At 67.0% G+C, this 55936-nt stretch carries 53 protein-coding genes (2 of these 53 only partly in view); 21 read left to right on the top strand and 32 right to left on the bottom strand.

The annotated features are described in order from the left end of the window. The 10 genes from mdcB to E5790_RS04020 form a co-directional block, all read right to left on the bottom strand. Positions 1 to 804: the 5' portion of a triphosphoribosyl-dephospho-CoA synthase MdcB gene (gene mdcB / locus E5790_RS04065; RefSeq protein WP_111205849.1), read on the bottom strand. It extends 12 nt beyond the left edge of the window; the window shows 804 of its 816 coding nt (coding positions 1-804); it begins with the start codon at positions 802 to 804; its stop codon lies beyond the left edge, outside the window. 35 nt (positions 805 to 839) lie between these two features. Then, positions 840 to 1481 (bottom strand): malonate decarboxylase holo-[acyl-carrier-protein] synthase, encoded by a 642-nt coding sequence (gene mdcG / locus E5790_RS04060; RefSeq protein WP_111205850.1) that lies wholly within the window; start codon positions 1479 to 1481, stop codon positions 840 to 842. Further along, the gene (gene mdcE / locus E5790_RS04055; protein ID WP_111205862.1) at positions 1474 to 2178 is read right to left on the bottom strand and encodes a biotin-independent malonate decarboxylase subunit gamma; all 705 of its coding nucleotides are present in this window, start codon (positions 2176 to 2178) and stop codon (positions 1474 to 1476) included. The genes mdcG and mdcE overlap by 8 nt, the downstream gene beginning before the upstream one ends. A 2-nt stretch (positions 2179 to 2180) precedes the next feature. Further along, a complete protein-coding gene (locus E5790_RS04050) occupies positions 2181 to 3089 on the bottom strand; it encodes a biotin-independent malonate decarboxylase subunit beta (RefSeq protein ID WP_014646338.1) in 909 nt (302 codons plus the stop codon). After that, the gene (mdcC, locus tag E5790_RS04045; RefSeq protein WP_111205851.1) at positions 3086 to 3406 is read right to left on the bottom strand and encodes a malonate decarboxylase acyl carrier protein; all 321 of its coding nucleotides are present in this window, start codon (positions 3404 to 3406) and stop codon (positions 3086 to 3088) included. Before mdcC ends, E5790_RS04050 begins: the two co-directional genes overlap by 4 nt. Before the next feature lie 10 nt (positions 3407 to 3416). Next, positions 3417 to 5060 carry a malonate decarboxylase subunit alpha gene (gene mdcA / locus E5790_RS04040; protein ID WP_111205852.1) on the bottom strand — a complete coding sequence of 548 codons (1644 nt, stop codon included), beginning with the start codon at positions 5058 to 5060 and terminating at the stop codon, positions 3417 to 3419. A gap of 181 nt (positions 5061 to 5241) precedes the next feature. Continuing rightward, entirely contained in the window at positions 5242 to 7434 is a 2193-nt protein-coding gene (locus E5790_RS04035) for a TonB-dependent siderophore receptor (RefSeq protein ID WP_075076127.1), read from the bottom strand. 326 nt (positions 7435 to 7760) lie between these two features. Next, the gene (gene mqo, locus E5790_RS04030; protein WP_046429482.1) at positions 7761 to 9449 is read right to left on the bottom strand and encodes a malate dehydrogenase (quinone); all 1689 of its coding nucleotides are present in this window, start codon (positions 9447 to 9449) and stop codon (positions 7761 to 7763) included. Positions 9450 to 9640: 191 nt separating this feature from the next. Next, on the bottom strand, positions 9641 to 10087 hold the full coding sequence (locus tag E5790_RS04025; protein WP_014646343.1) for a GNAT family N-acetyltransferase: 447 nt from the start codon (positions 10085 to 10087) through the stop codon (positions 9641 to 9643). Positions 10088 to 10272: 185 nt separating this feature from the next. After that, complete coding sequence (locus tag E5790_RS04020) at positions 10273 to 11178, bottom strand: LysR family transcriptional regulator ArgP (RefSeq protein ID WP_049441179.1); 906 nt, start codon at positions 11176 to 11178, stop codon at positions 10273 to 10275. A 137-nt stretch (positions 11179 to 11315) separates the two neighbouring features. Between E5790_RS04020 and E5790_RS04015 the strand changes: the two genes are divergently transcribed. Next, complete coding sequence (locus E5790_RS04015; RefSeq protein ID WP_005415673.1) at positions 11316 to 11951, top strand: LysE family transporter; 636 nt, start codon at positions 11316 to 11318, stop codon at positions 11949 to 11951. Positions 11952 to 12114: 163 nt separating this feature from the next. Further along, positions 12115 to 14103: a prolyl oligopeptidase family serine peptidase gene (locus E5790_RS04010; protein WP_111205853.1), complete on the top strand. Its 1989-nt coding sequence runs from the start codon at positions 12115 to 12117 to the stop codon at positions 14101 to 14103. A gap of 54 nt (positions 14104 to 14157) precedes the next feature. Here the strand turns inward: E5790_RS04010 and E5790_RS04005 are convergent, their stop codons facing one another. Together E5790_RS04005 and E5790_RS04000 are read right to left on the bottom strand one after the other, a co-directional pair. Then, complete coding sequence (locus E5790_RS04005) at positions 14158 to 15912, bottom strand: oligopeptide:H+ symporter (RefSeq protein ID WP_049441185.1); 1755 nt, start codon at positions 15910 to 15912, stop codon at positions 14158 to 14160. A gap of 109 nt (positions 15913 to 16021) precedes the next feature. After that, positions 16022 to 17170 carry a heparan-alpha-glucosaminide N-acetyltransferase domain-containing protein gene (locus E5790_RS04000; protein ID WP_111205854.1) on the bottom strand — a complete coding sequence of 383 codons (1149 nt, stop codon included), beginning with the start codon at positions 17168 to 17170 and terminating at the stop codon, positions 16022 to 16024. Positions 17171 to 17370: 200 nt separating this feature from the next. Here E5790_RS04000 and E5790_RS03995 point away from each other — a divergent pair, with 200 nt between their 5' ends. The 3 genes from E5790_RS03995 (at position 17371) to E5790_RS03985 (ending at position 23040) form a co-directional block, all read left to right on the top strand. Next, on the top strand, positions 17371 to 19335 hold the full coding sequence (locus E5790_RS03995) for an oligopeptide transporter, OPT family (protein WP_049441189.1): 1965 nt from the start codon (positions 17371 to 17373) through the stop codon (positions 19333 to 19335). Positions 19336 to 19576: 241 nt separating this feature from the next. Next, a complete protein-coding gene (locus E5790_RS03990) occupies positions 19577 to 21655 on the top strand; it encodes a S9 family peptidase (protein ID WP_111205855.1) in 2079 nt (692 codons plus the stop codon). Between the two features lie 140 nt (positions 21656 to 21795). Further along, positions 21796 to 23040 (top strand): DUF819 family protein, encoded by a 1245-nt coding sequence (locus E5790_RS03985; RefSeq protein WP_032961385.1) that lies wholly within the window; start codon positions 21796 to 21798, stop codon positions 23038 to 23040. A 71-nt stretch (positions 23041 to 23111) separates the two neighbouring features. On the opposite strand, the gene E5790_RS03980 is transcribed toward E5790_RS03985, so the two are convergent. From E5790_RS03980 to E5790_RS03960, 5 genes are read right to left on the bottom strand one after another with little or no spacing between them, the layout of a single operon-like run. Further along, the gene (locus E5790_RS03980; RefSeq protein ID WP_014646351.1) at positions 23112 to 23591 is read right to left on the bottom strand and encodes a hypothetical protein; all 480 of its coding nucleotides are present in this window, start codon (positions 23589 to 23591) and stop codon (positions 23112 to 23114) included. Between the two features lie 46 nt (positions 23592 to 23637). Further along, a complete protein-coding gene (minE, locus tag E5790_RS03975) occupies positions 23638 to 23898 on the bottom strand; it encodes a cell division topological specificity factor MinE (protein WP_005408532.1) in 261 nt (86 codons plus the stop codon). Between the two features lie 2 nt (positions 23899 to 23900). Beyond that, positions 23901 to 24710, bottom strand: a complete 810-nt coding sequence (minD, locus tag E5790_RS03970; protein ID WP_005415682.1) for a septum site-determining protein MinD — start codon at positions 24708 to 24710, stop codon at positions 23901 to 23903. Between the two features lie 37 nt (positions 24711 to 24747). Next, on the bottom strand, positions 24748 to 25593 hold the full coding sequence (minC, locus tag E5790_RS03965; RefSeq protein WP_046429497.1) for a septum site-determining protein MinC: 846 nt from the start codon (positions 25591 to 25593) through the stop codon (positions 24748 to 24750). After that, complete coding sequence (locus E5790_RS03960) at positions 25539 to 26135, bottom strand: GNAT family N-acetyltransferase (RefSeq protein ID WP_014036357.1); 597 nt, start codon at positions 26133 to 26135, stop codon at positions 25539 to 25541. Before E5790_RS03960 ends, minC begins: the two co-directional genes overlap by 55 nt. A gap of 150 nt (positions 26136 to 26285) precedes the next feature. On the opposite strand from E5790_RS03960, the gene E5790_RS03955 reads away from it, so the two are divergent. The 4 genes from E5790_RS03955 to E5790_RS03940 all read left to right on the top strand — a co-directional run bounded on the left by E5790_RS03955 (position 26286) and on the right by E5790_RS03940 (position 29908). Then, positions 26286 to 27482: a sensor histidine kinase gene (locus E5790_RS03955; protein ID WP_032961359.1), complete on the top strand. Its 1197-nt coding sequence runs from the start codon at positions 26286 to 26288 to the stop codon at positions 27480 to 27482. Then, entirely contained in the window at positions 27482 to 28123 is a 642-nt protein-coding gene (locus tag E5790_RS03950; RefSeq protein ID WP_006424175.1) for a response regulator transcription factor, read from the top strand. The genes E5790_RS03955 and E5790_RS03950 overlap by 1 nt, the downstream gene beginning before the upstream one ends. 234 nt (positions 28124 to 28357) lie before the next feature. Continuing rightward, a complete protein-coding gene (locus E5790_RS03945; protein ID WP_014646355.1) occupies positions 28358 to 29431 on the top strand; it encodes an SRPBCC family protein in 1074 nt (357 codons plus the stop codon). Positions 29432 to 29536: 105 nt separating this feature from the next. Beyond that, a complete protein-coding gene (locus E5790_RS03940; protein ID WP_014646356.1) occupies positions 29537 to 29908 on the top strand; it encodes a DUF423 domain-containing protein in 372 nt (123 codons plus the stop codon). A gap of 154 nt (positions 29909 to 30062) precedes the next feature. Here the strand turns inward: E5790_RS03940 and E5790_RS03935 are convergent, their stop codons facing one another. From E5790_RS03935 to E5790_RS03915, 5 genes are read right to left on the bottom strand one after another with little or no spacing between them, the layout of a single operon-like run. Then, complete coding sequence (locus tag E5790_RS03935; protein WP_046429507.1) at positions 30063 to 30872, bottom strand: M15 family metallopeptidase; 810 nt, start codon at positions 30870 to 30872, stop codon at positions 30063 to 30065. Positions 30873 to 30881: 9 nt separating this feature from the next. After that, complete coding sequence (locus tag E5790_RS03930; protein ID WP_014646358.1) at positions 30882 to 31475, bottom strand: PH domain-containing protein; 594 nt, start codon at positions 31473 to 31475, stop codon at positions 30882 to 30884. Between the two features lie 3 nt (positions 31476 to 31478). Beyond that, positions 31479 to 31658, bottom strand: coding sequence for a DUF4177 domain-containing protein (locus E5790_RS03925; RefSeq protein WP_111205856.1), 180 nt, complete (start codon positions 31656 to 31658; stop codon positions 31479 to 31481). Continuing rightward, positions 31655 to 31834 carry a hypothetical protein gene (locus E5790_RS03920; protein ID WP_014646360.1) on the bottom strand — a complete coding sequence of 60 codons (180 nt, stop codon included), beginning with the start codon at positions 31832 to 31834 and terminating at the stop codon, positions 31655 to 31657. Before E5790_RS03920 ends, E5790_RS03925 begins: the two co-directional genes overlap by 4 nt. Positions 31835 to 31879: 45 nt before the next feature. Next, the gene (locus E5790_RS03915) at positions 31880 to 32761 is read right to left on the bottom strand and encodes an SPFH domain-containing protein (RefSeq protein ID WP_014646361.1); all 882 of its coding nucleotides are present in this window, start codon (positions 32759 to 32761) and stop codon (positions 31880 to 31882) included. A gap of 137 nt (positions 32762 to 32898) precedes the next feature. On the opposite strand from E5790_RS03915, the gene purT reads away from it, so the two are divergent. Next, positions 32899 to 34086: a formate-dependent phosphoribosylglycinamide formyltransferase gene (gene purT, locus E5790_RS03910; protein WP_014646362.1), complete on the top strand. Its 1188-nt coding sequence runs from the start codon at positions 32899 to 32901 to the stop codon at positions 34084 to 34086. 83 nt (positions 34087 to 34169) lie between these two features. Here the strand turns inward: purT and E5790_RS03905 are convergent, their stop codons facing one another. Then, positions 34170 to 35384 carry an endonuclease/exonuclease/phosphatase family protein gene (locus E5790_RS03905; RefSeq protein WP_032961376.1) on the bottom strand — a complete coding sequence of 405 codons (1215 nt, stop codon included), beginning with the start codon at positions 35382 to 35384 and terminating at the stop codon, positions 34170 to 34172. 38 nt (positions 35385 to 35422) lie between these two features. Continuing rightward, the gene (locus tag E5790_RS03900) at positions 35423 to 36178 is read right to left on the bottom strand and encodes an arginyltransferase (protein WP_100449614.1); all 756 of its coding nucleotides are present in this window, start codon (positions 36176 to 36178) and stop codon (positions 35423 to 35425) included. Positions 36179 to 36334: 156 nt separating this feature from the next. Here E5790_RS03900 and E5790_RS03895 point away from each other — a divergent pair, with 156 nt between their 5' ends. Continuing rightward, the gene (locus E5790_RS03895; RefSeq protein ID WP_014646365.1) at positions 36335 to 36895 is read left to right on the top strand and encodes an EF-hand domain-containing protein; all 561 of its coding nucleotides are present in this window, start codon (positions 36335 to 36337) and stop codon (positions 36893 to 36895) included. Between the two features lie 51 nt (positions 36896 to 36946). Here the strand turns inward: E5790_RS03895 and E5790_RS03890 are convergent, their stop codons facing one another. The 4 genes from E5790_RS03890 to E5790_RS03875 all read right to left on the bottom strand — a co-directional run bounded on the left by E5790_RS03890 (position 36947) and on the right by E5790_RS03875 (position 40640). After that, on the bottom strand, positions 36947 to 38164 hold the full coding sequence (locus E5790_RS03890) for a sigma-70 family RNA polymerase sigma factor (RefSeq protein ID WP_111205857.1): 1218 nt from the start codon (positions 38162 to 38164) through the stop codon (positions 36947 to 36949). A 177-nt stretch (positions 38165 to 38341) separates the two neighbouring features. Beyond that, positions 38342 to 38851 (bottom strand): pathogenicity-like protein, encoded by a 510-nt coding sequence (locus tag E5790_RS03885; protein WP_136191692.1) that lies wholly within the window; start codon positions 38849 to 38851, stop codon positions 38342 to 38344. Between the two features lie 4 nt (positions 38852 to 38855). Then, positions 38856 to 39764 carry an acyl-CoA thioesterase II gene (gene tesB, locus E5790_RS03880; RefSeq protein WP_005412623.1) on the bottom strand — a complete coding sequence of 303 codons (909 nt, stop codon included), beginning with the start codon at positions 39762 to 39764 and terminating at the stop codon, positions 38856 to 38858. Positions 39765 to 39863: 99 nt separating this feature from the next. After that, a complete protein-coding gene (locus E5790_RS03875) occupies positions 39864 to 40640 on the bottom strand; it encodes an enoyl-CoA hydratase/isomerase family protein (protein WP_014646368.1) in 777 nt (258 codons plus the stop codon). A gap of 34 nt (positions 40641 to 40674) precedes the next feature. Here E5790_RS03875 and E5790_RS03870 point away from each other — a divergent pair, with 34 nt between their 5' ends. Then, positions 40675 to 41121, top strand: coding sequence for a copper chaperone PCu(A)C (locus E5790_RS03870; protein ID WP_041863160.1), 447 nt, complete (start codon positions 40675 to 40677; stop codon positions 41119 to 41121). Positions 41122 to 41193: 72 nt separating this feature from the next. On the opposite strand, the gene E5790_RS03865 is transcribed toward E5790_RS03870, so the two are convergent. From E5790_RS03865 to uvrA, 3 genes are all read right to left on the bottom strand, one after another. Continuing rightward, a complete protein-coding gene (locus tag E5790_RS03865; RefSeq protein WP_014646370.1) occupies positions 41194 to 41919 on the bottom strand; it encodes a hypothetical protein in 726 nt (241 codons plus the stop codon). 97 nt (positions 41920 to 42016) lie between these two features. Next, entirely contained in the window at positions 42017 to 42424 is a 408-nt protein-coding gene (locus E5790_RS03860; RefSeq protein ID WP_032956469.1) for a thioesterase family protein, read from the bottom strand. Beyond that, positions 42424 to 45417: an excinuclease ABC subunit UvrA gene (gene uvrA, locus E5790_RS03855; protein WP_049441204.1), complete on the bottom strand. Its 2994-nt coding sequence runs from the start codon at positions 45415 to 45417 to the stop codon at positions 42424 to 42426. Before uvrA ends, E5790_RS03860 begins: the two co-directional genes overlap by 1 nt. A gap of 318 nt (positions 45418 to 45735) precedes the next feature. Here uvrA and rplU point away from each other — a divergent pair, with 318 nt between their 5' ends. From rplU to cgtA, 3 genes are all read left to right on the top strand, one after another. Beyond that, complete coding sequence (gene rplU / locus E5790_RS03850; protein WP_005408557.1) at positions 45736 to 46044, top strand: 50S ribosomal protein L21; 309 nt, start codon at positions 45736 to 45738, stop codon at positions 46042 to 46044. Between the two features lie 18 nt (positions 46045 to 46062). Continuing rightward, complete coding sequence (gene rpmA / locus E5790_RS03845; protein WP_005408558.1) at positions 46063 to 46326, top strand: 50S ribosomal protein L27; 264 nt, start codon at positions 46063 to 46065, stop codon at positions 46324 to 46326. 193 nt (positions 46327 to 46519) lie between these two features. After that, positions 46520 to 47572 (top strand): Obg family GTPase CgtA, encoded by a 1053-nt coding sequence (gene cgtA / locus E5790_RS03840; RefSeq protein WP_014646373.1) that lies wholly within the window; start codon positions 46520 to 46522, stop codon positions 47570 to 47572. 165 nt (positions 47573 to 47737) lie between these two features. Here cgtA and rpsT read toward each other — a convergent pair whose 3' ends face one another. Next, positions 47738 to 48007 (bottom strand): 30S ribosomal protein S20, encoded by a 270-nt coding sequence (gene rpsT / locus E5790_RS03835; RefSeq protein WP_005408560.1) that lies wholly within the window; start codon positions 48005 to 48007, stop codon positions 47738 to 47740. Between the two features lie 117 nt (positions 48008 to 48124). Here rpsT and murJ point away from each other — a divergent pair, with 117 nt between their 5' ends. The 6 genes from murJ to E5790_RS03805 form a co-directional block, all read left to right on the top strand. Next, positions 48125 to 49729, top strand: a complete 1605-nt coding sequence (murJ, locus tag E5790_RS03830; protein WP_049441209.1) for a murein biosynthesis integral membrane protein MurJ — start codon at positions 48125 to 48127, stop codon at positions 49727 to 49729. Between the two features lie 75 nt (positions 49730 to 49804). Continuing rightward, positions 49805 to 50752, top strand: coding sequence for a bifunctional riboflavin kinase/FAD synthetase (locus E5790_RS03825; protein WP_014646375.1), 948 nt, complete (start codon positions 49805 to 49807; stop codon positions 50750 to 50752). After that, positions 50749 to 53580: an isoleucine--tRNA ligase gene (gene ileS / locus E5790_RS03820; protein WP_111206925.1), complete on the top strand. Its 2832-nt coding sequence runs from the start codon at positions 50749 to 50751 to the stop codon at positions 53578 to 53580. The genes E5790_RS03825 and ileS overlap by 4 nt, the downstream gene beginning before the upstream one ends. Next, complete coding sequence (gene lspA, locus E5790_RS03815; RefSeq protein WP_014646377.1) at positions 53580 to 54104, top strand: signal peptidase II; 525 nt, start codon at positions 53580 to 53582, stop codon at positions 54102 to 54104. Before ileS ends, lspA begins: the two co-directional genes overlap by 1 nt. 27 nt (positions 54105 to 54131) lie before the next feature. Further along, a complete protein-coding gene (ispH, locus tag E5790_RS03810; protein ID WP_005408565.1) occupies positions 54132 to 55082 on the top strand; it encodes a 4-hydroxy-3-methylbut-2-enyl diphosphate reductase in 951 nt (316 codons plus the stop codon). Between the two features lie 198 nt (positions 55083 to 55280). Beyond that, on the top strand, positions 55281 to 55936 hold the 5' portion of the coding sequence (locus tag E5790_RS03805) for a M61 family metallopeptidase (protein WP_111206924.1). It continues 1228 nt past the right edge of the window; only the first 656 of its 1884 coding nucleotides appear in the window; it begins with the start codon at positions 55281 to 55283; the stop codon falls past the right edge of the window.

Raw genomic sequence — 55936 nt, 5'->3', positions numbered from 1 at the left:
CTGCTGCAGCAGGAACCAGGCACAGGCCAGCAGGTCGGCACTGCCGCCGGGGCTCAGCCGGCGTGCGACGAATCCATCACCGATGCTGTGCAGGCGTGCCTGCCAGCCGGGTACGAAGGCGCCACCGGCATCGAGGAAGCCTCGCGCCTGTTGCTGGGCCCAGCACAGGCCGTTGGCGCCGCCACGGTGCAGCAGGTTGAGGTCATCCACGCACGCGATCAGCTGCACCAGGGTCTGGCACATCGCGGCCTCGCGTGGCAGGTCGCTGGCCAGCGCGTGGCGCAGTGTAGGCAGTGCCACCTCGCGCAGCAGCGGGTAGCCGGCGGCCGCTTGTTCGCGCACACCCTGCACGCCGTGCCGTGCGCGCGCGCGCTGGCCAGGGCTGTTCGCATCAAGTGGTGCGCCGGCGAGCTCGGCAGCCCAGCGGCGCACTTCCTGGCAGACCTGCTCGGCTGCGATGGCACCGCCCGCGCGGCCCCGACAGGCAGCGGAAGCCGCGACCAGCAGGCCAAGGCTGAAGACCGCGCCGCGATGAGTGTTGATGCCGGCGGTCGCGCGCAGCATCGCGATTTCGGCGGAGATGCCACACCGGCGCAAGGCATTGAAGTCCGCCTCGGCTGCACCGAGGCAGGCCACGGCGATGAAGTAGTGGCGCAGCGTGAACAGGCTGCGCAGGAACGTGCCGGCGTCCATGTCGTGGTGGCTGCCGCTGTCGAAGGGGGTGACCAACCCTGGCTTGGGTGCAAGGGCCAGTTCGGCGTGCAGGCTGGCGATGGCGAGGCGCCCCAGACGCGTGCTGTCCACGGCAGCTGGCCTGACCGCCGGTTGCACGAGGGCGTTCACGCGCTCACCCCGGTGGAGGCGAACAACGCATCACGTAGTTCCAGTGCGGCACCATCGAGGCGCTTGACCAGTACCTCGCGGCTGCGCCCGGCGTACTCGCGCCAGTTCACCGCGCCACCATCCACCAGGCACAGTTCGCCATCGACCCGATGCCCGAAGGTGCTTTCCCAGTGCTGCAGGCGCTCGACCAGCAGGTCGGCCTGGCGCGCGTCGCCCACCTGCCACAGCAGGTCGATGTCCGAGCGTGCGTGCACATAGGGCAGACCGCTGAGGTGCTGCCAGGCGAAGGCGCCGAACACGCGGGCCGGTGCAAGCCGCAGCATTGCCTGCAGTGCCGCCTGCCAATCAGCCGGAACGCCGCCGGCGAGAATCTGATCCAGGGCAGGGGGAGGCTGCAGGTGCTGGATGTCCTGCAGGGCCACGCGCAGCGCCAGCCGTTGCTTGCCTTCGCCTGGCGGCAGCGGCACCCCCAGGCGAAGCCGCGGGTCGGGATCATCCGCCGCACTGCGTGCCACCATGGCTGGCAGGCCCTGTGCGAACCATGCTGCCAGGCGCGGTTCGTGTCCAGTCACGTCAGCCCGCCAGTCGGCTTCGGCCGACAGCCAGGCCAGCGTGTGGCGGGCGGGCCGCTCAGGCATCGCCGTGGGCCACCGCAGTCGAAACCGCTGCCGCCAGGGCGCGACCGCCGCGCTGTGCGCCGCGTGCGGCACGTCGGTCGCCTTCGGCGGGTGTGCGCAGGGCCTGCAGCAGGTGCTGGGCAAGGTCGCCTTCCCATAGTGATTCCACCGCACCCATCGCCACGTAGTTGGCCACGCCCGGCGCGAATACCGGCGAGCTCTGGCTGAGCGCCTGCAGCTTCTCCAGCGGTTGCTTGGTCACCCGTGCCATCGCGCGCAGGTCCATCACCCGCACCTGTGCGTCGGGCAGGGCGTGGATGTGGTCGGCCATCAGGCCGAATGACAGGAAGCCACCACTGACCGATTCGCCGTAGACCAGGGTGATCAGGCGCGCACCACGGCGGCGTGCCAGATCGAGCGTCTGCGCGAGATGCGCAAAGTAACCATTGATGCCCAACAGTTCGTCGCGCCGCGCCAGGCGCTGTCCGGCGGTATCCACCAGCATCACGATCGGTCGCTGTGGATGTGCGCCGGTGCTGGCAAGCACGGTTTCGGCCAGTGCCAGTGCGTGGTCCACGCCGACTTCAAGTTTGTCGGCGGTACCGATCACGGTCACCTCGCCATCCTCGGTGGTGGCGCTGCCGGTCAGCACCGAATCGTTCACCGCAATGGCATGCCCATGCGGGAACAGGGCATCGAGCAGGTTCTGCAACGGCAGGCTCATGGCAGGCTCCGGTCGGCGGTGGCGATGAGGAACTCATCGGTGTCGAGCAGCGGTAGTCGCTCGGGGGCTGCGATGCCTTGGCGGGCCCAGATCTCCAGGCCATCGCGGCAATCGCCCCAGGCCTGCACGCGCGCCTTCAATGCCGCATGGCGTTCCTGCAGCGCAGCCAGTGCAGTATCCGGATCGGTGCTACTGGTATCAGGCTGCAGCGCGTTGCTGGCCGCCTGCGCGAAGGCCTCGATGGCATCCGGCACCAGCACCTGTGCCTGGTCGATCAGGTAGCGGTGCTTGCCTCCCGTTACGCGCCAGACCAGCGCGCGATCGCGGGAATCGAACTCTTCCACGCCGCGCACGGTTTCGATCACTTCCGGGCCGGACAGCGACAGGCGCCCCTCTTCGGACATGATGACCGTGCTGCAGCAGCGGGCGACGATGCCCATGCCGCCGAAGGCGCCGTTGCCGCTGCCGATCAGCGCGATCACCGGCACACCCGCTGCTCGCGCGTCCAGGGTGGCGCGCATGATCTCGGAAATGGCGATGAGCCCTGCATTGGCTTCGTGCAGGCGCACACCACCGGTGTCCAGCAGCAGAAGCACGCCTTCGGGATGTGTTTCGGCTGCGCGACGCAGCAGCCCGGTCAGTTTGGCACCGTGCACTTCGCCCACGCCGCCGCCCATGAATTCACCCTGCTGCGCGGCCAGCAGCACGCGTCGGCCACGCAGCGTGGCTTCGCCGACAACGATGCCGTCGTCGAACGCCGCGGGCTGGTCGAGCTGTGCCAAGTGCGGGCTCATCATCCGCCGCGCCGGGCCGAGGAATTCCCTGAAGGAACCGGCATCGACCAGGCTGGCGATACGCTCGCGCGCATCGGCTTCGTAGTAGCTGTAGCGCTGCGTCCGGTTCATCGTGGATCTCCAGCACGCAGGGTTTCCACGGCTTGGTCCAGGCGCAGGCTGACCACCGCCGGGGTGGCACCGGCATCGTTGATCGAGATGCGTACGTCGCGTAGCGGATGACGCTGTGCGAAGTCGTTGATCACCGCTTGCCACACGCTGCCGAAGCCCTTCGCGACGGTGATGATGCGCACCGTCATCGCGCCTTCCAGCGCAGCGGGTTCCAGCAGGATTTCCAGGTTGCCCGAGGCCAGCACGCCGACCAGCACCGCTTCGCGCGGGAACTGCACCGCAGTGTGTCCTTCGAATCGATAGTCGAGGGTTTCCATGCTCAGCCCCTTACCAGTTGCGGAAGCGCTTGGGCGGGTCGTACAGACCGCCGGACCAGCGCACCAGGTCCTTCACCGAACGCGCCGCCAGCAGGTCACGGCTGGCATCGCGCACGGAGATGCCAAGGTCATCGGGACGGCGGATCACGCCGCGGTCGCGCAGGTTTTCCACCATCGCGCGGTCGCGGCCCAGGCCCACGGCGGTATAGCCGGCCACGCCGCGGATCGCCTGTTCGCGTTCCTCAGGGGTGCGGCACAAAAGCAGGTTGGCGATGCCTTCTTCGGTCAGCACATGGCTGACGTCGTCGCCATAGATCATCACCGGCGGCAGCGGCATCTGCGCGCGCTCGGCCAGTTCCCAGGCATCGAGCCTTTCGACGAAGGCCGGTGCCATGTGCTCGCGGAAGGTTTCCACCATCTGCACCACCAGCTTGCGCCCGCGTGGCATTTCGCCCGGGCGCGCAGCCTGTTGCCCGGCCTTGATCCAGGCCTCGCTGGCATGGCGGCGGCCGCGTGCGTCCGAGCCCATGTTCGGTGCACCGCCGAAGCCGGCGATGCGGTCACGGGTGGCGGTGGAACTGTTGCCCTGCAGGTCGATCTGCAGGGTGGAGCCGATGAACATGTCACAGGCATACAGGCCGGCGGTCTGCGAGAACGCGCGGTTGGAACGCATCGAGCCATCGGCGCCGGTGAAGAACACATCACCTCGCGCGGCGATGTATTTCTCCATGCCCAGTTCCGAACCGAACGAATGCACCGATCTGACGAAGCCCGATTCGATCGCCGGAATCAGTGCCGGGTGGGGGTTCAACGCCCAGTGCTGGCAGATCTTTCCCTTCAGGTCGAGCGATTCGGCGTAGGTGGGGAGCAGCAGTTCGATGGCCGCCGTATCGAAGCCGATGCCATGGTTGAGGCGGTTCACGCCGTACTCGGCGTAGATGCCCTTGATCGCCATCATCGCCATCAACACCTGGATCTCGGAGATCTGCGCCGGGTCGCGGGTGAACAGCGGTTCGATGTGGTTCGGCTTCGGCGCCTGCACCACGAAGTTGACCCAGTCAGCGGGAATGTCGACGCGGGGGAGGGCGTCGACGATCTCGTTGACCTGGGCGATGACGATGCCGCCACCGAAGGCAGTGGCTTCGACGATCACCGGCGTGTCTTCGGTGTTCGGGCCGGTGTACAGGTTGCCGTGCCGGTCTGCGGCCTGCGCGGCGACCAGGGCCACGCGCGGGGTCAGGTCGATGAAGTAGCGGCCGAACAGTTCCAGGTAGGTGTGGATGGCACCGATCTGGATGCGCCCTTCAGCCACCAGGTTGGCCAGGCGCACCGACTGCGGGCCGGAGAACGAGAAGTCCAGTTTCGAAGCGATACCACGCTCGAATACATCCAGATGCGAGGGCAGCGACAGCACCGACTGCACCATGTGCAGGTCGTGCACGCGGGCCGGATCAAGATCGGCCAGGGCCTGGGCGAGGAAATCGGCCTGCTTCTGGTTGTTGCCCTCCAGGCAGACCTTGTCGCCGGGCTCCAGCAGTGCATGCAGCAGCCCGCCTACGTCGCCGGCGGCGACCTCGCGTCCCCGGGCCCACGGCGCGGCACGTTCCAGGCGGGCCTGGCGACTGCGTTCCAACGTATCCCAGCTCGGGTTCATTGACCGGCTTCCGACGGGTGTTGGAATAATCACGGCATAATTACGGCGTAGGGTGCAACCTGCAGTGCAGCAAAAGGAAAGGCCCGCACGGAGACGGGCCCATTCAGGTAGCCCACGACCGTGGTCGTGGCGGAGGGCGTGCCGACCAACGGTCGGCACCCACCTTGCACCCGTCGTTTGCTCAGAACTTCCAGCGCAGGCTGGCCGACACGAAGCGCGGCTCGCCGAAGTTGTTGTAGTCCAGGTTGGCCCAGTAGGTCTTGTCCAGCGCGTTGCGCACGCTCAGCGTCGCGGTCCAGTTGTCGCTGATGCGGTAGTTGGCGTTGAACTGCACCAGCGAATACGCCGGCTGGTTCACCGTCACCGTGCCGCCGAGCGGGTAGGCGATGTTGTAGCCCTGCACCCGGCTCTGCCACTGCAGGCCACCGCCGATGCTCAGTCGCTCCAGTGCGCCACGCAGCTGCAGCTGGGTGTTGAGCTGCAGCAGGTCCTTGGGCGGATTGGCGTACAGCAGGTCGGTGGCGGCGCGGGTCACCTTGACGCGGGTGTAGCCGGCATTGACCGTCCAGCCCGGCAGGATCTCGCCGTTGACGTCCATCTCCCAACCGCGCGCCTTGGTGCCGTTGATGCCGATATAGGCCGAGCTGCCGTCGCTCAGCGTACCTTCCGGCACGCTCATGTCACGCACCGCGTAGTTGTCCTGCTTGGCCTCGAACACCGCCGCATTGGCGGTCAGGCGGCCATCGAACCACTGCGTCTTGATGCCCGCTTCCAGGTTCGAGCCCTGCACCGGTGCCAGCAGGTTCTCGTTGCGGTCCTTGTAGTTTTGCGGATTGAAGATCTCGGTGTAGCTGGCATAGGCCGACACGTTCGGGGTGATCTCGTAGACCAGGCCCACGTACGGAGTGACCTCATCGCTCACCTTGTATGCACCGCTGGTGCCGGTATAGGCGCCGGCAGCGTTGTACGAGCGGCTGAGCGTTTCCCAGCGGCTCAGGCGCGCACCGGCAATCAGCGACAGCGGCTCGGCCAGGCGCAGGCGGGTGGCCAGGTAGACGCCGCTCTGCGTGGTCTTGGCCACGCGGCGTGCGCCGGTGCGGGTGTAGGTCACTTCGGAGATGTCGCCGTTCCAGTTGAACACGTTGGGGATGTAGTAGCAGCGCTCACGCCCGCAGGTCGCCCAGTCGCCCGGGAAGTTCAGCGCCACGGTATTGGTGGTGCCTTCCAGGTCCGACCACTGCGCGCCGACGGTGAGGTCGTGGTCGCGGCCGAACAGCGGGAAGCTGCCGGTCAGGTAGGCATCGACATTGCGGCGGGTGTCCTTCGAATCACCGGCGGCCGCGCGCAGGTAGATGCCCGCGCCGGTCACCGGGTCCGGGTTGCCGGTGCCGTACAGGCGCACGTTCTGCACGTTGCCGCGGGTGTAGGCGGTGTTGATCTTCAGCAGCCAGTGGTCGCCGAAACGCTGTTCCAGGTTGGCGAAGGCGGTATTGCTTTCGCGCTTCCAGTAGCTCCACTTCGGCGACAGGTTGGTCGAGCGCGCCAGATGGGCGAAGTTGCCCTGGTTGTCGAAGAACGCCACGGTGCCCCAGGTCGAACCGGTCGGGTTGTTGTCCTGGGTCTGGTAGCCGACGGTAACCGTGGTGCTGTCGGTGACATCGCCTTCCAGCACCGCCATGCCGGCCATCTTGTTTTCCTTGTAGCGGTCGTAATACAGGCCACGATCGGTGTAGGCGGCGACCACGCGGCTGCGGAAGCGGCCGTCGGCGGTCAGCGGCGCGGTTACGTCGGCTTCCATGCGGCGGTAGTCCCAGCTACCGGCGCTGACCGCGAACGACGCGTCGAATTCCTTGCCGGGGCGCTTGCGCAGCAGGTTGACCGTGGCCGACGGCACGCCGGCGCCGCTGAGCAGGCCGTTGGCACCGCGGATCACTTCGATGCGGTCGTAGAAAGCGGTGTCGTACTCCTGGTTGGTCGAGCCGCTGTAGGTGGGAATGCCGTCGACCTGGAAGTCGGTGATGGCGAAGCCGCGCGCGTAGTACAGCGGGCGTTGCGTGTCATAGAAGGACACGCTGACGCCGGTCACGTTGCGCATCACATCGTTGATGCTGAACAGCGATTCGTCCTGCAGGCGCTGCAGGCTGATCGCGGTGGCCGACTGCGGGGTTTCCTGCAGGGTGATCGGCAGGCGCGTGGTACTGGCCGGCGGCGCCGACTGTTCGGCACGCACGCTCACCCGGTCCAGGGTCTTGGCGTCGGCAGCGCCATCAGTGGCGGCGAACGCGCTGGGCGCGGCCAGCAGGGTCAAAGACGAAAGCAGGGCAGCCGGCAGCAGCGCGCGGCGGGGCAGGCGGTTATCGAAGGTCAGGCACATGGTGGGCTCGAAGCGTGGAGGCGGGGAGGGGCGGCAACAGTCGTCCAGCACCCGGGGCGGCGGCTTCGGGCACGGTCAGGTCCGTCTGGGGCGAGGCGCGGTCACTGCGCAGGACGCAAATGTAAATAATTCTTAACAACATTACAATTCGCGTCATTGTGCGCAGGGTTCCCGGCACGGGGCATCGCTTTCTGTAGAGCCGAGCCATGCTCGGCTGCTTTTTGCCGGAGCCGAGCATGGGCTCGGCTCTACAGGCGGTAGCCTGCACAAACGCAAACGGCCACCCGAAGGTGGCCGTCCGTCTGCATCGAAGGGAACCTGCGGGCTTACAGCGCCTGCAGTTCCTCGTTGGCGTTGCGCTTTTCCTTGGCCGGCGCCGGAACCGCCGCCGGAGCGGGCGATGCCGCGTTCGCGTCCACCGGCACCTCCAGGTAGGGCAGCTGCAGGGTCTGGCTGGTCAGCGTGCGGATCTCGTTGACCAGCGCGGCGCTGTCGTTGAGCTTGCGCCCGTACGACGGCACGATCTCGCGCAGGCGGGTTTCCCAGCCGGCCTTCATCTGCTCCGGGAAGGCCTTGGCCATCAGGTCAAGCATGATCGGCGGCGAGGTCGACGCGCCCGGCGACGCGCCGAGCAGGGCGGCGAGGGTGTGGTCCTTGTCGGTCACGATCTCGGTACCGAACTGCAGCACCGGGCCCTTCAGCGGATCGCGCTTGATGATCTGCACGCGCTGGCCGGCGGTGACCAGCTTCCAGTCACCCGGCTTGGCATTGGGGAAGTACTTGACCAGTTCGGCCTGGCGGTCGGCATCGTTCAGGCGCGCCTGTCCCATCAGGTACTGCACCAGGTCCAGGTTGTCCTTGCCCACTTCCAGCATCGGGCCAACGTTGTTGTGGGTGACCGAGGAATACAGGTCCCACCACGAGCCGTGCTTGAGGAACTTGGTGCTGTACAGCGCGAACGGCCCGAACAGGACCACCGGCTTGCCGTCCAGCTTGCGTGCATCCAGGTGCGGCACCGACATCGGCGGCGAACCGGTTTCGGCCATGCCGTAGGCCTTCACCCCATGGCGCGAGGTCACGTCCTGGCCCTGGAAGGCGAGGAACTGGCCGCCGACCGGGAAGCCGGCGTAGTCCTTCGATTCCGGAATGCCCGACATCTGCAGCAGCTTCAGTGCGGCGCCACCGGCACCGATGAACACGAAGCGGGCGTGGGTGGTGGATTCGGTGCCGGCCTTGAGGTCCTTCACCGTCACGTTCCAGCTCTTGTCGGCGTTCTGCCGCAGCGCGCTCACTTCATGGTTCAGGTGCAGGCTGAAGTTCGGGCTGCGCTGCAGGCCGGCGGTCAGCTGGCGGGTGATCACGCCGAAGTTGACGTCGGTGCCCAGCGGCATCCAGGTTGCGGCAACCTTCTGCTTCGGGTCACGGCCTTCCATCAGCAGCGGGGCCCACTGCTTGATCTGGGCCGGATCCTCGGAGTACTGCATGCCGTAGAACAGCGGATTCTTGACCAGGGCCTGCTGGCGCTTGTGCAGGTAGGCGATGTTGTCATCGCCCCAGACGAAGCTCATGTGCGGGGTCGGGTTGATGAAGTCGCTGGGCTGGCTCAGCCGGCCCTCCTTCACCTGGTGCGACCAGAACTGGCGCGAGACCTCGAACGATTCGGCGATGCCGACCGCGCGCTTGGTCTCGATGCTGCCGTCGGGCAGTTCCGGGGTGTAGTTCAGTTCGGCGAACGCCGAGTGGCCGGTGCCGGCGTTGTTCCAGCCATCGGAGCTTTCACCGGCGACGCCGTCGAGGCGTTCGTAGACCTGGATGTTCCAGTCCGGCTGCAGCTCCTGCAGGTAGGTGGCCAGGGTGATGCTCATGATGCCGGCGCCGACCAGCACAACATCGACGGGCTTGTCGTTGCTGGCGGCAGGCACCGAGCGCTGGGTCAGCGGCCAGTACAGGAACAGCGCGGCGGCCAGCAACAGCAGCACGAGCAGGGCGAGAAGAGCCTTGCCAAATTTCTTCATGGGGGCGGGATCGTTGGCGGAGGGGAAGGGGTCAGGATGCGCGTGGGGCAGGGAAAGGGCGTGAAGAAACAACGCCTTGCATCATCCGCCGGTGATTCTAACCGGATCCAGTCCTTTTTTGATGCAACGCAGCATCCGACGTTTCGCGGTGCTGCCACATGGGCGGCAGGCGATGCCCGGCGACGGTGGGATCAGACCAGCTCAAGGATCTCGTCGCCAGCCTCATCGACCCCGCCGGTCGGGCGCCAGCCCAGGCGGCGGTAGAAGCCGTGCGAGCGCGAACGCGGGTCGGCCGAGCAGGCCAGGAACAGCCGCCGGTGGCCGGCATCGCGGGTCAGGCTGACCACTTCCTGCAGCAGCTGGCGGCCGATGCCGCGGCCCTCGTAGTCCGGCAGCAGGGCCAGCACCAGCACCTCGCCGCTGTCGCGGTCGGCGAAGCAGTAGCCGGCCATGCGCTCGCCCTCCCAGGCGACGCGGCCGATCGAATCGCCCTGGGCGATGCCGGCGGCCCAGCTGTCCACAGTGATGCCCAGCTGGGCCAGCTGCTCGGCGCTGAAGGCGTTCTCGCGGGTGCGCCCACGCAGATCGATGCAGGCAGCGGCATCCTCGGGGCGGGCATCGCGCAGGTACACGGGCATGCCGGACATCCTTGTAATGGTCGGCCCGCCAGTATCCGCATCGCGCATGGACCCGGTGTGTAGGCTTGATGGAGATCCGATGGAGCCCCGAAAAAGGGGACGGAGGGGATTAAGCCGTATTTGCCTTGGATGTCGTATTGGCCTTAAGCGACTTAATCCCCTCCGTCCCCTTTTTGCGCTGTGCGTCAGCGCTTGCGCCGGATCAATGCCGAGGATGCATCCAGCACGGCGCGGGTCAGCAGGGCCATGGTCTGCACGTCGCCCTTCCAGTGCTGCCAGTACAGCGGCACGTCTTCCCACGCGCGCTGGCGTACGTAGACCAGTCGCCCGGCATCCAGGTGCCGCTTGACCAGCGGCAATGGGTTCATCGTCCAGCCCATGCCGCCCAGGTTGGCCTGCACAAAGGCGCGGGTGGAGGGGATCCACCAGGTCGGTGCGGTGCTGGGCAGGTCATCGCCGGCCATGCGCCGGGCGAAGCGCGACTGCATGTCGTCCTTGCGGTTGAACACCAGTACCGGTGCCTGCGCCAGTGCCTGCGCGGTCACTCCCTTGGCGAAGTGGCGTTCGCGGAATTCAGGAGTACAGGTCGCTGCATAGCGGATGCTGCCCAGCGCGTGGATCTGGCAGCCCTGCACCGGCTCGTCCAGCGTGGTCACCGCACCCAGCACCGTGCCCTGTCGCAGCAGTTCGACGGTGTGGTCCTGGTCCTCCACGCGCAGGTCCAGGGTGGTCCCGGTGCCCTGCGCGAACTGCGCCGCGGCCTGCGGAAACCAGGTTTCCAGGCTGTCGTGGTTCACTGCCACCGGGATGCTGGCCTGGGGCAGGTCCTCGTCGGCCAGGCCCATGCGGTGCAGCGCATCGTGTTCCAGCAGGGCGGTCTGCTCGGCCAGCTGCACCAGCAACTGGCCCTCGGCAGTGGCGGTGGCCGGGGTGCCACGCTTGACCAGCAGGCGGCCGATCCGGTCCTCCAGTGCCTTGACCCGCTGCGAGATGGCCGAGGGCGTGACATTCAGCGATTGCGCGGCGCGGTCGAAGCTGCCTTCGCGGATCACCGCGGCCAGGGCGCGCAGCTGGGCGTGATCGATGCGCATCGAATTAAGCTCCGCTAATGTTGGTTTAGGAAGTTTAGCTCGTCTTTTCCATGTTGCGGCGCGACAATGGCGCCCGTTCCGGTGCTGTCCGCCTTCGCGAGGCACCGTCCCCCAAGCAATACAAGGCAGTGAATCCCATGTTCTCGGTCATCTCCGCCAGCACCGGCCTCGGTGCCTGGTTCTCTGGTGCAGCCACCGGCATCGGCCTGTTCGCCGTGGTCGGGGCCCAGAGCGCCTTCATTCTGCGCCAGGGCATCCTGCGCAAGCACATCGTGCCGGTGGTCGCCACCTGCGCGGCCATCGATGCCATCTTCATCTTTGCCAGCGTGGCCGGCCTGCGCACGCTCACTTCAGCGCTGCCGTGGCTGACCACCGCCGTGCTGTGGACCGGTGTCGCGTTCCTGGCCTGGTATGCGATGAAGTCGGCACGCCGTGCGATCGCCGGCGGCGGTGGCATGGGCGAGGCCGACAGCGACGACGGCAGCCGTCGCGCGGTGCTGATGGCCGCGGTCGGCTTCTCGCTGATCAACCCGCACTTCTGGCTGGACATGATGGTGATCGGCTCCATCGCCGAGAACTTCGGCAATGCCCGCATGGCCTTCGCTGCGGGCGTGGTCACGGCCAGCTGCCTGTGGCTGACCGCGCAGGGCCTTGGCGCACGCCTGCTGGCGCCGCTGTTCACCAAGCCCAGCACCTGGCGCGTGCTCGACGGCACCATCGCCGTGATCCTCAGCATCCTGGCCCTCATGTTGGCGGTGCGCGGGGTCCACTGACCCGGCGCACGCCCCCCGAACCCACGTCCTGACTCTCTCTCCAAGGTAGTGGCAACGACGGCACCGGCAACGGTGCCGTCGTCTTTTCCGGCTCTGGCGGGAAACCCATTGCCCTGCCTAGAATCGGAGACCAGGACAAGGTGTCCACAGGAGCAGGGGAAGGATGCACAGGACGATTCTGGCGGCCGCACTGGCCGTCATCGGGGGCGTTGCCGCAGGCAGCGCGGGGGCGGTGGATCTGACGCAGTACCTGCGGCGGGAGACCTTCACCGACATCAAGATCTCGCCGGGGGGCGAGTACGTAGCGGCAACGGTGCCGAGGGAGGACAGCACCGCGATCGCGATCCTGCGCCTGAAGGACAAGGAGGTGGTCGGCAGTTTCTGGCCGCCCAGCCGCAACCACGCGCAGGAATTCGATTGGGTCAGCAACGAGCGCCTGTTGATCGGCCTGGCCCAGAAGTGGGGCTCGCTCGACCAACCCAATCCCACCGGCGAACTCTATGCCATCGACGCCAACGGCAACCGTGGCGAGCTGCTGGTCGGCTATCGCGTCGAAAGCAAGGGCCCGGGGACCCGCATCCAGCCGAAGAAGGTCGAAGCAGTGGCCGCCTTCCTGGCCGACGACCTGCCGGGCGACGAGCGCAACGTGCTGGTGACCGTATGGCCGCTGGCCGAGGATCCGTACACCCGCGTAGATCGCATGGATGTGACTACGGGTCGTCGCTCGCGGGTGGCGTCCTCGCCGGTACGGCGCGGCGAGTTCACCACCGACGGCGCCGGCGAAGTGCGCTTCGTGCATGGCTCGGGCAGCGACAACATCAACAAGCTGTACTTCCGCGAACGCAGTGGCGACAGCTGGAAGCTGATCAACGACGAGGCCGTCAGCAAGCGCATCGAAACCGCCCTCGGCTTCTCGGCCGATGACAGCCTGGCCTACCTCAACGTCGAGCAGACCCAGGGCCCGGACGCGATCGTCAGCTGGAACCCGCAGACCGGCGAGCGTGCCACGCTGCTGCGCGACGAGGTGGTCAATCCGTATCGCATCATCCATCGGCCCGGCACCCACGTGCCGGTGGGCGCGCTCTATCTGGGCGATACGCCGCGTACCCGGTTCTTCGACGAGAAGTCGCCGGAGGCGCGCCTGTACCGCAGCCTGGAAGCCGCCTTCGGAGGGCCGGTCTACATCACCTCCAGCACCCGCGATGGCCGTGTCGTGCTGGTGGAAACCTGGTCGGGCTCGAACCCGGGCGATTTCTACGTCTACGACACGGTGGCGCGCAAGGCTGACCACCTGATCAGCCGCAGCGACTGGATTGACGTGGACCGCAGTGCCAGCGTGAAGCCGATTGCACTGAAGGCGCGGGACGGGCTGCCGTTGCATGGCTTCCTGACCCTGCCGGCCGGCAGCAACGGCCGCAACCTGCCGATGGTGGTGATGCCGCATGGCGGTCCGTTCGACATCTTCGATTCCGGCCAGTACGACCGCGAAACCCAGATGCTGGCCGCCGCCGGGTATGCCGTGCTGCAGGTCAACTTCCGTGGGTCGGGCAATTACGGCCGGGCCCACACCCAGGCCGGTGCGCAGCAGTGGGGCGCGGCGATGCAGGACGATGTCACCGATGCCACCCGCTGGGCAATCAGCGAAGGCATCGCCGATGCTCGTCGCATCTGCATCTATGGCGCCAGCTACGGGGCCTACTCGGCGATGATGGGGGCCGCCCGCGAACCCGGGCTGTATCAGTGCGCGGCCGGCTATGTGGGGGTCTACGACCTGCCGATGATGTACACCCGTGGCGATATCCAGGACCGCGGCTCAGGCGTGACCTACCTGCGCGAATGGCTGGGTGATCCGGCCAAGCTGGGCGCGGTGTCGCCGGTGAACCTGGCCGAACGGATCAAGGTACCGGTGTTCCTCGCCGCCGGTGGCGAAGACAAGCGTGCGCCGATCCAGCATACCGAGCGCATGGAAGCGGCGCTCAAGCGCACCGGCACACCGGTGGAAAGCCTGTACTACAAGACCGAAGGCCACGGCTTCTACACCGAGGCGCATCGCAGCGAGTACTACGACAAGCTGCTGGCGTTCCTGGCGCGCAGCCTGGGGGGCAAGACCGCGACGACCGCGCCCGTGGCCGGCAAGGACAAGGCGCCCTGAGCTGACAGGGCGGCGGATGAATTTTCCGCCGCCCTGGTCTTCGGCACGCGGGACTTACTTCACCCCGTGCATCATCTTCTTCAGCAGCGGCGCGGCGATGAAGGCCACCAACGCGCAACCCAGGCCGATCCACATCAGCAGCCAGAACAGGTGCGCGTAGGCACCGGCGGCAGCCACCATGTCCAGCGATTCGCCTTCCGGCACCTCGATCGCGGCCAGCTTGCCGAACAGCGCGGCCAGCGTTTCCGAGAATGCGGTGGCCAGGAACCAAGTGCCCATCATCAGGCTCATCACCCGCGGCACGGCCAGCTGGGTCACCGCCGACAGGCCGACCGGCGAGAGGCACATCTCGCCGCTGGCCAGCAGGAAGTAGGCCAGCACCAGCCACCACACGCTGGCCATCTCGCCGGTGGCGCCCACCTGCTGTGCGGCCAGCGCCAGCGGCACGAACGACAGCGCGCCGATCACCAGGCCCCAGGCCGACTTCACCGGCTTGCCCGGTTCCCAGCCGCGGCGGTCCATCCACGTCCACAGCGCGGCGAAGGCCGGAGCGAGCAGCACCAGGAACAGGCCGCCGAGGTAGGTCAGCGAGCCGGCGGTCTGCGGAATCACCAGGCAGTCGCGCACCAGCAGCACCAGCATCAGTACGACGATGGCGGCGAAGAACGTGCGCGGCGCGGCCGAGCCCGGGCGCCGTTCCGACAGGCGCGCGCTGACCACGAAGCCGAGCGGTGCCAGCAGCAGCGAGAGGATCGACCACGGCAGCGGCGTGCCGCCGGTGATCACCAGCGAGGGCACGATGTCCTTGGTCAGCAGGCGGTCGGTGAAGGTCACCCACGAGCCGTAGGACTGCTCGTACATCGTGAAGAACACCAGCGCCATGAAGATCAGCACCATCAGCGCGATCATCTGCTGGCGCTGCACCGGCGTGCATTTCGTGCCGGTGAACCAGGCGAACCAGACCAGCACGCCGCCCAGCACCACCAGCATCAGCATCAGCGCCAGGCTGATTTCACCGCCCAGCGCGAACGCGCCGTTGCCGGCGGCCCACATCAGCCATGCCACCGGCAGCACGCCGAGCACCGCGCACAGATAGATGAGCCATTCGCGTGGCAGGCCCAGCACCTTCTGCTTCAGCGCCGCCGGTTGCGGCGGTTCGGCATGGCCCTGCAGGTACTTCTGGCCCCACAGGAACATCGCCAGGCCGGCCAGCATGCCGATGCCGGCCGCACCGAAACCGTACTTCCAGCCGTAGGCCTCACCGAGGAAGCCACACACCAGGGACGAGAACAGCGCGCCGAGGTTGATGCCGGCGTAGAACAGCGAAAAGCCCGAGTCGCGACGCGGGTCGTCCTTGGCGTACAGCTTGCCGACAATGGTGGAGATGTTCGGCTTCAGGAAGCCGACGCCCATGATGATCAGCGCCAGCGACAGGTAGGTCACCGCCAGCGCCGAGGTGTCGCGCACCACTTCGCCGTTCACCCGGTACGCGGCGTGGCCCTCGAAGGCCATGCCGAGGTGGCCGAGTACCAGCAGGATGCCGCCGAACAGCACTGCCCGGCGCATGCCCAGCCAGCGGTCGGCCAGCATGCCGCCGAACACCGGGATGCAGTACACCAGGCCACCGTAGGCACCGAGCAGGTCCAGGCCGGCCTTGTCGCCGAACAGGTGGTATTTGGTCAGGTACAGCAGCAACAGCGCCTTCATGCCGTAGAAGGAGAAGCGCTCCCACATTTCAGTGAAGAAGCAGACGTAGACGCCCTTGGGGTGGCCCAGGAAGTCGTCGGAAGCAGAGGCGGCAACGGTCATCGACGGCGGGGACAGCGGAAAGGGCGCGATTATAGGCCTCTGGGCCTGGGCAGGCAGCCGCCGGTGGATCCACGCCATGCAGGGATGGCGCTCCCCCGGCGGCCACCGCTCACAGGTATCGCAACCAAGGCAGATCGCGCCTTCGCGCTTTGAACCGCGCGAAGGCCCGCGTCGGGGGGTACAGCACCACCGCCAGCGCACAGGCCACCAGCAGCAGGCCGCTGACCGAATCCAGGGCATACAGTTCGCCATGGGTCGGTCCCCAGGCCGCCAACGCGGCCAGGTACAGCCCCTTCAGTACGTACAGGTGCAGCAGGTAGAAGAACATCGGCGCGGCGCCGATATCGGACAGCGGGCGCAGCGCACGCGCGAGGGGCGGCCATTCGTACAAGCGCAGCAGCAACAGCCCCACGCCCAGGGTCAGCAACAGGAACTGCAATGACGGCGGGTACTTGGTGACGTTGAAGATGCTCAACCACGTGCGCAGCGTAGTGGTCTGGTACGACCAGGGAGCATCCCCATACTGGTTGGCGAACCGCAGCAGCGCGAACAGGGCCAGCGCGCCGACGCCTGCCCACAGCAGCCAGCGCTGGCGCTGCTCCGGCGCGCGCGCGCGGCCGAACCAGGGCCCCATCAGATAACCCAGCGCAATCACCCCGATCCACGGCAGTACCGGATAGGAGGTGCGCAGGCGCAGCGCGCCGGCCTCGATCCAGTCGCGCTGGTGCAGCACTTTCCACAGCACCGCCAGCAGGCCGTTTCCTTGCACCCGAAGGCCGTCGAACAGGTTGTGCCCGGCCACCACCGCGATTGCCAGCATCAGCAGGGCCGGGCGTGGCAGCCATAGCAGCCCGGCCAGCGCGATCATGCTCAGCCCGATGGCCCAGATCACCTGCAGGTACAGCGTTTCCGGCGGCAGCTGGAAGGTCCAGGCGAAATTCACCAGGGTCAGTTCCAGCACCACCAGGAACAGCCCGCGCTTGAGCAGGAACGCAGCTGTGGCCCCGCGCGGATCCGCCTGGCGCTGGCCGTACAGCCAGGCCGACAGCCCGGTCAGCAGCACGAACACGGGGGCGCACAGGTGGGCCAACAGACGGCAGGCGAACAGCGCAGGGGAGACCGTCGCCGCGTCCATCGGGTCGCTCACCTGGTGCTGCAGGAAGAAGGTCTCGCGCACGTGGTCCAGCAGCATCAACAGCATCACGGTGCCGCGCAGCTGGTCGATGGAGGCCAGGCGGGGGGAGGGGGAAGGGGGCATGCGATGCAGTAACAACAAGGTATCATTAAGATATAACATATCATTTACGGCGTGCCCAGCCGGACTTTGCCGGGTCGGTCGATTGCCGGTCCACGTACCGGCCCATTGCGCCGCAGCACACGCCCCCATCCTTTGGCACGCTGGACTTGATCTGCCCTGAACGCTAGCGTGGCAGGGATTTTTTGCCAGCAGGGGCTTCCATGAACCACGACGCTGCGCCCAAGCAGCTCACCTTCCGCGCAGTGGCCCTGGCCATCGTGCTGGCGGTGGTGCTGTCGGCCGCAAACGCCTACCTCGGTCTGTTCGCAGGCCTGACCATCGCCACCGCCATTCCCGCCGCGGTGATTTCCATGGGCGTGCTGCGCCTGCTGGGCGGTGGCTCCATCCTCGAGAACAACATCGTGCAGACCGGCGCCTCGGCCGGTTCATCGATCGCCGCCGGTGTGATCTTCACCATCCCGGCGCTGGTGATCATGGGCTACTGGCCGGACTTCAAGTACTGGTGGGTGCTGGGCATCGCCGGCCTCGGTGGCCTGTTGGGCGTGCTGTTCTCGGTGCCGCTGCGCCGTTCGATGATTGTCGAAGACCCGCTGCCGTTCCCGGAAGGCAAGGCTGCGGCCGAAGTGCTCAAGGCCGGTGAGAACCCGGGCCCGGGCCTGAAGATCCTCGGCCTGTCGGCGGTGATCGGTGCCTTCGTCAAGCTGGCCGCGGAAAGCGGCATGCGCCTGATTCCCGATGCCTGGGCCACCTCGGCCTACGTCGGCAGTTCCAAGGTCACCGCCTTCATCGGCACCAACCTGTCGCCGGCACTGCTGGGCGTGGGCTACATCGTCGGCCTCAACGTCGGCATCGTGGTGGTGTCCGGCTCGATCCTGACCTGGCACATTGCCATCCCGATCTACCAGGCGTTCTTCATGAACACCGACCCGGCGCTGGCCGCGTCGGTTGCCGCTGCCTCGTCCACCGAGGCCGCGTTCGCTATCTGGGGCGCGAAGATGCGCTACCTGGGCGTCGGTGCGATGCTGATCGGTGGCATCTGGACCCTGATCTCGCTGCGCAAGTCGCTGCTCAACGGCGTCAAGAGCGGCTTTGCCGCCGCCCGCAAGAGCGGTGGCCCGGTGCTGGCGCACACCGAGCGCGACCTGCCGATGAAGTGGATGCTGGTCGCCCTGGTGGTGTTCGTGCTGCCGCTGCTGGCCCTGTACCAGGCCATCGTCGGCCAGTGGCACGTGTCCATCCCGATGACCCTCATCATGATCGTCGCCGGCTTCCTGTTCGTTTCGGTCTCGGCCTACCTGGCTGGCCTGATCGGCTCGTCCAACAACCCGGTTTCGGGCATCACCATCTCCACCATCCTGTTCGCTTCGGCCGTACTGGTGCTGCTGCTGGGCAAGGATGGCCTGCAGCCGGTCGGCGCCTTCGGCGCGCCGCTGGGCGCGGTGGCCGCGATCATGATCGGCGCGGTGGTGTGCTGTGCTGCAGCGGTCGGCGGTGACAACCTGCAGGACCTCAAGGCCGGTTACATCGTCGGTGCCACCCCGTGGAAGCAGCAGCTGATGCTGGGCATCGGTGCGTTCTCGTGCGCGCTGATCATGGCCCCGGTGCTGAACCTGCTGGCCACCGCCTACGGCATCGGCGTGAAGTCGGAGCTGCACCCGAACGCGCTGGCCGCGCCGCAGGCCAACCTGATGGCCTCGGTGGCCAAGGGCCTGTTCGGTGGTGAACTGCCGTGGACCTTCATCGGCATCGGTGCCGTGGTCGGTGCCGCCATCATCGCGTTCGACAGCTGGCTGAAGTCGCGCAACGCCCGCTTCCGCGTGCCTGTGCTGGCCGCCGCCATCGGCATCTACCTGCCGCTGGAACTGATGGTGCCGATCTTCCTCGGCGGCCTGATCGCCTACCTGGTCGAGCGCTTCCACAAGGTGCGTGCCGATGACGAAGAAGGTCGCGACCGCGTGCACAAGCCGGGCGTGCTGTTCGCCGCCGGCCTGATCACCGGCGAAGCGCTGATGGGCATCGCCATCGCGATTCCGATCGTGGTGAGCAGTCGCGCCGACGTGCTGGCCGTGCCGTTCCACCTGCCGGGCGCACAGTGGATCGGCCTGGCCGTGCTGTTCCTGGTCGGCTGGCTGATCTACCGCACCGGCAAGCGCGCCATGGCGTAAGGGTTGGGGTCGGATCCCTTCCCGCAGGGAAGGGCTCTGACCCCGGGTTGACAGCGTCTGGGGTCAGAGCCGATTCCGTCGGAATCGGATCCGACCCCGGTGTCCCCACAAACCGCGCCACGGCGCGGTTTGCTTTTTCTGGCGGCGGGGCCGCGCCCCACCGGCAGCCATGACCGATGGCCTTGGCAGCCCCGGCCGCACGGGCCTACCATCGGTTTTTTGCCGTCCTGCGGAGACCCCGATGAAACTGCGTCATGCCCTGCTGCCACTGAGCCTGCTGGCCGCCCTGCCCAGCGTCGCCGCTGCCCGTGGCCTGGAAGTCCGCGACATGGTGGCCATGGACCGCGTCTCAGCGCCGGTACTGACCGCTGACGGCGGCACCGTGGTGTTCGCCAAGCGCAGCGTGGATGCCAACCTGAAGGCCTCCACCGCGCTGTACGCGCGCAACCTGCGTACCCGCGACGCAGCACCGCCGAAGCAGATCACCCCGGCCGGCTGGAACGTCAATTCCGCTTCGCTGTCGGCCGATGGCCAGACCGTGTATTTCCTCAGCGCCAGGAGCGGCAGCCAGCAGTTGTACGCGCAGCCGCTCAGCGGCGGCGCCCCGCGCCAGCTGACCGACTTCCCGGTCGACGTGGACAGCTACCACGTGTCGCCGCAGGACGACCGCGTGCTGTTCAGCGCCGGCGTGTTCCAGGCCTGTGCCTCGGACCTGGCCTGCACCGAGAAGAAGCTCAAGGACGTCGCCGGCGCCAAGGCCAGTGGAAAGGTCTTCGATTCGCTGTTCGTGCGCCACTGGGATACCTGGAACGACGGCCGCCGCAACACCCTGTTCGTCGCGCCGCTGCCGGCAGCCAAGGCCGGTCCGGTCAAGGGCGCTTCCGCGCTGAGCGCCACCATCGACGGTGATGCCCCGTCCAAGCCGTTCGGCGGCAATGATGATTTCGCGTGGTCGCCGGATGGCGCCAGCGTGGTCGCCAGCATCCGCGTGGCCGGCAAGCAGGAGCCGTGGTCGACCAACTTCGACCTGTACCGCTTCGACGCGGCGGGCAAGCAGGCGCCGGTCAACCTGACCGCCTCCAACCCGGCCTGGGATGCCGGCCCGGTGTTCAGTGCCGACGGCAAGACCCTGTTCTACCGCGCGATGAAGCGCCCGGGCTTCGAGGCTGACCGCTTCGGCCTGATGGCGATGGACCTGGCCAGTGGCAAGACCCGAGAGATCGCCCCGCAGTGGGATCGTTCGGCTGGGGGCATCACCCTGTCCGCCGACGGCGCCAGCATCTACACCACGGCCGATGACCTCGGCGAACACCCGCTGTTCCAGATCGACGTGGCCAGCGGCAAGGCCACCAAGCTGATCGGCGACGGCAGCGTGACCTCGGTGGATGTGGCCGGCAACAGCGTGGCGATCACCCGCAACAGCCTGAAGAGCAACGACCAGGTGTTGGTTGGCTTGCTGCCGGCCGCGGGCGAAGCCATCGGCGAGCTGCGCGCGCTGACCCCGGCCGCTGGTGAGGTGCTCAAGGATGTCAGCTTCGGCGACTACGAACAGTTCGAGTTCAAGGGCTGGAACAACGACACCGTGCATGGCTACGTGGTCAAGCCGCACAACTACCAGGAAGGCAAGTCGTACCCGGTCGCGTTCCTGATCCACGGCGGCCCGCAGGGCAGCTTCGGCAATGGCTGGAGCTACCGCTGGAATCCGCAGACCTACGCGGGCCAGGGCTATGCGGTGGTGATGATCGACTTCCACGGCTCCACCGGCTACGGCCAGGCGTTCACCGATGCGATCAGCCAGCACTGGGGCGACCGCCCGCTGGAAGACCTGCAGAAGGGCTGGGATGCGGCGCTGAAGAAGTATTCCTTCCTCAATGGTGACAAGGCCTGTGCGCTGGGCGCCAGCTACGGCGGCTTCATGGTCAACTGGATTGCCGGCAACTGGAACGGCCCGTTCAAGTGCCTGGTCAACCATGACGGCGTGTTCGACCAGCGCATGATGGGCTACGCCACCGAAGAACTGTGGTTCACCGAGTGGGAGCAGGGCGGTACGCCGTACCAGAAGGCGGCGAACTACGAGAAGTTCAACCCGGTCAACCACGTGGCGGACTGGAAGAAGCCGATCCTGGTCATCCACGGCCAGCAGGACTTCCGCATCCCGGTCGAGCAGGGCCTGGCCGCGTTCACCGCTGCCCAGCGCCAGGGCATCGAATCGAAGTTCCTGTACTTCCCGGATGAAAACCACTGGGTGCTGAAGCCGAACAACAGCATCCTGTGGCATGACACCGTCAATGCCTGGCTGAAGCAGCACATCGGCAACTGATGGTTGCGGCGCCGCCCTCCGGGGCGGCGCTTCTGTTTCACCATCTGCTTTACCGGTGGGTGCCGACCGTTGGTCGGCACACCTTCCTGATCTGCCGCCACCAGCAGCCGGCCAGCGGCCGGCTCTACCAGAGCGCCTGCATGCCTTCGACTGCCCTGATCCAGAACGACATCGTCGTCTTCGGTTTGATCGCCGCCACTCTTGGCGCCGTGTTCTGGACCGCCTCGCGCGAGCAGGGGCTGTGGAAGCGCTTCTATACGTTCGTGCCAGCGCTGCTGCTGTGCTACCTGATTCCCGGCATCTACAACACCGTCGGCCTGATCGACGGCCAGAACACCAAGCTCTACAACCCGATCGCGCGCGACATCCTGTTGCCGGCGGCGCTGATCCTGCTGACCCTGGCAGTGGATATCAAGGGCATCCTGCGGCTCGGCCCGAAGCTGGTACTGATGTACCTGGGCGCCTCGGCCAGCATCATGCTCGGTGCGGTGGTGGCGTTCCTGGTGATGCGCGCGATCCATCCCGACACCGTGGCCGGCGATACCTGGGCCGGCATGGCGGCACTGGCCGGCAGCTGGATCGGTGGTGGTGCCAACATGCTGGCGATGCGCGAAGTGTTCGACGTCAACGCGACCACCTTTGGCCAGTTCGCGGTGGTCGATGTCGGCGTCGGTTACGTGTGGATGGCCGCGCTGATCTTCCTGGCAGGACGTGCAGCGAAGATCGATGCACGCAGTGGCGCTGATACCTCGGCCATCGATGAACTGAAGGAACGCATCGCGCGCTTCCAGGCCGAGCACGAACGCATTCCCAGCCTGACCGATCTGATGCTGATCGTGGCGGTGGCCTTTGGCGGCGTCGGCCTGTCGCATGCGATCGGTGCGCCGCTGGCGGCCTGGTTCAAGGCCAACGTCAGCTGGGCGTCGCAGTTCAGCCTGGACGCGCCGTTCGTGTGGGTGGTGGTGCTGTCGACCACGCTGGGCCTGAGCCTGAGTTTCACCCGCGCACGCAACCTGGAAGGGGCGGGTGCATCGCGGCTGGGTTCGTTGCTGCTGTACTTCCTGATCGCCTGCATCGGCATGCAGATGGATCTGCTGGCGCTGCTGGATCGCCCGTGGCTGTTCCTGCTTGGCCTGATCTGGATTGCCGTGCACATCGTGCTGCTGTGGTGCCTGGGCAAGTTGCTGAAGGTGCCGTTCTTCTATTTCGCCATCGGTTCGCAGTCGAACATCGGTGGCCCGGCCTCGGCGCCGGTGGTGGCGGCCGCGTTCCATCCGGCCCTGGCGCCGGTGGGCGTGCTGCTGGGCACGATGGGCTATGCCACCGGCACCTACCTGGCCTACATCGTCGGCATCACCCTGCGCGCACTGGCCGGGCAGGGCTGATACGGCGACGGGGTGATGGGGTCAGATCCCTTTTGCGACGCAAAAGGGATCTGACCCCGGTTCCCGGTGAATCACGCCACTGGCAACCCGCGTTCGATCAACCATGCCTTCGCGTCTTCGGCGTCCTGCTCGAACCACGCTTTCGTAGATCCCAGCCGATACGTATACCCCCAGGCATCCATGTCGGCCATCAGCCGCTGGCTGCCGACGCCGGGCAGCTGCCCGGCCAGCACGATCTGCAGGTAGCAGGTCGCGTCTTCCTCGGCCACCGAGTCGGTGGCATCGGTATGCACCTGCGCCCGCCGCTCCGGCGGCAGTACGATCAGGTGGCAGGCCTCATGCAGCATCGAGTGCACGGGCGTGTCATCGCGCACGTAGACGTTGCTGGCGATGATGCCCGCCTCGGGCTCGCCCCAGTAGCTGCCGGGAATCGGCTCGCCGGCGGCCACGTGGTGCAGCCGCAGGCCATGCGCGGCGAGCAGGCACTGCGCATCGGCGAAGGCGATGTCGCCCACGCAGGTGATGTCCACGGCGGTTGTCGTATCGGTCATGCGGGTCAGGCAGCCCCGCCCATGCAGGCACGGGCGGGGCAGGGGATCAGGGTTTGTCCGGGCCTTCCGGCAGCGCCACGGAGATGTCCAGCACATCGTGCTGGCCATCCTTCACCAGGTCGACCTTCACCGCATCGACGTCGATGTTCACGTACTTCTTGATCACTTCCAGCAGCTCGCGCTGCAGCAGCGGCAGGTAGTCCGGGCCACCACGGTGGCTGCGTTCCTGCGCGATGATGATCTGCAGGCGGTTCTTGGCGGTTTCGGCGGTGGTCTTCTTCGCTTTGAGGAAATCAAACAGGCCCATGCTTACCCTCCGAACAGCTTGCTGAAGAAGCCCTTCTTCTCGACGTTGGTGAAGCGCATCGGGCGTTCTTCGCCGAGGATGCGCGCGACGGCGTCTTCATAGGCCTGGCCGGCAGCGGATTCGACATCCAGGATGACCGGCTCGCCCTTGTTGGAGGCGTTGAGCACGTCGCCCGATTCCGGAATCACGCCGATCGCCTTCAGGCCGAGGACTTCCTCGACGTCGGCGATGCTCAGCATCTCGCCGCTTTCCACGCGCAGCGGGGTGTAGCGGGTCAGCAGCAGGAAGGCCGGCACGTCCTGGCCGGATTCGGCCTTGTGGGTCTTCGAATCGAGCAGGCCGATGATGCGGTCGGAGTCGCGCACCGACGACACTTCCGGGTTCACCACCACCACCGCGCGGTCGGCGAAGTACATCGCCAGGAAGGCGCCCTTCTCGATGCCGGCCGGGGAGTCGCAGATGATGTAGTCGAAGCCGTCGGCGGCCAGGTCCTTCAGGACCTTGCCCACGCCTTCCTGGGTCAGTGCGTCCTTGTCGCGGGTCTGCGAGGCCGCCAGCACGTACAGGTTGTCGAAGCGCTTGTCCTTGATCAGGGCCTGCTTGAGGGTGGCTTCGCCGTGCACGACGTTGACGAAGTCGTACACCACGCGGCGTTCGCAGCCCATGATCAGGTCGAGGTTGCGCAGGCCGACGTCGAAGTCGATCACCGCCACCTTCTTGCCGCGCCGCGCCAGGCCGCAGGCCAGGCTCGCGCTGGAAGTGGTCTTGCCGACGCCGCCCTTGCCGGAGGTGACTACGATGATTTCAGCCAAAGGACTTCTCCTGGTTCTGCATGAGTTTGGTGCTGCGTCAGTCCAGCGCAGCGATCTTGATCTGGTCCTGTTCCAGCCACACCTGGACGGCCTTGCCGCGCAGGTTGTCCGGAACATCGTCCAGTACCTTGTAGTGGCCGGCAATGGCCACCAGTTCCGCATGGAAATCACGGCAGAAGATGCGTGCCGCGGTGTTGCCCTGGGCCCCTGCCAGCGCGCGGCCGCGCAGGGTGCCGTAGATATGGATGCTGCCATCGGCGATGACCTCGGCGCCGGCGCCGACAGTGGCCATCACGGTCAGGTCGCAGTTTTCCGCGTACAGCTGCTGGCCCGAACGCACGTTGCCCAGCTGCATGCGGCCCGGCTGCGGTGCAGCGGCGTCGGCCACCTTGGCCACCGGCGTCGCTGGGGCTGGCTTCGGTTCGGCACGGGCTGCCCGGCGCGGTTCCGGTGCGGGCGGCGGCGGGGCCGGTTCGCCCTCGGCACGCTCGTACTGCGCGCGGAACTTGGCCAGCAGCGGCAGGCCGAGCTGCTGGGAGAGCAGGTCGACCGCGCTGGTGCCGTAGGCCAGCGCCACCGGCAGCACCCCGGCGCTGCGCAGGCCGTCGACCAGCGCCTGCGCGGTGGCCACGTCCGGCACCTGGCTCAGGCCGCCGAAGTCGAGGATCACCGCGGCGCGGCCGAACAGCTTCGGGGCGCGGGTCACGCGCTCGCGCATTTCCTGCACGAGACGTTCGACATCAAGGGTACGGATGCGCAGGTTGGCGATGCCCACCTGGCCGATCTTCAGTTCACCGGCCTGTTCGTAATCGAAATTCACCGCCACGCTCAGGTCCCCGTCGGCCGCTGTGCCTGCGCCGGCAGCTGCCGGGCGCGTGTCCATGCCACATCCGGCAGCTTGTCGCCGTAGGTCTCCTGGACCCACGGGTAGCTGCACAGTTCCTTGGCCAGCATGCTGGCGCGCACATCGACCTGCGGCATGGTGTTCTGGCCCAGCTCGCGGAAGCCGAAGCTGCCGTGGAAGAGCAGGGCGGCATCGGCGCCATGGTCGAGGAAGACCTCGCAGGTCATCTGCGGGTAGCGCAGCTCGGCGAAGCTCTGCGCGTCGGCGTAGAACGCACGCCCGACGCCACCGCCACGACGGCGGCTGGCGACCACGATGCGGTCGATATAGAAGAACGGGGTGTCCAGCTGCTGCTTGAACCAGGCGAAATTGCTGCTGTCGTGCTGGCTGTCGCTGCCGAAGCCGATCAGGAAGCCGGCCAGGTTGCCGTCGCGCTCGGCGACGCGGAAATACTCAGCGGTTTCATAGAACAGGCGCAGGCGGGCCGCATCCAGGGGAAGGATGGCCAGGCCAGCGTTGTTGTTCAAAGCCAGGACGGAATCGAGCTCGTGCTCGCGCACGTCGCGGATGACAATCGACATTGTGACTCCGTGGGGTAACGCGGTTGGTCCATCAAGGGACCCTGCGCACGATTATTGCATGCCCGGGGTGGGCTGCGGCATGAACAGGCGACCGGGCAGGCATGACTTCCGTGGGGTGCGGTGCGCAGGCGCGGCCCGTAGAGTGCTGGCATGTTGGGAGTCCTCAGCCATACCCGCGTCCTCCGCCTGGCCGGCCTGTTCACCTGGGTCATGGTCGGCCTGCCCCTGGCGTACTCGCAGTTCGAGAACCTGCACAGCCGCGGTGACATGGGCGGCTGGGCGATCCTGTTGTTCGTCGCCTACCTGTCCTTCGGCACGGCCTACTACTGGTTGACCCGCATCCTGCGCAGCGACAGCCACACCAGCTGGCTGGACCGCGGCCTGCTGCTGTTGCTGACGGTCTCGGCGCTGGGGGTCAGTTTCCTCAGCGGTTCGGGCCTGGGCAGCATCCTGATGATGGTCGCCGCCGGGGTCATTCCGTGGATGCTGTCGGTTCGGCTGGGGGTGCTGTGGCTGCTGGTCAGCCAGCTGGCGGTGGCGCCGGTCTATTACCTGCTGCTGCGCTTCCCGCTGTTCGAAGCGGTGATGCAGTCGCTGCTGTATGGCGGCTTCTCCATGTTCATCTTCGTGACCAGCCTGGTTGCACGGCAGCAGACCGAGGCCCGCGACGAGCAGCGCCGGCTCAATTCGGAGCTGCGTGCCACCCGCGCCCTGCTGGCCGAGAGCGCGCGGGTCAACGAGCGCACCCGCATTTCGCGCGAGCTGCACGACCTGCTGGGCCACCAGCTGACCGCGCTGACCCTGAACCTGGAGGTCGCCGGCCACCTGGCCGAGGGCCAGGCGCTGGACCACGTGAAGCGCTCGCACGCGCTGGCCAAGCTGCTGCTGGGCAATGTGCGCGAGGTGGTCAGCCAGCTGCGCGAGACCGGCGCGATCGATCTGGCCGCGGCGCTGCGCCCGCTGACCGAGAACGTGCCCTCGCTGGATATCCAGCTGGAGATCGAGGATCCGTTGAACGTGGAAGACCCGCAGCGGGCCCACGTGCTGCTGCGCTGTACCCAGGAGATCATTACCAACGCGGTGCGCCACGCCGGCGCCCGCCACCTGTGGATCAAGGTGTACCGTGAAGCCCCCGACCGGGTGGTGGTGGAGGCCCGCGACGACGGCGTCGGCGCGGATATGGTCAATGTAGGCAATGGCTTGCGCGGCATGCGCGAGCGCCTGCAACAATGTGGTGGCCAGCTGCAGATCGAAACCCGGCCCGGAGAAGGCTTCCGGCTGCGGGCGACGGTGCCGGCAACGGTGCTGGTGGCGGCCCTTACCAAGGTTCCTGAAGGAGTGCGTTGATGATTCGCGTCTGCCTGGTCGACGACCAAACCCTGGTGCGGCAGGGAATCCGCTCCCTGCTGGCGCTCGACGACGGCATCGAGGTGGTGGCCGAGGCCGGCGACGGCCGGCAGGCGGTCGAGCTGATACCGCAGGTGCGCCCCGACGTGGTGCTGATGGACATGCGCATGCCGGTGATGTCCGGTCTGGAGGCACTGCAGGTGCTGTCGCGGCAGGAACAGCTGCCGCCGACCATCATCCTCACCACGTTCGACGATGACCAGCTGGTGCTGGCCGGGCTCAAGGCCGGTGCCAAGGGCTACCTGCTCAAGGATGTCACCCTGGCGCAGCTGGTCGGTGCCATCCGTACCGTTGCCGACGGCGGTTCGCTGGTGCAGCCGGCGGTGACCCAGCGCCTGCTGTCCGGCCTGGAGCACATGCGCAACGAGTTCGTCAGCCTGGACCGCCCGGACCCGCTGACCGACCGCGAGACCGAGATCCTGCGGCTGATGGCCAGCGGCTTCTCCAACAAGGAGATCGCCAATTCGCTGGGCGTGGCCGAAGGCACCATCAAGAACCACGTGTCCAACATCCTGTCCAAGCTGGGCGTGCGCGACCGTACGCGTGCCGTACTGAAGGCGTTCGAACTCCAGCTGGTCTGAAGAAAATCGTTCAAGTACAAAGACTTGGGTCGTAGTTACGGGTTCCTGCCAAGGTTGCCCCCTACTTGCCGGGTAGCGGTATGCGTTACCCTTCGAATTCTTTGTCCATACAAATACGCAGCCGGCAGGGAAACCGGTGCGCCAATCCCGATAAACAATGCCCGCGAAGCCTGCTAGGATTGGCGCTTCGCTTCAATCAACCCGGCCGTGGGATCGGCCCCGGAGACTCTCTGAATGACCCGTATTATCGAGTTCCTGATCGCCTTGGGGATCGTGGCTGGCCTGTTCGTCATCATTGGCGTATGTCTGCCGGGCGAGCGTCACATCACCGAAAGCATCGAGACCAACCGCAAGATGACGATCGTGTACGACACGGTCAGCAGCCTGCGCCGCTTCAAGGACTGGAACCCGCTGGTACTGCGCGATCCCGCCGTTGAACTGAAGCTGTCCGGCCCGGCCTCCGGTACCGGTGCCACCCTCGACTTCACCTCCAAGGACCTGGGCACCGGTTCCTGGAAGATCACCGAAGCCGAAGAGAACAAGCGTGTTGTGATCGCCATCGAAGACGCCACCAAGGGTCACGACAAGGTCACCACCTTCAACCTGGAGCCGACCGGCAAGGGCGGTCGCAACGTCAAGATCACCCAGGACTACTCGGTGAAGTACGGCTTCGACCTGTTCGGCCGTTACGCCGGCCTGTATGTCAGCCGCCAGATCGGCGACGACATCAAGCTGGGCCTGTCGCGCATCGCCAACATGCTCGCAACCGTGCCGAACGTGGACTACCGCACGCCGGAAGCCCCGCTGACCGACCTGGCCATTGTTGAAGTGCCGGCCGAGAACCTGCTGGTGGTCAACGCCGGCAACGTGGACCGCGGTCAGGACACCATCACCAAGTCCATCAAGGACAACCAGGAGTGGATCAAGCGCGTGATGGAGGCCAATGGCCTTGAAGCCGCCGGCCCGTTCCGCATCATCACCACCGACTTCGGCCAGGAGAAGTACGCCTTCGACATCGCCCAGCCGGTGAAGAAGAAGGGTGCTGAAGGTGCTGCTGCCGACGAGCTGACCGTCAAGATCGACGGCGGCGCTCCGGTCAAGTACGTGCACGTTGCTCCGCACCGTTCGGCGCATGCGGCCTACACCGGCCACATGGCGGGTCTGGACGTGGCCCGCAACGGCCTGCGTGCCTGGGCCGTGACTTCGGGCAACGAAGTCATCGACCGCCCGTACGAAACCTGGAAGGACGGCATCGACAAGTCGTTCACCCCGGAAGCGACCTACGACATCTACTGGGCCGTCAAGTAAGCCTCGGCTGACCCATGTAGTGTTGGACACGAAAACGCGCCGCTCATTGCGGCGCGTTTTTTTTTGATCCGGCGCCCGGCAAGGGGCGCTGCGCAAGGAGCCCCCATGTTCAATCTCGAACGTCGTGCACGTAAGCCGTCCCTGCTCGCCTGCCTGGGGGCGCTGCTGGCCGCTGCCTCGATCGGCCTGTCCGCCTACGCCTCGCATGGCGTGGCCGATCCGCTGGCGCAGCAGCACCTGAACATGGCGGCGCTGTACGCGTTCGCGCATGGTGCGGTACTGGTGGCACTCGGGCCGCGCGCGCATGGGGCGATCGCACACCTGGCGCTGTACGTGCTGCTGCTGGGTGTGCTGTTGTTTTCAGGCAGCCTGGTGGGCGGGGCGCTGTGGCAGTGGCCGACGCGGATGGCGCCGATCGGTGGCACCAGCATGATGGCCGGCTGGGTGGTGCTGGCGATCAATGCGTTGAGGCGGTGACGGCAATCCGGGTACAGCCGAGCATGGCTCGGCACTACATGGGGGCGTTGCGCGGCAGCTGCTGTAGAGCCGAGCCATGCTCGGCTTCGAGCGAAGCGGCCCGCTTTTGTCTTCGCTCTCTCGTTCCATTCCGCGTGCGGGCGCCACGAGGGGCTCAGCCGTTGGCAGGCCTCCAGCACCAGTGCCAGGGTTCGTAGACGATGCCGTGCGGGTTGTCGCGTGGGTAGCTCAGATGGAAGCCATGCCCGCCGGCATGCACCTGCAGCCAAGCGAACGCGTCGGTGGCTTCAAATGATTCCTCGGCCGGGGCATCGCCCGGTGTGCCGATGTCCAGCGCATGGCCGCTGTGGTGTTCGCTGAACCCCGGCGCTGCATTGACCTTCAGGATCTCCGTCACGCTCAACCCACGTGCCAGCTTCCGCTCGAAGATGCCCAGCTGGTAGGCATGGCTGCGGAAGCCGGAAATTGCGTCGAGCGCGATGCCCTCCCGTGCCGCCTGCAGGCGCATCCGCCGCCATCCCTGCGCGGCGCCACGGCGCAGCCACAGCGGGCGGCCGAAGCGGTCACGGCCGGCGAAGTGCAGCAGGCACGGTTCGGGCTGCAGTGGCAGGCCGCTGTCGTCGGCATAGCGCTGTGCATCCAGGCCCAGTTGCTGCAGGCGTTGCTGCAGCCCGGCCAGCGGCAGCCACTGTTCCTGCAGCGCAGCGCCGAACGGACGTGCCGCCGCTGCATCGAGCAGCGCCAGTGCGTCCTCGGCCCCGGGCTCGCGCGGCAGGCGTGGCACCAGCGAATGCACGCCATGCGTCGTTACCGCCGCCAGGTAGCGGCCATCGCGCTTGCGCCGCAGCACCCACTGTGCCTGCGACAGCAGGCGGGCATCCAGGTTGCTTCGTGCGCGCAGCAGGTGGGCGGGCCACAGCTCGATGGCCTCGGTATTGATCAGCAGGGGGGCGCGTCGTTGCATCGCCGCAGCTTACCGCCGAGGCGCCGGTGCGGCCACCTTGCGCAGTGCGTCCAGCAGCACCTGCGGCCGCTCCAGGCTGAGCAGCAGCGTGCTGCCATCGCTGACCGGCAGGGCGAGAACGCGCGTGCGGTCGGTGACCAGCGCGAACCCCTTGCCGCCGCCCTGCAGGCGGAAGTGGCCGGAATAGAAGCCCGGCATCGCATAGCCATTGGTCTTGAAACGAATGCCATAGCGGCGGTCACGCTGCAGGTCGACCACCTCGGCCTGGTCCAGCCGCAGCTGTGCCACCGGAACGCGGCGGCGGTACATCGTCGAGCGCACGTCCAGCACGTCGTCGGCCAGTTCCACCCGGCGGCGGAAGAACGCCGCGCCCAACCCGATGCCGAGCGCGGCGATCACCAGCAGGCTCCAGGCGGCACTGCCGCCCATCCGGAACCAGGGCGGCGACAGCGTCACTTCGATCCAGGGCGCCGTGGCCGGTGCCTTGTACAACTGCGCATACAGGCAGGCCACGAAGGCGGCGAGCAGGGGCAGCACGATCCACAGCACGCGCAACGGCGAACTCTCGGCCACCTCGTACTGCTTTGGATCGCTGGCACCCATGGCTCAGGCCTCCTTCTTGAATACCAGCATCGCCGGGCGCATCGGTGCGGGGATGATGATGTTGACCAGCTCCCAGCCCAGTTGGCCCTGACGGCTCAGTTCGCTCTGGATGTCCTCGGCCTTGAGCTGGCCCATCATGGACGTCTTGACCTCGATCGTCTGGTAGTTCCAGCGCTTGCTCATTCCTTGTCCCCCGAAGATGGCGTGGGTTTCGGCAGGCGTCCTGCCTTGCGCAGGGCGTCGCGCAGCACGTATTCGATCTGTGCGTTGAGGCTGCGCAGCTCGTCGTCAGCCCAGCGTTGCGCGGCGGCCAGGACGTCGGCATTGATGCGCAGCGGGTAGGCTTTCTTCTCACTCATGCAAGCTCCTGGCGGGGTGGTGGGGCACCCCGTTGCGAGGGTGGTTCAGTACAGCGAACCGGCGTTGACGATCGGCTGGGTACCGCGGTCCGAGCACAGCACGGTCAGCAGGTTGCTGACCATGTGCGCCTTGCGTTCTTCATCCAGCTGCACCACGCCGTTCTTCTGCAGTTCGGCCAGGGCCATTTCAACCATGCCCACCGCACCGGCCACGATGCGCGTGCGTGCGGCGATCACCGCGTTGGCCTGCTGACGCTGCAGCATCGCCTGGGCGATTTCGGCGGCGTAGGCGAGATGGCTGATGCGTGCGTCGATCACCTGCACGCCGGCGTCGGCCAGGCGTTCGGCCAGCTCGTTCTTCAGGTGCTGGGAGATCTCGCTGGCATGGCTGCGCAGGGCCAGCTGGCCGTCTTCGTGCTGGTCGTAGGGATAGCTGGTGGCCATCGCGCGCAGCGCAGATTCGGACTGGATGTGCACGAAGCTCTCGTAGTCGTCCACGTTGTAGACGGCCTCGGAGGCGTCGACCACCTGCCAGACGATCACCGCGGCGATCTCGATCGGGCTGCCGTCCAGCTCGTTGACCTTCAGCTTGCCGCTCTCGAAGTTGCGCACGCGCTGGCTGACCCGGCGCTTGGCAAAGAAGGGGTTGTTCCAGCGCAGGCCGTTGTCCTTCACCGTGCCCACGTACTTGCCGAACAGGCTAAGGACCGCCGCCTGGTTGGGCTGGATGGTGTACAGACCGGCCAGGATGAACACGCCCAGCGCCACCAGCAGGGCGCCCAGCAGCATCAGCAGCAGGCTGGGCGAGCCGGTGCTGGCCTTGGCTGCCACGCCCACCACGAACAGGGCGGCGCCGGCGAGGCCGACGAGCAGGGCGCCGACCAGCGTGCCGAGGCCGTTGAGGGAAGACAGCGACTTCTCTTTCATGGCGGTACGTCCTTGAGGGTTCAAATTTAAGATATCAAAGTGATATCACCTGTCCACTACCGTTCGTCGGATGCCATGGTCAGGGTGCCCGGCCAGCTAGAATGCCCTCCCGCCTTCACATCGCTGCTGGAACCGCCATGGCCAAGCTTGGAACGCCGTTGTCCCCCTCCGCCACCCGCGTGCTGCTGCTGGGCTCGGGCGAACTCGGCAAGGAGGTGGCCATCGAGCTGCAGCGGCTGGGCGTGGAGGTGATCGCCGCTGATCGCTATGCCGACGCCCCGGCCATGCAGGTCGCGCACCGCTCGCACGTGATCGACATGCTCGATGCGATGGCGCTGCGGGCGCTGATCGCCCAGGAGCAGCCGCACCTGGTGGTGCCGGAAATCGAGGCCATCCACACCGAGACCCTGGTCCAGCTGGAACAGGAGCAGGGCCTGCGGGTGATCCCGACCGCGCGCGCCGCACGCCTGACCATGGATCGCGAAGGCATCCGTCGCCTGGCCGCCGAAACCCTGGGACTGCCGACCTCGCCGTACCGCTTCGTCGATACCGAGGCCGAATACCGTGCTGCCGTCGCCGCCATCGGCCTGCCGTGCGTGGTCAAGCCGGTGATGTCGTCCTCGGGCAAGGGCCAGAGCACCCTGCGCAGCGAGGCGGACATCGCCCCGGCCTGGGACTACGCGCAGACCGGTGGCCGCGCCGGTGCCGGCCGCTGCATCGTCGAAGGCTTCATCGATTTCGATTACGAGATCACCCTGCTGACCGTCCGCCATGCCGGTGGCACCTCGTTCTGTGCGCCGATCGGCCATCTGCAGAAGGACGGCGACTACCGCGAAAGCTGGCAGCCGCAGCCGATGTCGAGCGCGGCACTGGCGCGTGCCGAAGAGATTTCGCGCGCGATCACCGATGACCTCGGCGGCTGGGGCCTGTTCGGCGTGGAGCTGTTCGTGAAGGGCGACGAAGTGTGGTTCAGCGAAGTGTCGCCGCGCCCGCACGACACCGGCCTGGTGACGCTGGTATCGCAGGAGTTGAGCGAGTTCGCGCTGCATGCGCGCGCCATCCTCGGCCTGCCGATCCCGGTGATCCGCCAGAGCGGCCCGTCGGCGTCGTGCGCGCTGTTGGCACACGGCGAGGGCGTGCCGTACTTCAACAACGTCGCCGCTGCATTGCAGGTGCCGGATACTGCCGTACGCCTGTTCGGCAAGCCGAGCGTGCATGGCCATCGCCGCGTCGGTGTCACCCTGGCGCGCGCGGAAACCATCGACGAGGCGCGCGCCATCGCGCGAGATGCCGCCGACGCCATCGGCGTCGAACTGCGCCCGTAAAGCAAAAAGGGGACGGAGGGGATTAAGTCGTTTGTGCCACAAACGACTTAATCCCCTCCGTCCCCTTTTCAGGGCCGTCGACTCTACCGCACGTCCACCCACACCAGGTGGTGGTCGCTGCCGTCGGCGATCTTCGCTTCCGGGCTTTCATTGGCCGGCCAGAAGATACCGCTGCCGACATATTCGAAACCGGTCGAGGGCAGTACGTAGTCCAGGCGCATGGTGCCGGACTTCGGGCCGAAATCGCCGGTGGCATGGAACGGTGCGCCCTTGCGCTCGATGCCCTTGGCCGCATAGGCCAGGCTGGTCTGCTCGCCACCGACGCTGCGCGGGGTGGGGTAGCGCAGCACGCGGGCGTTCTCGATCAGTTCGACGATCGCCTCATGGCGGCCATCGCCATCGACCGGGTCGTTGTTGAGGTCGCCGAGGATCACGAAGCGCGCGTCCTGGGCCAGGCCGCCGCACTGACCCTTGTCGTCGCACAGCCATGGCTTGTCACCCTTGGACAGGTATTCCTGCCACAGGCGCAGTTCGTCATGGTTGCGCGCCGCGTTGCGCTTTTCCGGGCCGTCGAACACCGGCGGGGTCGGGTGCGACACCAGCGCGTGCACCACGCCGGCCGGGGTCTTCACCGGCACGTCCCAATGCGACTTCGACGACAGGCGCAGCTGCGACCACACATGGTCGTTGTAGAAGCTCTGGCCGGTACGTGGATCGACCGGTCGGATCGCGCCCGGCATCGCGCTCCACTTCAGCAGCTGGAAGCTGCGCACCCTGGCTTCGTCGATCGGGTAGCGCGACAGCACCAGCATGCCGTACTGGCCCGGGTGCAGGCCGTAGCCCCAGGCATCGTTGCCGCGGCTGCGGCCTTCGCCACCGACCACGCCGTTGTTGTCCAGGTCCAGGCCGCTGGGCACGCCGGTGTTGACCGGTGCCAGATAGCGGTAGGCGAAGTGCAGCGGCTTGCCGCCACCGGGCTGGGCGACCTCCAGGTAGCGCTTCTGGAACAGGTCGGCGGCGCGATGGGCGTCGTCGAAGTCGAATTCGTTCAGCAGCACCAGGTCCGGGCGCACCTGCTGCAGCACTGCGGCGATCTTGCGCGCGTGTTCGCTGTCGCCTTCCAGCTCCTTGATCAGGCCACCGGCGTCATCGGAGTACAGCGAGGTGTTGTAGGTGGCCAGGCGCAGCGCAGCGGACGGCTTTTCGGTCATCGCAGGGGACGTGGCGAAGGCAGGGGCGGTGGCGCCGCAGAGCAGGGCCAGGGCGAGGATCAGGGGATGGCGGCGGGTCATGTTCATGGGCCATATTGTGCACCCGGCCCGGTGTCAGCGGTTTGTCAGCGCCCGTCCAGATCCTTGTCGAAATCGTGCCAGCGGCGGCCATCGTAGGCTTCCAGCGGATGGAAGCGGCGCTTGTAGTCCATCTTCTGGTGGCCGCGGATCCAGTAGCCCAGATACACGTGCGGCAGGCCCTCGCGGCGTGCCCACTCGATCTGCTGCAGGATCGCGAAGGTGCCCAGCCCGCGCGTGGCGTGGTCCGGGTCGAAGAAGGTGTAGACCGCCGACAGGCCGTGCTCGGTGACGTCGGTCACCGCTACCCCCAGCAGCTGGCTGGGCTGGCCGTCGTGGCCGGGCAGGCGCATCTCCATGAAGCGGGTGTGCGACCAGCTGCCGATCAGGAACTGCTCGAACTCGTGCGGGCCGTGGTCGTCCATGCCGCCGTTGGCATGGCGGTGGGTGAGGTAGCGGTGGTACAGCGCGAACAGGTCATCGCGGGCGGTGGCGGCGGTGATCCGCACCTCCAGGTCGTCATTGCGGGTGGCACAGCGGCGCTGGCTGCGGTCCGGGGCGAAGCGGGCCACCGGGATGCGCACCGCCACGCAGGCCTGGCAGTGCGCGCAATGCGGCCGGTAGACCAGGTCGCCGCTGCGGCGGAAGCCCCAGCTCAGTGCCAGTGGATAGAGCGCGCCGAGGCGGCGGTCGTTCGGGTCCAGCACCAGGTCGCGTGCCACCCGGTCCGACCAGTACCCGCAGGGGTGCTCGCCGGTCTGGAAAAGTCGCAGTTCGTCGTCTCTGTCGCCATGTATCGCCATGGGCACAGCATAGCCCCAGGTTGTCGCAGTGGCGGCGACTGTCCGCCGGATGAATGGAATCGGCAGTAGCGTCAACCGACGTCGCGCCCGGGCGTTGTTGTCCCCCGAGGGTGAAGTGATCACCCCGACGCTGTTCCCATCCCCAGGAGTGACCTCATGATCCGTACCCCCCTGCTGCTGGCCCTGCTGCTTGGCACCTCCGCATCCGGTATCGCGCTGGCGGCCGACACCCCGGCCACGCCGGCACCGCGCCCGGCCAAGCTGGATACCAACGGTGACGGCGTGATCGACCGCAGCGAGGCGGCCGCCAACCCGCGCCTGGCCGCGAAGTTCGACGAGCTGGACAAGAACAAGGACGGCAAGCTCTCGCGCGACGAGCTGCCGCGCTGGCAGCATGGCCGTCGTGGCCACGGCGGTGAGCGCTGGGCCGCGCTGGACGTCAACAAGGATGGCCGCATCAGCCGCGAGGAAGCCAAGGCCGATCCGCGCCTGGCCGCGCGCTTCGACCAGCTTGATCTGAACAAGGACGGCTACCTGGACAAGGCCGACCGCGAGCTGCGCATGAAGCAGCATCGTGATGCCTGGTTCGCCGCCGCCGACACCAACAAGGACGGCCAGCTGAGCAAGGCCGAGTTTGATGCGGCCAAGGGCCCGATGCATGGTGGCCCGCGCCATGGCGGTCCGCGCGACGGCGGCGCACCGAAGCCGCAGCGCTGAGGGTCAATGCAGTGATGACGACAACGCCGGCGGCACTGCCGGCGTTGTCCGTTACAAGCGGCCGCTGCGCATCAGCGAGTACGCCACAAGCGCAATGACCATCAGGTTCATGGCGATGATGGCGGTGCGGCCGTACATCGATTCGAACTTCCAGTTGATGCCGGTTCGCCCGCGCCGCGCCGAATCGCGCGCGATCATCGGCGCCATCACCCGCTGCAGCGTCACCAGGCACTGGTAGTTGACCACGCCCAACCCGACCGCCAGCACCGTCAGCTGCGTCCAGACCGGTGCCTGCAGCACCACAGCCAGCAGGATCGCCAGGCACCAGAACATGCCGGTGGTGATGTTGAGGTAGAGGAAGCGGCGCACATCGGCCCGCTCTGCCGCAGTTTCGGTGTACGACATCAGGAAGCGCCCGCCGAGGTAGCTGCCGATCGCGCCACCCACCACGCCGCCGATCACCGCCCCCCAGCTTTCGGCCGGCAGCACATGCAACTGGCCCAGGGTGGCGGTCAACGAGCCCATCGCGGTTCCACCGGCAACGCTGGCGCCGCCGAGGCCGAGCTTGCTGCCGCCGATGCCGACGCCGGTGCCGAGCAGCACCGCTGCACTGGCGGTGCCGGGTGCGGCCACCAGCACCATCGACACCACGGCGGTGGCGAATGCGGCGCTTGGTGCACTACTGCGCGCGAATTCGCCGAAGCGCTGCAGCAGGCCTTCGCGCACCAGGGCACGTGCACGCGACAGGCGCTTGCGCACGGCCGCATCGCTGAGCCCGAGCAGGTCGGCGACCTGCTGCGAGCGCTGTCCTTCGCGGTAGTACAGCAACAGGACTTCGCGGCTGTCAGCGGGCAGGGCGGAGATGATGTCCTCGGCGGCGATCTCCTCTTCCACCCGCTGCAGGCGATCAGCCGCACCTGGGGCCGGGTCGGCGGCCATGCCCATCGCCACCTCCGCGGCCTCGCCGGTCAGCGGCCGGCCACGTTGCGCACGCAGCCAGTCGCGGGCCAGGTTGCGGGTGATCTGCCGCAGCCACGGCAGGAAGCTGGTCGCGCTGCGCAGCTGGTGCAGCTGCTGCCAGCCCTTCACGAAGGCCTCCTGGGCGATGTCCTCGCTGGCCTGGCGGTCGCGGGTGATGGCCAGGGCGATGGCGGTGACCGTGTTCTGGCAGGCCAGCACGATACGGCCGTAGGCGTGCTGGCAACCGCTGGCGGCGGCGGGCAGTTCGCGTTCCAGGGTCTGGTCGATCGATGCGGCGAACGTCGTCATGGCGGCGGCTCTCCTGCTGGGATTGTGTCCCATGACGGAGCCGCGCGCCCAATGTGACCGACTTCCTGTGCTGACAAAAAAGGGACGGAGGGGATTAAGTCGTTTGTGCCACAAACGACTTAATCCCCTCCGTCCCCTTTTTGCAGTTGCCGGCCAGCGGCGGGTACGACCCTTGGGTTATTTCGATGGCTGGATACGGACCCGGACTTCTTCCTCTTCCGCTGCGGCCTGCGGGGCCGGTTGCGCCTGCCGCGGCTGGGCCTGCGGGGCAGGGGCCGGTGCTGCCGGGGCCGGGGCACCGCGATGGCGCAGGCCGATCACCAGCGCCACGCCGGCGATCACCACCAGCAGGGCGATGCGGATGCGCCAGGCCCAGCTGCGGCCGCCGCTGCCCTGTTCCGGCGTGTCGCGGAAGGCGAACTCGGCGGTCGGATGGTCGCGGCGGGTGGTGTCGAGCAGGCGCGCCTCACGCAGGATCTCGCGTGCACGCGGCTGGTCGTCGGCGCGCACGATCCATACCGCCGGGTAGGCGTTGGCGTTGCCGAGGTCGGTATAGCTGAACTGGCCGCGGCGACGGGTCTTGTACGAGCGCCCGTTGGTCACCTTGACGTCGATGCCATGCCCGCGCAGGAGCTCGGCCACGCCTTCGACGGTTTCCACGCGCTGGCTGCTGAAGATCTGGCGCATGGGTTTACTCCTTGGCCGGCACGGCGGCCGCGGCAGCCTGGTCGGGAACCACGCGGATCAGGCCCTCCTGCGCGGTGCTGGCCACCAGCACACCATTGCGGGTGAAGAACTGGCCGCGGGCCAGGCCGCGCGAATCCTGCGCGCTGGGGCTGTCCAGCGAGTACAGCAGCCAGTCGTCGGCACGGAACGGGCGGTGGAACCAGATCGCGTGGTCGAGCGAGGCCATCTGCACGTGCGGGTGGTAGTAGCTGATGCCGTGCGGGAACGTCGCCGTGCCCAGCAGGTGGAAGTCCGAGGCATAGGCCAGCAGGGCCTGGTGCAGTTCCGGAGCATCGCCGACCGGCTCGCTCAGGCGCAGCCACACCTGGTGGTAGGGCGGGCGCTTGGGCGGGTTCAGTTCGTCGCGCGGGTAGACGTGGCGGAATTCGAACGGGCCGCCGCGCGACAGCCAGCGCTGCACCTTGATCGGCAGCCGCTCCAGCACTTCGGCCGGCAGCGGCCGGTTCGGTTCGATGTCTTCCGGCTGCGGCACTTCGGGCATCTTGTGCTGGTGCTCGGCGCCGGTCTCGGCCTGCTGGAACGATGCCGCGCAGAAGAAGATCACCTTGCCGTGCTGGATCGCTGTGACCCGGCGCACCGAGAAGCTGCCGCCGTCGCGGGTACGGTCCACGTCGTAGACGATCGGGTGGTCGATGTTGCCGGCGCGCAGGAAATAGGCGTGCAGCGAGTGCACGTGGCGGCCGTTGTCGACCGTGGCCTGTGCCGCGGCCAGCGCCTGGCCCAGCACCTGCCCGCCGAACACGTACTTGGTGCCGATGTCGCGGCTCTGCCCGCGGAACAGGTTGTCCTCCAGCCGCTCCAGCGTGAGCAGGTCGATCAGCTCGGAGACGACGGGTTCGGGCGTGTCGTTCAAGGGGGCGGCCACAGCAGTGAAAGAGGGCCTGATTATACCGGTCAGGGGTCAGATCCCTTTCGCCCGGCGAAAGGGATCTGACCCAGGGCGGGGCAACCGCTATTTGCCCAGCCGTGCGACCAGCGCCTGCAGGGCGTTCTGTGCGTCCGGGGCGAACCAGGCCTCGACGAAACGGTCGAGCTGGATCAGGTCCGGCTGCAGCGCCACGTGCAGGTCGGCGCGGGCGATGGCGCGGGTCAGCAGCATCGGCTGGCGCGGCTGCCTGAGCAGGTCCTGCAGCCAGGCAATCGCGCGTGCCACCACCAGGTCCCCCTCTGCCAGCTCATCCACCAGGCCGATCTGCACCGCCTGTTCGGCCGGTACCAGCGAACCGGTGGTCAGCAGCACGCCGGCGCGGTGCACGCCCACCGCACGGCGCAGCAGGCGCTGGATGCCCTCCGGCGCGATCAGGCCCACCTGCACCTCGTTCAGGCCGATGGCATATGGCCGCGACGGATCGGCGCTGCGGGCCATTACCCGGTAGTCGCAGCACAGGGCCAGCACGCAGCCGCCCGCCGGGGCGTGGCCGGTGATCGCCGCGACCACCGGGATGCGGCTCTCGGCCAGCGTGCGTACGGCGCCAAAGAAGGCGTTCCAGGTGTCCAGCAGCTTGTGCTTGTCATCGCCATGCGAGAGCAGGTGCGGCACGTCCATGCCGCCGGTGAAGATGCGCTCGCTGCCCGACAGCACGATGCCGTGCGCGTCTTCGGCCATGGCCAGCTCGATGGCATGGATCAACTGCCGGCACAGGTCGGTGTCCAGTGCGTTGACCGGCGGCCGCGCCAGGCGCAGTTCGCGGATGGGGCCATGGTTGATCACCTCGATGAGCGTCGTCATGCTGCGGTCTCGTTGCGAAGAAGGAACCTGGGCGATGATAACCAAACCATTCGTTGGCGTACTGTGGCTTCTGTGTGCGGCCGCAGCATCGGCCTCGGCGGCGGAATCGGGCTGCGTCACGGTGGATCAGGGCTGGGCGCGGTTGCCACCGAATCCGGCAATGCCGATGACCGCTGGCTACGGCGTCATCCACAACGGCTGCGGCAAGGCGGTGGTGATCACCGGCGCGACCAGCAGCAGTTTCAATGATGTGTCGCTGCACGAAACCACGATCACGGATGGGGTCAGCCGGATGCGCGCGATCGAGCGCCTGCCGCTGGCGCCGGGTGCACGTGCCGAGCTCAAGCCCGGTGGCCTGCACCTGATGCTGATGCAGGGCAAGGGCGCGCTGAAGGAGGGGCAGGCGGTGCCGCTACGGCTGCAGCTGGAAGGCGGCGGCGAAGCAAGTGCGACGCTGGCCGTACGCAAGGCTGCGCCGTAGCGGGATGGTCGTGCCGGCCGCTGGCCGGCAGCACGGGCAATGCCGGCCAGCGGCCGGCACTACCACAGGGCCTTACGACCAGTCGTACGAGAACAGCACGGTGCGGCTCTCCGGCTCGTACAGCATCACGATCGCATCGGCGCCTGTGGCGCACCAGTTGTAGCCGGCTACGCCGGCCACGGCGAAGAACTTGTTGCCGTTGCGGGTGATGATCACCGTTTCGGCATCGTCCGCAGCGTTTGGGTCATCGGCAGCGTCGGTGAAGCCCAGTTCGAAGGCCGCGGGAATCTCCGCGGTCTCGGTCCAGTTGCCGAAGCCTATCGGTCCGCCCAGCGTATCCAGGTAGTCGCGTTCGCTGGCCTCACCCTTGCCGTAGCGCGAGTAGCAGGCGAGACGGCCGTGCGCGGCATGGTAATCGCGGGCCTTGGCGTAGCTGTCGCGCATCTGCGCGATGTGCTCCTGCGCATCCTTGTCCTGCACCGCCTCGCCGATGAAATAGCCCTCATTGCCGAGGAAGCGCATCTCGTTGCCGGCGGTCAGTTCGAAGGCGATCCAGTTGGTGCCGGTGAAATCGTTGTGGTGTTCTTCGGTGGTCTCGCCGATGCAACCGTCGTACGGCTCGATCGGGCACAGCATCGTCGCCACCTGGCCGGCCAGTTCCGGCCGCAGCACGCCCAGGTCAATCTTCAGCAGCGGCAGCAGGTGCTGGCCGAGCCAGGCCTGGTCAGCGGGAAAGACGTCGGTGGGGAAGGGGACCATGCCGGGCAGCAGGTCGCGCAGTTCAGTCTGGTGGATCATGTCAGTCCATTGAATGGGATCGGTAGTGCCGGCCGCTGGCCGGCAACCTCATTGCAGCCAAAGCGTGCCGACCAAGGTCGGCACCTGCCAGGGCGCGTCAAGTGGAGGCGCTGCGGATCGCCTCCGGCAGCGGCGCGCTCTTGCCGGTCTGCGTATCCATCCACACCACCACCACGTTGCCGTCGGAATACAGCTTCGACGCGTCCTGCTGGTCGACGATGCGGTGGCCGATGGTCACGCTGCTGTTGCCCAGGCGCTCGACGAACAGCTCGACCAGTATGTCGTTGGGCCACACGATCGGCAGCCGGTAATTGACGTTGGTCGCGGCCACCACCGGTGCGATGCGGTCGGTCATCGATACGCCGTCCACGCCCAGCATCCAGCGCACGCGCGCTTCTTCCAGGTAGGAAATGTACTTGGCGTTGTTGACGTGGCCCATGCTGTCCATGTCACGCCAGCGCACGCTGATCGGGATGCGGGCCAGGATCTTGTGTTCGCTGCTCATCAGGCGTCCTTCTTCTTCGATGTGCTCTTGCTGGCCTTGCCGGTGCTCTTGGCGGCCGCGGCCTTCTTGGCAACCTTGGCCGGCTTCTCAGGCTTCACCTTGCGTGGCGGGCGGGCGTCGGGCTTGTTGGCCACGGCGGCCGGCTGTTCCGGGCGCGCGCTGGTGGACGGCAGCATGCGCGCCAGGAACTGGCCGGTATACGACTGCGGACAGGCCGCCACGTCTTCCGGCGTGCCGGTGACCAGGATGGTGCCACCGCGGTGGCCGCCTTCCGGACCCAGGTCGACGATCCAGTCGGCGGTCTTGATCACGTCCAGGTTGTGCTCGATCACCACCACCGTGTTGCCTTCGTCGCGCAGCTTGTGCAGCACGCCCAGCAGCGCTTCGATGTCGTGGAAGTGCAGGCCGGTGGTCGGTTCGTCGAGGATGTACAGGGTGCGGCCGGTATCGCGGCGCGACAGTTCCTTGGACAGCTTCACGCGCTGTGCTTCACCACCGGACAGCGTGGTCGCGCTCTGGCCCAGTTTGATGTAGCTCAAGCCGACGTCGACCAGGGTTTCCAGCTTGCGTGCGATCGACGGCACCGGTTCGAACAGCTTCAGTGCATCCTCGACGGTCATTTCCAGCACGTCGTTGATGTTGAAGCCCTTGTACAGGATCTCGAGCGTCTCGCGGTTGTAGCGCTTGCCATGGCAGACGTCGCAGGGCACGTACACGTCCGGCAGGAAGTGCATCTCCACCTTGATCAGGCCGTCGCCCTGGCAGGCCTCGCAGCGGCCACCGCGCACGTTGAAGCTGAAACGGCCCGGCGAATAGCCACGCGCACGCGCTTCGGGCACCTGTGCGAACAGTTCGCGCAGGGGGGTGAACAGGCCGGTGTAGGTGGCCGGGTTCGAACGCGGGGTGCGGCCGATCGGTGACTGGTCGATGTCCACCACCTTGTCGAACAGGTCCAGGCCATCGATCTCCTTGTACGGGGCGATCGGGTGCGAGGAACCGTTGATCTCGTTGGCGGCCAGCGAGAACAGGGTGTCGTTGATCAGGGTGGACTTGCCGGAGCCGGACACACCGGTCACGCAGGTCAGCAGGCCCGACGGAATCGCCAGGTCCACACCCTTGAGGTTGTTGCCGCTGGCCCCGCGCAGGTGCAGGGTCATCTTCGGGTTCGGCTTGTGCCGGCGCGCGGGGATCTCGATCGCGCGCTTGCCCGACAGGTACTGGCCGGTCAGCGAGCGCGGTGCCTCCAGGATGTCCTGCAGGGTGCCCTGGCCGACGATCTCGCCGCCATGCACGCCCGCGCCCGGGCCGATGTCCAGCACGTAGTCGGCCAGGCGGATCGCATCCTCGTCATGCTCGACCACGATCACCGTGTTGCCGAGGTCGCGCAGGCGGGTGAGGGTGCCGAGCAGGCGCTCGTTGTCGCGCTGGTGCAGGCCGATCGACGGCTCGTCGAGCACGTACATCACGCCGACCAGGCCGGCGCCGATCTGGCTGGCCAGGCGGATGCGCTGTGCCTCGCCACCGGACAGGGTGTCGGCCTTGCGTTCCAGGGTCAGGTAATCCAGGCCCACATCGACCAGGAAGCCGAGGCGCTCACCGATTTCCTTGACGATCTTCGCGGCGATCTCGCCACGCCAGCCCGGCAGGCTCAGTTCGCTGAAGAACTTCAGCGCCTCGTCGATCGGCAGCACCACCAGCTCCGGCAGCGGGCGGTCGGCCACGAACACGTTGCGTGCCGCCTTGTTCAGGCGCGCGCCATGGCATTCCGGGCACGGCTGTTCGCTGATGTACTTGGACAGCTCTTCGCGCACCGCCGGCGATTCGGTTTCCTTGTAGCGGCGCTCGAGGTTGGGAATGATGCCCTCGAAGCGGTGCTTGCGCTGGGTGCGGCCACCGGCTTCGGTGAAGTAGGTGAAGGTGATCGCCTCATCGCCGCTGCCGTACAGCACGGCCTGCTGCACGTTCTGCGGCAGCGAGTTCCATGCCGCGTCGACGTCGAACCGGTAGTGCTTGGCCAGCGAGGCGATCAGCTGGAAGTAATAGGCGTTGCGGCGGTCCCAGCCGCGCACCGCGCCGGCGGCCAGCGACAGCTCGGGATGCACCACCACGCGCGAAGGATCGAAGAATTCGGCCATGCCCAGGCCGTCGCAGCCGGGGCAGGCGCCCATCGGTGCGTTGAACGAGAACAGGCGCGGTTCCAGCTCCGGCAGCGAGTAATCGCAGACCGGGCAGGAGTACTTGGAGGAGAACAGCGTCGGCGAAGCGTCGGCACTGTCCAAGCTCTGCACCGAGGCCATGCCGTCGCCCAGCTTCAGCGCGGTCTCGAAGCTCTCGGCCAGGCGCTGCTTGATGTCCTCGCGCGGGCGGAAGCGGTCGATCACCGCCTCGATGGTGTGCTTCTGGCGCAGCGCCAGCGGCGGCACCGCATCGATTTCATGCAGCTCGCCGTCCACGCGCACGCGCACGAAACCCTGCGCGCGCAGCTGGTCGAACACCTGGGCATGCTCGCCCTTGCGGTCGCGGATGACCGGGGCCAGCAGCATGTAGCGCTGTTCCGGGTCCAGGGTCAGCACCTGGTCGACCATCTGGCTGACCGTCTGCGCCTCCAGCGGATAGCCGTGGTCCGGGCAGCGCGGGGTGCCGACGCGGGCGTACAGCAGGCGCAGGTAGTCGTAGATCTCGGTGATCGTGCCGACCGTCGAACGCGGGTTGTGCGAGGTCGACTTCTGCTCGATCGAGATCGCCGGGGACAGGCCCTCGATGTGGTCCAGGTCCGGCTTTTCCATCACGCTCAGGAACTGGCGCGCATAGGCCGACAGCGACTCGACATAGCGGCGCTGGCCTTCTGCATAGATGGTGTCGAACGCCAGCGAGGACTTGCCCGAGCCGGACAGGCCGGTGATCACGATCAGCTTGTCGCGGGGCAGGTCGAGGTCGAGGTTCTTCAGGTTGTGCGTCCGCGCGCCGCGGATGCGGATGAAATCCATCGCCATGGGGGATCCGGTTGTGGGGGCGTTGGCTGGGTGCCGGGCCAGCAGGGAACGGCAATCGGTCAGCCTACCGAGGTGACCAGATGGGGGCAATGGGCGACAATGCCAGCCCGATGTCTCATCTGGTGAGACAGGCCGTCAGGCAGGGGTCAGATCCCTTTTCACGGGGTGAAAAGGGATCTGACCCCGTTCCGGAGCCGTCCTCCCGCGGCATTCGGGGGTTGACTTGACCCGCGCCCGCTGATCTGCGTACAATTCCGCTCCTGTCCGCCCTCGATGGCGGCAGCTCAGACCACAATAACTACAGAGGAAGGCCTGGTCATGTACGCAGTACTGGTCACCGGCGGTAAGCAATACCGCGTGGCGCAGGGCGAAAAGCTCCGCATTGAAAAGCTCGAAGTCGAAGTCGGCAGCGAGATCAAGTTTGACAACATCCTGATGCTGGGTGACAGCGACGGCGTGAAGCTGGGCGATGCGCTTAAGGGCGCTGCCGTCACCGCCAAGGTCCTGTCCCAGGGTCGTGCCGACAAGGTCCGGATCATCAAGTTCCGTCGCCGCAAGCACCACATGAAGCGTCAGGGTCACCGTCAGTACTACACCGAAATCGAGATCACCGGCATCGCCGGCTAAGCATCAGGAGAAGCAGTCATGGCACATAAAAAGGGCGTAGGCTCCTCGCGCAACGGTCGCGACTCCAACCCGAAGTACCTGGGCGTCAAGATCTTCGGCGGCCAGGCCATCGAAGCCGGCAACATCATCGTGCGTCAGCGCGGCACCCAGTTCCACCCGGGCACCGGCGTTGGCCTGGGCCGTGACCACACCCTGTTCGCCCTCGTGGACGGCAAGGTGGAGTTCTCGGTCAAGGGCGCCAAGAAGCGTCGCACCGTCAGCATCGTCTCGGCCGACGCCTGATCCAGGCATCGCCGGCACCCGTGCCGCGGCATGGCCGTGCTGGATGAAGAGCACGCTGCATGGAGAGCCCCGCTTCGGCGGGGCTTTTCGTTAGAGTTGAAGCAAGACCGGCTGGGCCGGGTTGCCGGCCCGCGGCCGGCATGACATTCAAGGTGGCGGCCAACAGGTCGCGCCCATCGCAGGCATCGAAACAATGAAACTGGTAGACGAAGCAGAAATCGAAGTGTTCGCCGGCAACGGCGGCAACGGCTGCATTGGCTTCCGTCGCGAGAAGTTCATTCCGCTCGGCGGCCCGGACGGCGGCGACGGCGGTGCGGGCGGCAGCGTGTACATCCGCGCCGACGAAAACCTGAACACCCTGGTCGACTTCCGCCATGAGCGTATCTTCAAGGCGCAGCGCGGCGAGAACGGCATGGGCCGCCAGGCCTATGGCAAGGGCGGCGAAGACCTGACCATCACCGTGCCGGTCGGCACCGTGGTCATCAACGTTGCCACCGATGAAGTCATCGGCGACCTGACCCAGCACGGCGACCGCCTGCTGGTGGCCAAGGGCGGTCGCGGTGGCCTGGGCAACATGCACTTCAAGAGCTCGACCAACCGCTCGCCGCGCCAGGCGCTGCCAGGCGAGCCGGGCGAAGAGCGCACGCTGAAGCTGGAGCTGAAGCTGCTGGCCGATGTCGGCCTGCTGGGCTTCCCCAACGCCGGCAAGAGCACCCTGATCCGTGCCGTTTCGGCGGCAACGCCGAAGGTGGCCGATTACCCGTTCACCACGCTGTACCCGAACCTGGGCGTGGTGAAGGTGGAGAACCACCGCAGCTTCGTGATCGCCGACATTCCGGGCCTGATCGAAGGCGCTGCGGACGGCGCCGGCCTGGGTGCGCAGTTCCTGCGCCACCTGCAGCGCACCCGCCTGCTGCTGCACCTGGTGGACATCTCGCCGATGGAAGGCGGCGTGGAGGGCATTTCGCCGGTGGAGCAGGTGCGTGCGATCGAACGCGAGCTGGAGAAGCACGATCCGGAGCTGCTGAACAAGCCGCGCTGGCTGGTGCTGAACAAGGCTGACCTGATGTTCGAAGACGAGGCGCAGGCCGCGGCCGAGCAGATCGTCGCCGAGCTGGGCTGGAAGGAGCCGTGGTTCCTGGTTTCCGCGCTGGGCCGCGAAGGTACCTTCCCGATCATGAGCCGGATCATGGCCTTCTTCGATCGCCAGAAGGAAGACGAGCTGGAAGCCCGCAACGCGCAGTGATGCCGTTGTGGTTCCATGCGGAAAACCCGGCTTCGGCCGGGTTTTTCATTTGGTAGTGCCGGCCGCTGGCCGGCAATCCCGGTAAACCGCAGGCAACAAAAAACCCGGCCGGGGCCGGGCTTTTGTCTGCTGCCCAACCCCGAAGGGCAGGGCGGCAACGCCGGATCAGGCGGCCTTGAGGGCCTTGATGCGGTCGTTCAGGCGGCTCTTGTGGCGAGCAGCCTTGTTCTTGTGGATCAGGCCACGCGCGCTGAAGCGATCCAGGATCGGCTGGGCAACGGCGAAGGCGGCTTCGGCGCCGGCGGCATCGTTGGCGTCCAGCGCCTTGATCACTTTCTTGACAGCGGTGCGCAGCATCGAGCGCTGAGCCACGTTGCGCGCGTTGCGCACGACGGTCTGCTTGGCGCGCTTCTTGGCGGACTTGATATTGGCCACGGTGGTGGTTTCCTGAAAAAATCGGTGTTATGGGAACAGCAAGCTAGCTAGTATGATGGCCCGAGAAATGCACGTCAAGTCGATTGTCAAGAGGGACGCTGAGTGAGTTCACCGAAGATGTTGCGGGGCCTGCTGTCGTTCAGCAGCATGACCATGGTCTCGCGGGTTCTCGGACTTGTCCGGGATCAGGTGATCACTACCACGTTCGGCACCAATGCGGTTACCGATGCGTTCTGGGTTGCCTTCAGGATACCCAATTTCCTGCGCCGGTTGTTCGCGGAGGGGTCCTTCTCCACCGCCTTCGTGCCGGTGTTCACCGAGGTGAAGGAGACCCGCAGCCACGCCGAACTGCGTGAGCTGATGTCCCGGACCGCCGGCACCCTGGGCGGGGTGCTGATGCTGGTCACCGCCCTGGCGCTGATCTTCGCGCCGCAGCTGGCGGTGGCATTCTCAAGTGGTGCTGACACCGACCCGGTCAAGCAGACCCTGCTGGTCGACCTGTTCCGCCTGACCTTCCCGTTCCTGCTGTTCGTGTCGCTGACCGCGCTGGCCGGCGGTGCGCTGAACAGCTTCCAGCGCTTCGCGATGCCGGCGCTGACCCCGGTCATCCTCAACCTGTGCATGATCGCCGGTGCGCTGTGGTTGGCGCCGCGACTGGGCGGCACCCCGGAGAAGCAGATCCTGGCGCTGGGCTGGGCGGTGCTGGCGGCAGGCCTCCTGCAGCTGCTGTTCCAGCTGCCCTCGCTGAAGGGCATCAACCTGCTGACCCTGCCGCGCTGGGGCTGGAACCATCCGGGCGTGCGCAAGGTGCTGACGCTGATGGTGCCGACCCTGTTCGGTTCGTCGGTGGCGCAGATCAACCTGCTGCTGGATACCCTCATCGCGGCCAAGCTGACCGACGGCTCGCAGTCCTGGCTGTCGCTGGCCGATCGCTTCCTGGAGCTGCCGCTGGGTGTGTTCGGCGTGGCGCTGGGCACGGTGATCCTGCCGGCGCTGGCCCGCCACCATGTCAGCACCGACCGCGAGGGCTTCTCGCGCTCGCTGGACTGGGGCCTGCGCATGACCCTGCTGATCTCGGTGCCGGCGATGCTGGGCCTGGTGCTGCTGGCCGAGCCGCTGATCGCCACGCTGTTCCAGTACCGCCAGTTCACCGCGTTCGATACCCGCATGACCGCGCTGTCGGTGTATGGCCTGAGCTTCGGCCTGCCGGCGTTCGCCCTGCTCAAGGTGGTGTTGCCGGCCTTCTACGCCCGCCAGGACACCAAAACCCCGGTGCGCGCCGGTATTGCCGCGCTGGTGGCCAACATGGTGTTCAACTTCGCCCTGCTGGCCGTGCTGTACCAGGTGATGGTGCCCGACGCGCTGAAGGCGCAGGGCGTGATGACGGCGATCGGCAAGCAGCCGGGCCTGCACCTGGCGCTGGGCATTGCCAGTGCGCTGTCCAGTTACCTGAACCTGGGCCTGCTCTGGTACTGGCTGGGCAAGACCGACGTCTACCAGCGGCGGCCGGGCTGGGGCGGCTATCTGGTGCGGCTGGGGGTGGCCTGCGTGGCCATGGTCGGCGTGCTGCTGGCCCTGCTGCACTGGGTCCCCGACTTCACCGGCATGGACAAATGGCACCGTATCGGTGGCCTGATGCTGCTGGTCGGCGGCGGCGGCGCGACCTACGCGGTGGCCATGCTGGCGATGGGCTTCCGCCCGCGCGACCTGCGCGGGCATTGATCGCGGTCCGTGGCGGCTATACTTCAGGGTTACACCATTGAAGCGGCGGCCCCGGTCGGGCCGGAACGAGAGTTGATGAGCAGGCTGTTCAGAAGCGTCGAGGGCGGGGAGCTGTTCCCCAACGGAAGCGTGGTCTGTATCGGTGCATTCGACGGCCTCCACCTGGGCCATCGTGCGCTGGTCCGCCACGCGGTTGCCCGCGCGCGCGCCTTGGGCGTGGCCGCAGTGGCCGTGGCATTCGAGCCGCTGCCGCGTGAATTCTTCGCCCAGGGCACGCCGCCGCCGCGGCTGACCCTGGCGCGCAGCAAGGTCGAGATCCTGCGCGAGCTCGGCGTCGATGCGATCGGCCTGCTGCGTTTCGACGCGGCGATGGCGGCGATGCCGGCCGAGACCTTCGTGCGCCGGTTGCTGGTGCACCGGCTGGGCGCCCGCGAAGTGTGGATCGGGCCCGAGTTCTGCTTCGGCAACCGCCGCCGCGGTGATCTGGCACTGCTGCAGGAGATGGGCGCCGAACTCGGCTTCACCGCGGGCGAGATCGAAGCGGTGGACCTGCATGGCGAGCGCATCTCCAGCACCCGCATCCGCCAGCTGCTGCAGGAGGGCGATTTCGCCCGCGCCAACGACCTGCTCGGCCGCCCCTACGCGATCAGCGGGCGGGTGGTGCGCGGGCGCCAGCTCGGCCGTACGCTGGGCTTCCCCACCGCCAACCTGCGCTTCCCGAAGACCCCGGCACTGTCGGGCATCTACGCGACCTGGGTGCACGGCGTGTTCGACCAGCCCTGGCCTTCGGTGTCCAGCTTCGGTACGCGGCCGACGGTGGAGGGCGTGGAGCCGCTGCTGGAAGCCCACCTGTTCGATTTCCAGGGCGACCTGTACGGCCGCCACATCGACGTGGAGTTCGTCGCCAAGCTGCGCGACGAAGAGAAATTCAATGATCTGGCGGCGCTGACCGACCAGATGCACCGCGACGCCGAACAGGCGCGCGCCATCCTTTCCGAACATAGATTGCGAGCCACTGCGTGAGCCAGGACTACAAGACCACCCTGAACCTGCCAGCCACCGAATTCCCGATGCGCGGCGACCTGCCCAAGCGCGAGCCGGGCATTCTGGCGCGGTGGGAAGAGCAGGGGCTCTACCAGCAGCTGCGCGACAACGCCGCCGGCCGCCCGCTGTTCGTGCTGCATGACGGCCCGCCATACGCCAACGGCCGCATCCACCTGGGCCACGCGGTCAACAAGATCCTGAAGGACATCATCGTCAAGTCGCGCTACCTGGCCGGCTTCGATGCGCCCTACGTGCCGGGCTGGGACTGCCATGGCCTGCCGATCGAGATAGCGGTCGAGAAGAAGTGGGGCAAGGTCGGCACCAAGCTTGACGCCGTCGAATTCCGCCAGAAGTGCCGCGAGTTCGCCGAAGAGCAGATCAACATCCAGCGCGTGGACTTCAAGCGCCTGGGCGTGACCGGTGACTGGGACAACCCGTACAAGACCCTGAGCTTCGATTTCGAAGCCAACGAGATCCGCGCGCTGGCCAAGGTCGTGGCCAACGGCCACTTGGTCCGCGGCGCCAAGCCGGTGTACTGGTGCTTCGACTGTGGCTCGGCGCTGGCCGAGGCCGAGATCGAGTACCAGGAAAAGGAATCGCCGGCGATCGACGTGGCCTACGCCGCACGTGATGCGCAGGCCATCGGCCAGGCGTTCGGCGTGAGCGTGCCGGCCGACGTCGAAGTGGCCGTACCGATCTGGACCACCACCCCGTGGACGCTGCCGGCCTCGCTGGCGGTGTCGCTGGGCGCGGAGATCCGCTACGTGCTGGCCGAAGGCCCGGCCCACAACGGCAAGCGCCGCTGGCTGGTGCTGGCCGCGGCCCTGGCCGAGCGCGCGCTGCAGCGCTATGGCGTGGACGAAGTGGTGCTGCACGGTGAAACCACCGGCGCTGCGCTGGAAAACCAGCTGCTGGCGCATCCGTTCTACCCGGAGCGCGAGATCCTGGTGCTCAATGGCGACCATGTCTCCGACGAGGACGGTACCGGTGCGGTGCACACCGCCCCCGGCCACGGCCAGGAAGACTTCGTGGTCAGCCAGAAGTACGGCCTGCTGGACAAGTACAACGCTGGCCAGGTCACTCCGATCGACGGCCGCGGCGTGTACTTGGAATCGACCCCGCCGGCCGGTGACGTGGTGCTGGCGGGCCAGCACCTGTGGAAGGCGCAGGAGGCCATCGTCGGCGTGCTGCGCGACAACGGTTCGCTGCTGGCGTTCCATCCGATCCGCCACAGCTACCCGCACTGCTGGCGCCACAAGACGCCGGTGGTGTTCCGCGCCACCCCGCAGTGGTTCATCTCGATGGACAAGGCCAACCTGCGCAACGATGCGCTGGCCGCCATCGACACCGTCGGCTGGTTCCCGACCTGGGGCAAGGCGCGCATCCAGAGCATGGTCGACGGTCGCCCGGACTGGACCATCTCGCGCCAGCGCACCTGGGGCGTGCCGATCGCACTGTTCACCCACCGCCAGACCGGCGAGATCCATCCGCGTTCGGTGGAGCTGATGCAGCAGGTCGCCGACCGCGTCGAAGCCGAGGGCATCGACGTGTGGTATTCGCTGGACGCCGCCGAACTGCTCGGTGCCGACGCGGCCGACTACGAGAAAGTCACCGACATCCTCGACGTCTGGTTCGATTCGGGCGTGACCCATGAAGGCGTTCTCGCCGCGCGTGGCTTCGGCAAGCCGGCCGACCTGTACCTGGAAGGGTCCGACCAGCACCGCGGCTGGTTCCAGTCCTCGCTGCTGACCGGCGTGGCGATCGACAAGCGCGCCCCGTACAAGCAGTGCCTGACCCACGGCTTCACCGTGGACGAGCACGGCCGCAAGATGTCCAAGTCGCTGGGCAACGGTATCGAGCCGCAGGACATCATGAACAAGCTGGGCGCGGACATCCTGCGCCTGTGGATCGCCTCGGCCGACTACAGCAACGAGATGTCGCTGTCGCAGGAGATCCTCAAGCGCAACGCCGACGCCTACCGCCGCCTGCGCAACACCGCGCGCTTCCTGCTCGGCAACCTGGACGGTTTCGACCCGGCGCTGCACCTGCAGCCGCTCGAGCAGATGGTCGCGCTGGACCGCTGGATCGTGCATCGCGCGTGGGAGCTGCAGGAGAAGATCAAGGCGGCCTACGACGGCTACAACATGGCCGAGATCGTGCAGCTGCTGCTGAACTTCTGCAGCGTGGACCTGGGCTCGCTGTACCTGGACGTGACCAAGGACCGGCTGTACACCATGCCGACCGATTCGCACGGTCGCCGTTCGGCCCAGAGCGCGATGTACCACATCGCCGAAGCGTTCACCCGCTGGGTGGCGCCGATCCTGACCTTCACCGCCGACGAGCTGTGGGGCTACCTGCCGGGTGAACGCGCCGGCCACGTGCTGTTCACCACCTGGTATGACGGCCTGGCGCCGTTGCCGGCCGATGCCCAGCTCAATGCCGCCGACTTCGACCAGCTGCTGGCCGTGCGCGAGCAGGTGGCCAAGGTGCTCGAGCCGATGCGCGCCAACGGTGCGATCGGTGCGGCGCTGGAAGCGGAGATCACCATCGCCGCCAGCGAAGAACAGGCCGCGCGCTGGCAGCCGCTGGCCGATGAACTGCGTTTCCTGTTCATCAGTGGCGACGTGCAGGTGCGCCCGGCGACCACCGACGAGGTGTTCGTCAGCGCCCAGCCGACCACCAAGGCCAAGTGCGTGCGCTGCTGGCACCACCGCGCCGACGTCGGCAGCAACGCCGACCATCCCGAGCTGTGCGGCCGTTGCGTGAGCAACGTGACCGGCGCCGGCGAAGTGCGGAGCTGGTTCTGATGGCCGCGCCCCGTCCGCATCCGAACGCCCTGGTCTGGCTGCTGCTGTCGGTGGCCATCATCGGCCTGGACCAGTGGTCCAAGGCCTGGGTGCTGTCCAGCCTGCCGGAGTTCCAGCCGGTGGTGGTCATCGACGGCTTCTGGAACTGGTACCGCACCTACAACACCGGCGCGGCATTCAGTTTCCTGAGCGACGCCGGTGGCTGGCAGAAGTACTTCTTCACCGCGCTGGCGATCGCCATCAGCGGGCTGATGGCCTGGTGGCTGCGCGGCACCGCCCGCGGCAACTGGAAGGCCGCGGTGCCGTATGCGCTGATCATCGGCGGCGCCATCGGCAACGTGATCGACCGCCAGGTGCACGGCCACGTGGTCGACTTCATCCAGTGGTACGTGGGCAGCTACACCTGGCCCTCGTTCAACATCGCCGACTCGGCCATCGTGGTGGGTGCCATCGGCATCGCGCTGTTTGGCCTGTTCGACGGCAAGTCCGCCAAAAAGGCGGATAATGCCAACCCGAAACCGTAAGCCGGCTGCCGCCGGGAGACTGAACTGATGGATGTGCTGCTCGCCAACCCGCGTGGTTTCTGTGCCGGTGTCGATCGTGCGATCGAGATCGTCAAGCGCGCGATCGAAACGCTGGGCGCGCCCATCTATGTCCGCCATGAAGTGGTGCACAACCGCTTCGTGGTCGACGACCTGAAGCAGCGCGGCGCGATCTTCGTCGAAGAGCTCGACGAGGTTCCGGACAACAACACCGTGATCTTCAGCGCGCATGGCGTGTCCCAGGCCGTGCGCCAGGAAGCCGAGCGCCGTGGTCTGAAGGTGTTCGACGCCACCTGCCCGCTGGTGACCAAGGTCCACTTCGAGGTCGCGCGCCACTGCCGTGCCGGCCGTGACGTGGTGCTGATCGGCCACGCCGGTCACCCGGAAGTGGAGGGCACCATGGGCCAGTGGAACCGCGAAGCCGGGACCGGGCAGATCTACCTGGTCGAGGATGTCGAGCAGGTCGCGACGCTGCAGATCAACCAGCCGGAAAACTTCGCCTACACCACCCAGACCACGCTGTCGGTGGATGACACGCGCGGCATCATCGATGCGCTGCGCGAGCGGTTCCCTGCGATGCAGGGCCCGAAGAACGACGACATCTGCTACGCCACGCAGAACCGCCAGGATGCTGTGCGCGACCTGGCCAAGCGCTGCGACCTGGTGCTGGTGGTCGGTTCGCCGAACAGCTCCAACTCCAACCGTCTGAGCGAGCTGGCCCGCCGTGAAGGCGTGGAGTCGTATCTGATCGATGGTGCGCACGAGATCGACCCGGCATGGGTGGCAGGCAAGCAGCACATCGGCGTGACCGCCGGCGCCTCGGCGCCGCAGGTGCTGGTCGATGGCGTGCTGGCGCGCCTGGCCGAGCTGGGCGCCACCGGCGTGGGCGAGCTGGACGGCGAACCGGAATCGATGGTGTTCGCGCTGCCGAAGGAACTGCGCCTGCGCCTGGTCGACTGAGCGCGGAAGGACGTCTGCAGGGTACGGCCCGCCACTACCCGGTGTGGGTGCGAACCGAAACTGATCTGGTGGGTGCGAACCTTGGTTCGCACGCCTTTGGCATGGCCGGGTGGGCGCACCGCCCATGACCTTTGGCCATGGGGCCGGCCATCGCACAGGCCTAGCATCGGAGGATTCCCCGTTGTTGGAAACTGCCTGATGAAGACCCGAGCCCTGGCGATGTCGTTGCTGTTCGCGCTGGCGGCCACGCCTGCACTTGCGCAGACCTCGCCACCGGCCAACGCGGCAGCCCCAGGACTGCTGCGCATCGATGTGGACGCGCGCGATCTGGCCCGGCGCATCTTCAAGGTGACCGCCACCGTGCCGGCCACGCCCGGCCCGATGACCCTGCTGTACCCGCAGTGGATTCCCGGCAACCATTCGCCCACCGGCCCGATCGACAAGCTGGCCGGCCTGCGCGTGACCGCCAACGGCAAGCCGCTGGCCTGGCAGCGTGACCAGTACAACGTCTATGCGTTCAAGGTGGACGTGCCGGAGGGCGTGAGCGAGATCGTCGCCCACTTCGATTTCCTGTCCTCGCAGGGCGGCAGCCAGGGCCGGGTGGTGATGACCCCGGAAATGCTCAACCTGCAGTGGAACGCCAACTCGCTGTATCCGGCCGGCATCGACGCGCGCCAGCTGCAAGCGCAGGCCAGCGTGACCCTGCCCAGGGGCTGGTCGTTCGCCACTGCATTGGAGACCGCGCGCCGCGACGGTGACACCGTGGTGTTCAAGCCGATCTCCTATGACCATCTGGTCGATTCGCCCTTGTTTGCCGGCGAGCACTACCAGCGCATCGATCTCGATCCGGGCGC

The organism is Stenotrophomonas sp. PAMC25021 (genome assembly GCF_004795795.1).
GTDB classification, from domain to species: Bacteria; Pseudomonadota; Gammaproteobacteria; order Xanthomonadales; family Xanthomonadaceae; genus Stenotrophomonas; species Stenotrophomonas muris.
The sequence above is the reverse complement of the archived record's forward strand: the minus strand, read 5'-3'. Positions and strand labels throughout refer to the sequence as shown.

Bases quoted from the DNA above. Each gene is read 5' to 3' on its own strand.
- E5790_RS03945 (WP_014646355.1), top strand. From the start codon at position 28,358: ATGACCCGTATTATCGAGTTCCTGATCGCCTTGGGGATCGTGGCTGGC.
- purT (WP_014646362.1), top strand. From the start codon at position 32,899: ATGGCCAAGCTTGGAACGCCGTTGTCCCCCTCCGCCACCCGCGTGCTG.
- E5790_RS03885 (WP_136191692.1), bottom strand. From the start codon at position 38,851: ATGCGCCAGATCTTCAGCAGCCAGCGCGTGGAAACCGTCGAAGGCGTG.
- E5790_RS03990 (WP_111205855.1), top strand. From the start codon at position 19,577: ATGAAACTGCGTCATGCCCTGCTGCCACTGAGCCTGCTGGCCGCCCTG.
- uvrA (WP_049441204.1), bottom strand. From the start codon at position 45,417: ATGGCGATGGATTTCATCCGCATCCGCGGCGCGCGGACGCACAACCTG.
- E5790_RS03915 (WP_014646361.1), bottom strand. From the start codon at position 32,761: ATGAAAGAGAAGTCGCTGTCTTCCCTCAACGGCCTCGGCACGCTGGTC.
- E5790_RS04015 (WP_005415673.1), top strand. From the start codon at position 11,316: ATGTTCTCGGTCATCTCCGCCAGCACCGGCCTCGGTGCCTGGTTCTCT.
- E5790_RS03920 (WP_014646360.1), bottom strand. From the start codon at position 31,834: ATGAGTGAGAAGAAAGCCTACCCGCTGCGCATCAATGCCGACGTCCTG.
- E5790_RS03995 (WP_049441189.1), top strand. From the start codon at position 17,371: ATGAACCACGACGCTGCGCCCAAGCAGCTCACCTTCCGCGCAGTGGCC.
- minC (WP_046429497.1), bottom strand. From the start codon at position 25,593: ATGGACACGCGCCCGGCAGCTGCCGGCGCAGGCACAGCGGCCGACGGG.
- E5790_RS03895 (WP_014646365.1), top strand. From the start codon at position 36,335: ATGATCCGTACCCCCCTGCTGCTGGCCCTGCTGCTTGGCACCTCCGCA.
- E5790_RS04000 (WP_111205854.1), bottom strand. From the start codon at position 17,170: ATGCCCCCTTCCCCCTCCCCCCGCCTGGCCTCCATCGACCAGCTGCGC.
- mdcC (WP_111205851.1), bottom strand. From the start codon at position 3,406: ATGGAAACCCTCGACTATCGATTCGAAGGACACACTGCGGTGCAGTTC.
- E5790_RS03860 (WP_032956469.1), bottom strand. From the start codon at position 42,424: ATGAGCAGCGAACACAAGATCCTGGCCCGCATCCCGATCAGCGTGCGC.
- E5790_RS03875 (WP_014646368.1), bottom strand. From the start codon at position 40,640: ATGACGACGCTCATCGAGGTGATCAACCATGGCCCCATCCGCGAACTG.
- mqo (WP_046429482.1), bottom strand. From the start codon at position 9,449: ATGAAGAAATTTGGCAAGGCTCTTCTCGCCCTGCTCGTGCTGCTGTTG.
- E5790_RS03980 (WP_014646351.1), bottom strand. From the start codon at position 23,591: ATGACCGATACGACAACCGCCGTGGACATCACCTGCGTGGGCGACATC.
- E5790_RS04020 (WP_049441179.1), bottom strand. From the start codon at position 11,178: ATGCGCATCGATCACGCCCAGCTGCGCGCCCTGGCCGCGGTGATCCGC.
- E5790_RS03940 (WP_014646356.1), top strand. From the start codon at position 29,537: ATGTTCAATCTCGAACGTCGTGCACGTAAGCCGTCCCTGCTCGCCTGC.
- E5790_RS04035 (WP_075076127.1), bottom strand. From the start codon at position 7,434: ATGTGCCTGACCTTCGATAACCGCCTGCCCCGCCGCGCGCTGCTGCCG.
- E5790_RS03905 (WP_032961376.1), bottom strand. From the start codon at position 35,384: ATGAACATGACCCGCCGCCATCCCCTGATCCTCGCCCTGGCCCTGCTC.
- E5790_RS03930 (WP_014646358.1), bottom strand. From the start codon at position 31,475: ATGGGTGCCAGCGATCCAAAGCAGTACGAGGTGGCCGAGAGTTCGCCG.
- E5790_RS03960 (WP_014036357.1), bottom strand. From the start codon at position 26,135: ATGTCGATTGTCATCCGCGACGTGCGCGAGCACGAGCTCGATTCCGTC.
- E5790_RS03865 (WP_014646370.1), bottom strand. From the start codon at position 41,919: ATGATCCACCAGACTGAACTGCGCGACCTGCTGCCCGGCATGGTCCCC.
- E5790_RS03900 (WP_100449614.1), bottom strand. From the start codon at position 36,178: ATGGCGATACATGGCGACAGAGACGACGAACTGCGACTTTTCCAGACC.
- ispH (WP_005408565.1), top strand. From the start codon at position 54,132: ATGGATGTGCTGCTCGCCAACCCGCGTGGTTTCTGTGCCGGTGTCGAT.
- cgtA (WP_014646373.1), top strand. From the start codon at position 46,520: ATGAAACTGGTAGACGAAGCAGAAATCGAAGTGTTCGCCGGCAACGGC.
- E5790_RS03985 (WP_032961385.1), top strand. From the start codon at position 21,796: ATGCCTTCGACTGCCCTGATCCAGAACGACATCGTCGTCTTCGGTTTG.
- rpmA (WP_005408558.1), top strand. From the start codon at position 46,063: ATGGCACATAAAAAGGGCGTAGGCTCCTCGCGCAACGGTCGCGACTCC.
- E5790_RS03950 (WP_006424175.1), top strand. From the start codon at position 27,482: ATGATTCGCGTCTGCCTGGTCGACGACCAAACCCTGGTGCGGCAGGGA.
- E5790_RS03870 (WP_041863160.1), top strand. From the start codon at position 40,675: ATGATAACCAAACCATTCGTTGGCGTACTGTGGCTTCTGTGTGCGGCC.
- E5790_RS03825 (WP_014646375.1), top strand. From the start codon at position 49,805: ATGAGCAGGCTGTTCAGAAGCGTCGAGGGCGGGGAGCTGTTCCCCAAC.
- mdcG (WP_111205850.1), bottom strand. From the start codon at position 1,481: ATGCCTGAGCGGCCCGCCCGCCACACGCTGGCCTGGCTGTCGGCCGAA.
- E5790_RS03890 (WP_111205857.1), bottom strand. From the start codon at position 38,164: ATGACGACGTTCGCCGCATCGATCGACCAGACCCTGGAACGCGAACTG.
- lspA (WP_014646377.1), top strand. From the start codon at position 53,580: ATGGCCGCGCCCCGTCCGCATCCGAACGCCCTGGTCTGGCTGCTGCTG.
- E5790_RS04010 (WP_111205853.1), top strand. From the start codon at position 12,115: ATGCACAGGACGATTCTGGCGGCCGCACTGGCCGTCATCGGGGGCGTT.
- minE (WP_005408532.1), bottom strand. From the start codon at position 23,898: ATGGGCCTGTTTGATTTCCTCAAAGCGAAGAAGACCACCGCCGAAACC.
- E5790_RS03925 (WP_111205856.1), bottom strand. From the start codon at position 31,658: ATGAGCAAGCGCTGGAACTACCAGACGATCGAGGTCAAGACGTCCATG.
- murJ (WP_049441209.1), top strand. From the start codon at position 48,125: ATGTTGCGGGGCCTGCTGTCGTTCAGCAGCATGACCATGGTCTCGCGG.
- E5790_RS04025 (WP_014646343.1), bottom strand. From the start codon at position 10,087: ATGCCCGTGTACCTGCGCGATGCCCGCCCCGAGGATGCCGCTGCCTGC.
- rplU (WP_005408557.1), top strand. From the start codon at position 45,736: ATGTACGCAGTACTGGTCACCGGCGGTAAGCAATACCGCGTGGCGCAG.
- E5790_RS04050 (WP_014646338.1), bottom strand. From the start codon at position 3,089: ATGAACCGGACGCAGCGCTACAGCTACTACGAAGCCGATGCGCGCGAG.
- E5790_RS03935 (WP_046429507.1), bottom strand. From the start codon at position 30,872: ATGCAACGACGCGCCCCCCTGCTGATCAATACCGAGGCCATCGAGCTG.
- E5790_RS04005 (WP_049441185.1), bottom strand. From the start codon at position 15,912: ATGACCGTTGCCGCCTCTGCTTCCGACGACTTCCTGGGCCACCCCAAG.
- E5790_RS03955 (WP_032961359.1), top strand. From the start codon at position 26,286: ATGTTGGGAGTCCTCAGCCATACCCGCGTCCTCCGCCTGGCCGGCCTG.
- mdcA (WP_111205852.1), bottom strand. From the start codon at position 5,060: ATGAACCCGAGCTGGGATACGTTGGAACGCAGTCGCCAGGCCCGCCTG.